Here is a 40627-nt window from a genome sequence, read left to right as displayed (position 1 = left end):
TAAAAAGCTGAGTTTTGGGGGGAAGGGGGAAGTATACCCTTTTTCTCTTGCCTTTTACTGCCAGGAGTAAAAAGAGACAACAAAAAAGGAGCTGTGAAGAAATGAATCCTCATTTCTTCACAGCTCCATTTTTTGTCATACGTGGATGGCGGAGAACTTCCCTTAAGGTCAGTTCTTTTTTTATGCTGTTACCCATTCAAGGTCTCTGTCCTGATGATTTCTTCTTTCCGCTCTTCTAAAATCCTGCGGTCCACATTTCCCACTTTCAGGGAACGCCAGCTGAGAGCAAGAGGCACCACAAGGACAATTACAGCCACGATGGCATCTTTGAGGGCCATGTCTTTCAGGAGAGTGATGCCCACTAACAGGGCGCTGATGCCGCCCAGGATACAGCACAGTTTGTAGAGCCAGAGAGGGCAGCGGATGGAACGTCTGGCGAACTGCTCCGGGTATTTCTCCGGAATCTTTATGCAGGCCGTGTTCAGATAGGCGTTGATGAACATGCAGGGAATCATCAGCATACTGATTACATTGTTGAAATCCATACCAGTCAGGATGGGGATGGCGGCCAGGATGTACACAAGGGTGAAGGCACCGTAGGGATATCCGTCCTTTGCCTTTCTTCCAAAGAATCCCGTCAGCCATCCGTCATCGGCCATGGAAGCCAGGGGTTCACGGATCATAACCAGGACGCCCAGGAAGGAAGAGGCAATGGCGCAGGCACCGCCGCCGATAATGAAAAACGCAAATAGAACAGGATTCAAAAAAGCGGAAGCCACCACACTGAGGTTCTGGTTGGCCACTTTGTCATAAGGCAGTACACCGGCTGCCACATAGGACATCAATCCATAGACCACTGAAACAACTGCACAGGTTACCAAAATCCCCAAAGGAATCGTAAGTTTCGGGTTCTTTGTAATCCGTGCTACGCCTACAGGTCCCATGGTGGTTCCCTGGCAGGCAAACCCCATGATGGCAATGGCACTGATCACACCGCTCATTCCGCCGTGGACAAAGCCTCCATCAGCGGCAGGGCTGAAGAAAAAGGCGGGATCCACATGGGGGACGCCCAGAACGATGAAGAGAAACAGGGCAATCAGGAGGAAGGCCGTTGCTGTATTCTGGAATATGGTGACGATCCGGTTGCCCCGGATCGTCAGCAGAAAATGGACTGTCAGAATTACCATACTTGTGATGGATGTATGTTCTCCCAAAACAGGCCAAAGACTGCTTAAATAGCTGGTCAGAGCCAAAGAATATCCGGTAATCCCAAAGGCCCACATTACGTTAGTCCATCCGCCATATCCAGTGAGCACCGGCGGCAGCATCATGCCTCTCATACTGTAGTCGCCGCCATTGACCACAAAGATACTGGAAAGAGCCAAATTGTACCAGTAGGCGAATAACATATAGAATACACCAATCAGCGTAACCACCAGGACGGACCTGCCCGTCATGCCAATGGCTGAGCCCAGTGTCACAAATATGCCGGATCCGATGGCACCGCCGACTCCCAATCCAATAATATTCACAAGACCGATTTTTTTCATCTGCTCGCTGCTCATTCTTTTTCTCCTCGTATAATATTTTTGTGAGAAAGATAAAATCCGTATGCACTCCCTGCAGTTTCCTTTGTCAATTTCAATATTTGCAGTAAGTTCTGTCTTTTTAAAAAAGAGAAAAAATCCACCTCTTCAAGCAAGAAATCCATATGATTCCGGAACGCTGCTGTCGGAACAGGAATTTTGCGGACTCCTGTTCCAACTGCAGAATTCTTTCAGGAAAATGTGCAGGTGAAATGTGCAGGTGCGTACCTTAGCCTTTTTCTGCTTCTCTTTTGAGGACAGCATCGCAAATTCTGTCCAGTCCTTTTTTAATGGTGGCCTTCGGCATTGCCAGGTTCAGACGGATAAAGCCTTTTGAATTATCTACAAAGAGGGAATCCCCGCCTTCCAGCAGGACGCCCGCCTGGTTGGCCATGAAGTCGGGAATATTCTCCACATCTCCCAGATACGGGTTCATATCCACCCAGGCCAGATAGGTTGCCTGAGGAATCCTGAACACAATCTTCGGCAGTCTTTGGGCCAGGGTGTCCTGGACCAGCTTGAAATTTCCATCCAGATACGCTTTCAACTGATCCAGCCATTCATATCCGTGCTGGTAGGCCGCTGTGTGGGCCGCAATGGAAAGGGGATTCACGTTCATGGCGTAGGTATCAGTATACTGTACATAGAGTTTTCTCAGGCTTTCATCCCGAATGATGATTTCTGCAAACATCATCCCTGCCATATTGAACGCTTTGGAAGCGGAGGTGCAGGAAATCAGCTTTTGGTAGCCGGGCATGATCTTTGCCATGGGGATATGGTGTTCTCCCTGGCGCAGCAGGTCGCAGTGGATTTCATCACTGATGATCCACAGGTTGTGTTTTTCCACGATGGCAGCAACTTTCTTCAGTTCTTCCTCCGTCCAGACGCGGCCTGTGGGGTTGTGGGGGTTGCACCAGATGAGAAGTTTGGTCAGCGGGTTGGCGGCATCTCTTTCCAGTGCATCAAAGTCGATGGTCCAATTGCCTTCTGCATCGCGTTTTAGTTTGTTATGGATGGCGTGTTTGTGCTTGTAATCGATGGGATGCTGGAAATACCCGTAGGCAGGGGTGTTGATGATGGCATATTCATGGTCGGTGAGCAGCAGTTCCACCAACTGGTACAGGGCGGGAATGATTCCCAGGGAGAAGCAGATTTCTTCTTTCGGATAAGTCCAGCCGTACATTTTCCGGTTCCAGGCATTATAGGCCTCATAAAAATTCGGTTCAAAAACCTGGCTGTAGCCGATGATTCTCTTGTCGGCACGGTCTTTGATGGCCTGGATGATGTCCGGGCACATGGCAAATTCCATATCGGCCACCCACATACGGATAAATTCTTCATCTTTAAAGGGGAACTTCTTTTTGCCTTCATAGTCATGGAAAATATAGCCTCGGAAACCATCCGTGTTCAGGGCATTGGTATGACGCCGTTCCACATATTCATCAAAATTATATTGCATGGTAAAAATCCTCCTTGAAAACTGTTTATTTTCCAACGATTTCGTTCAAGGAGTCTGGCCAGAATCCTCTTAACGTCTACATGCGCATTATAGCGCAGAGGCTAGAGCCTGTAAAAAGAAGGAAAGTTTCTTAATATGAAACTTTTAATCCGTTATGTTTCACCTGAGTGGATTTTTTTACGCATCTCATGATATAATTATCTGAAATTATGAAATAATTGTTGGATTTATGAATTTGTTGATTTATAGGAAACAACAGACGGAGGTCTTTCAGTATGATGATCAGGGAAGAAATCGGTAAAAAGATCAACATTTACCGGCGGGCGAAAAAAATGACCTTGGAGGAACTTTCCCAACGGGTCTGCAAAAGCAAGTCCACTCTTTCGAAATATGAAAAAGGGGCTATTTCCATCGATATCGAAACTTTGTACGATATAGCTTCCGCACTGAATATCCATGTGGAGCAGCTGCTGTATATCACGCCCCAGGAAGGAAATCTTCAGAATGATGCGGCCTGTCCTGCATTTTTTAAGGATCTTTCCCGGTTTTATGCTTATTATTTCGATGGAAGGGACCACCACCTTGACCGCAGCGTGTTCGATGTCCTTTCCAGGGGGGAGGAAGGGAAATACCGCCTCATGATGTATATGAATTTCAAAAATTATGATTCCTATCAGGAATGTGAAAATACGTACTGGGGCTATATCCAACACTTTGACGCTATGTCAAGGATCACGCTGACCAATAAAGATACGCCCATGGAAAATGTCATCATCCAGGTGCTGGCCTCTTTCCTGGATTCTCCTGTGAAATGGGGCCTGTTTACAGGATTTTCCTCCCGTCCCATGATGCCGGTGGCTTTGAAAATCCTTCTGAGCAAGCAGCCCCTCAAAGAAGAGGAATCCCTGGTCAAGAAACTGAAAGTTTCCCGGGAAGATGTGCGCAACCTCAAACACTATAACATGCTTTCCGTGACATGATTCCAATCCTGCCACCGGCAGGGGCAGAAACGATTCCCTTTGCAGCCACCCTTTTTTGTGGTATCCTTTTTTTATTAGCCATGAACATGAAAAGGGGAAAGCTTTGAATATGGAACGAATGAAAGGAAACCTTCTTCTGCTGCTGACGGCCCTGATCTGGGGCAGCGCTTTTGTGGCCCAGAGCGTGGGCATGGACTATGTGGGGCCTTTTACTTTCAACGCCGCCCGGAACCTTTTGGCCACCGGAGTCCTGGTGCCGGTGGTACTGGCTTTTGGGGGAAAACACCAGGGCAATCTGTGGCAGCGGCTGCGGCCCGATGCCGTGACGGTGAAGGCGGGGCTGTGCTGCGGGGTCATCATGGGGGTGGCCAGCAACCTCCAGCAGGTGGGGATTGCCCAGACCACCGCCGGGAAGGCCGGGTTCATCACCGCCCTGTACATTATCCTGGTGCCCATCCTGGGCTGGTTCCTGGGGCGGACGGTGCGGAAGATCCTGCTTTTGTGCGTGCCCATGGCCCTGGTGGGATTCTATCTGCTTTGCGTCACCGGGGATTTCACCATTTCCTTCGGGGATTTCCTGGTGTTCCTGTGTGCGGTGTTCTTTGCCCTCCACATCCTGTGTGTGGACCATTTCCTGCTGCAGGGGGCCAGCGGGGTGCGGGTGGCCTGGATCCAGTTCGCCATGACCTTCCTGGTCTCCCTTTTGGGGGCCCTGGTGTGGGAAACCCTGCCCGCCGCCGGTCTGGGCCCTGCCCTGTGGGCGGCTCGGTGGCCCCTGCTGTATACGGCGGGGCTTTCCAGCGGGGTGGCCTATACCCTCCAGATCGTAGGGCAGAAGTACACCGACCCCACCACCGCCACCCTGATCATGAGCCTGGAATCGGTGTTTGCGGTGCTGGCCGGGTGGCTGTTCCTGGGAGAAGTGATGAGCGTCCGGGAAATCATCGGCTGCGGGCTGGTATTCGCCGCCGTGCTCCTGGCCCAAATCTAAGGAGGAAAAAATGCTTCAGCCCTGGGAATCTTATCAGGCGGTCTATGTCCACATCCCATTCTGTGTCCATAAATGTGCCTACTGCGATTTCGCTTCTTATCAGATTTTCAATGAACATATTATGAGCGACTATGCCCGGCGTTTGGTGGAGGAAATCTCTGCCTGGACGCCGGCTTTGCCGGTTTCGCCTACCGCTACCGTGTATTTCGGCGGAGGGACCCCCAGCGTGCTGCCCCTGGATGACCTGGAAAAAGTGGTCACGGCCCTGAAGGAGCGGGGATTCTGGCAGCAGCCGGCAGAAGCCACCCTGGAAGCCAATCCGGGGACGGTGGATCTGGCGAAGCTCCGATTCTATCGGCAGCTGGGCTTCGACCGGCTGAGCCTGGGGATCCAGTCCTTCCAGCCTGCAGAACTGGCCGCCATGGGACGGATCCATACGGCAGAAGATGCGGAAGCGGCCATCGCCCTGGCCCGAGAAGCCGGCTTCCAGCGGATTAGCGGGGACCTGATCTACGGGTATCCCGGCCAGACGGTGGCAAGCGTCCAGGATTCCCTGGAACGGCTGCTGAAAACCGGGGTGGACCATGTGTCCGTCTACGGCCTCACCGTGGAAGAGGGGACACTGCTGGCCAAACAGCTCCGGGAGGGGGAAGCTGCTCTGCCTTCGGAAGACGAAACAGGGGCCATGTACGATTTCCTCATGGAAGCGCTGCCCCAAGCCGGCTACCAGCGGTACGAGATTTCCAATTTCGCCCGGCCCGGCCAGGCATCCCGGCATAACCAGGTGTACTGGCATTACGATCCCTATATGGCCTTCGGGGCGGCCGCCTGCCGGTTCGACGGAAAAATCCGGGAGACCAATCCTCGGAATCTCCAGGCCTATCTCCAGGGGGCGCGTCCGGAGCGGGAAATCCTCACCTCCGAAGACCGTCGGGCGGAACTGGCCTTCATGAACCTGCGGACTGCCAAGGGACTGTCTTTGCAGGAATTCGCCCAGCGGACAGGAGAAGATTTCTTTCATATATATAAAGAAGGCTTTGCCCATTGCAGGGAACATGGCTGGATCGCCCGGGAAGGAGACCGGATCCATCTGACGGAACAGGGGATGCAGTACGGCAATCTGGCTTTTGAGGAATTTCTGTAAAAAGAAAAATATTTTCTGCAAATCTATTGACAATTTGACTAAAGAGGTGTATCTTTACACTTAGATGTTAGCACTCCAACCATTAGAGTGCTAACAATCGAGAAGAGAGATGATTACAGTGCTAAGTGACCGCAAGAAAAAAATCCTTCAACTGATCATTGAAGATTATATTGAAACGGCTGAGCCTGTAGGATCTCGCAGCATCGCCAGGAAATACAATCTGGGGATCAGCCCGGCAACCATCCGGAACGAGATGTCCGACCTGGAACTGTTGGGTTATCTGGAGCAGCCCCACACTTCGGCAGGACGTGTCCCGTCAGCGGCTGCCTATCGGTACTATGTGGATTCCCTGGCCAAACCGGATGCCCTGGCGCCCAATGATGTGGCGCTGATCAACAGCTGGTTCCGGGAACGGGTCCACAGCATCGACGATATCTTCCAGTCCACCGCCAAGATCCTGTCACGGATGAGCAAGAACGTGTCCGTGGTACTGGCCAACAAGGACAGCGAAAGCGTCTTTTCCTACTTGCGCTTCCTGCCCCTCAACGAGCACCAGGCCATCCTATGCATCGTGGCCAATGACGGGCGGATGGACAACAGTGTGATCCAGATCCCGGCTGGCATGAGCCGCCTGGAAATGGACACCCTGGCCCAGCGGGTGACCAACAGACTCCATGGGATGAAGCTGGACGATATCACAGACCAGATCCTGAAAGACGTCCGGGATGCCCTGGCTGGGGACAAAGCCCTGTATGCTTCTCTGATCCAAGTGGTCAGACAGATGCGGAGCGGCCAGCAGGAGAACAAGATGTACCTGGGCGGTACCAAACAGCTGCTCAACCAGCCGGAATTCAAGGATCCGGAACGGATCCGAGAGCTGCTGAGTGTGCTGGAGGAAGAGCAGATGCTGAAGGATATGCTGATGGCCGACAAAGACTCCGGTCTCAAGGTGACCATCGGCAGTGAAAACAAATTTTCCGGCATCCAGGACTGCAGCATGATCCAGGCCACCTACCGGCTCAACGGACAGGTGGTGGGGACCCTGGCTGTCCTGGGACCGACCCGTATGGAATACCGGAAGGTGATTTCCGTGATGGATTACCTCCACAACTACCTGCGGGTGGTCATGAATAAAATGGATGAAAAGTAGGGGAGGACCAATGAAAGAGGAGCAGCAGAAGAACCCGGAAACCGTGAAGGCAGAAACGGCCCAGGCCGAGACGGAGGCAGAAGAAACCGCGGAACAGGCCAAGACGGCAGGAGCCGGAGCGGCTGACGTGAAAGACGAAAAAGCAGCGGAACCCGATCCCAGAGACGAAAAGATCGCCCAGCAGGAAAAGCAGATTGCTGAACTGCAGAACAGGCTCCTGCGGCTGCAGGCCGATTTTGACAACTTCCGGAAACGGAACAATGAAGAACGGGAACGGCTAGGCCGGTATGTCACCGGACAGGTGGCCCGGGAATTTTTGAAGGTGCTGGATAACTTCGAGCGGGCGGAAGCCAGCCTGGAAGCCAGCAAAGACGGAGAAGCCCTGAAGAAAGGCATGGGGATGATCCACAAGCAGTTCGAAAAGGCTCTCCAGACCCTGCATATCGAAGAGATCCCGGCGGAAGGCAAACCCTTCGATCCCCAAATCCACGAAGCCGTCATGCAGGGCAGCAATCCGGATCTGCCGGATGAAAGCATCGATCTGGTCCTGGAAAAGGGCTATAAGATCGGGGACGACGTGATCCGCCATTCCAAGGTGCGGGTCGTCCGGAACGATTGAAGATAACGTGTTGAACGATTGATAATTCCAGATTTGACAGGAGGAATTCATTATGTCTAAGATTATTGGTATTGACTTAGGGACCACCAACTCCGTAGTCGCTGTGATGGAAGGCGGCGAACCTACAGTTATCACCACCCAGGAAGGCGGCCGGCTGACTCCTTCCGTGGTTGGCTTTACGAAAAACGGGGAAAGACTGGTAGGCCAATTGGCCAAACGCCAGGCTGTATCCAACCCGGAACGGACCATCAGCTCCATCAAACGGCACATGGGCACCAAATACACCGTGACTATCGATGGCAAGAGCTATACGCCGGAACAGATTTCTGCTATGATCCTGGAAAAGATGAAAGGCGATGCAGAACGGTATCTGGGTGAAAAAGTCACGGAAGCCGTCATCACCGTACCGGCTTACTTCAACGACAGTCAGCGGCAGGCCACCAAGGATGCAGGCCGGATCGCCGGACTGGATGTAAAGCGGATCATCAACGAACCCACGGCTGCCGCTCTGGCTTACGGCATCGATAAATCCGACGACCATACCATCCTGGTCTATGACTTGGGCGGTGGCACTTTCGATGTGTCCATCCTGGAACTGGGCGACGGCGTGTTCGAAGTGAAGTCCACCAACGGGGATACCCATCTGGGCGGCGATGACTTCGATAAACGCATCATGGACTGGATGTGCGATGAATTCAAGAAACAGAATGGCATCGACCTGACCGGGGACAAGATGGCCATGCAGCGGATCCGTGAAGCGGCTGAAAAAGCCAAGATCGAGCTGTCCAATATGCTGACCACCAATATCAACCTGCCCTTCATCTCTGCAGGCCCTAACGGCCCGCTCCATATGGACCTGGATCTGACCCGGGCCAAATTCGATGAAATGACCAGCGACCTGGTAGACCGGACCATCGTCTGCGTCAACAAGGCCCTGAGCGACGCCAACATGACCCCGAAAGACATCAACAAGGTCCTGCTGGTCGGCGGTTCTTCCCGTATCCCTGCGGTGCAGGAAGCCATCAAACGGACCATGGGACAGGAACCGGCCCATGGGGTGAACCCGGATGAATGTGTGGCTGTAGGGGCTGCTATCCAGGCCGGTGTACTGGCTGGGGATGTGAAAGACGTCCTGCTGCTGGATGTGACGCCGCTGTCCCTGGGTATCGAAACCATGGGCGGTGTGATGACCAAGATCATTGACCGGAACACCACCATCCCGACCTCTAAGAAACAGGTATTCTCCACGGCTACCGACAACCAGCCCTCTGTGGATATCCACGTCCTCCAGGGCGAACGGGAAATGGCTGCGGATAACAAGACCCTGGGCCGTTTTGAACTGTCCGGCATCCCGGCTGCTCCTCGGGGAATCCCTCAGATCGAAGTGGCTTTCGACATCGATGCCAACGGCATCGTAAACGTCAGTGCCAAAGATTTGGGCACGGGTAAGGAACAGAAGATCACCATTACTTCTTCCGGCAGCCTTAGCAAGGAAGAAGTGGATAAGATGGTCAAGGAAGCCCAGGCCAACGAAGCCGCTGACAAGAAGCGGAAGGAAGCGGTAGAAGCCAAGAACCAGGCCGATACCCTGATCTACCAGGCTGAAAAGACCATCAAAGATATGAACGGCAAGGGCCATGACGACCTGATCAAGAAAGTCCAGGATGCCATCGGCACCTTGAAGGAAACCATGAAGGGCGACGATACCGACAAGATCAAAGCCGATACGGAAGCCCTGCAGAAACCCCTGTATGAACTGAGCGCCGAACTGTACAAGCAGAACCAGGGCACAGCCCAGGGTACTGCCGGTGCCAACGCCAATGCCGGTGCAGGCGCCAATGCAGGGACCGAAAGCAAGAAAGCCGACGACGATGTAGTGGATGCTGAAGTCGTGGACGACGACAAGAAATAAGCTTTCCTAGAGGGAGATACGGATGGCAGAGAAGAGAGACTACTATGAAGTGCTGGGCGTTTCCAAAGACGCTACAGCCGACGAGCTGAAAAAGGCTTACCACAAACTGGCCCGGAAGTATCACCCTGACCTGAACAAAGACAATCCGGAAGCAGCGGATAAATTCAAAGAGGCCAACGAAGCCTACAGCGTTCTCAGTGATCCCCAGAAGAGAGCGGCCTATGACCAGTACGGCCATGCCGCTTTCCAGAACGGGGGAGGACCTGGCGCTGGGGCCGGCAATCCCTTCGGGGGCGGGTTCCAGGGCTTCGGCGGTTTCAGCGGCGAAGGCATGGACGACATCTTCAATATGTTCTTTGGAGGTGCCGGACGAGGCGCCGGCCACCGGGCCGATAACGGTCCCCGGCAGGGAGCCGACCTGCGGATGGATACCCAGATCACCTTTGAAGAAGCGGCCTTTGGTACGGAAAAGAAAGTGCCTTTGAACCGGGAAGAGGAATGTGAGACTTGTCACGGTTCCGGTGCTGCCCCCGGCAGTACGCCGGAGACTTGTCCGGACTGCCATGGGACCGGGGAGATCCGGGTCACCCAGAATTCTCTCTTTGGCCAGGTGGTCAATGTCCGGACCTGTCCCAAATGCCATGGGACTGGGAAAATCGTCACCCATCCCTGTAAGGACTGCCACGGCACAGGCCGGGTGAAGAAAAAACGGGTGCTGACCGTGAAGATCCCTGCCGGAGTGGACAATGGTTCCCGTCTGCGGGTGGCCGGAGAAGGGGAAGCTGGGATCCGGGGCGGACGCCCTGGGGATCTGTATGTGTACCTGTATGTGAAACCCCACAAGTTCTTTGAACGGGAAGGCACCACCGTCACCTGCGAAGTGCCCATCAACATCGTCCAGGCGACCTTGGGGGCGGAAATCGAGGTTCCCACCCTGTATGGCAAGGTGAAGGTGAAGATCCCGGAAGGGACCCAGCCCAATAAGATCCTGCGCCTGAAGGGGAAAGGGATCGTATCCCTGCGGACGGGCCAAAAGGGAGACCAACTGGTCCGGATCAAAGTGGTGATCCCTACGAGACTCAGCGATGCCCAGAAAGAAGCGCTGCGGAAATTCGGCGAAGCCGGAGGAAGCAGCATCAATCCGGAAGAGAAGAGCTTCCTGAACAAAATCAAAGACCTGTTTAAGTAAGGTCAGGTTGGAGTAAACGGACAACGGAGCTGTGAAGAAATGATGATTTATTTCTTCACAGCTCCGTTTTTTTGTCTATATGAAATTTTAGTATAGACAAAAACGGTCACTTGAAAAGAATTTATGAACATCAGATGTTCAAACAAAAAATCAGACAAGAATAGTGGATATTCAGTAATGATTCGTATATAATATAAAAACATAAAATAGATACGAAACTATACTAGTGAAAAATAATTCTTTACAATTACTTTTACAGGATAGTTTAAGGAGAGTATATGATTATGAAAAAACACTGGAATCCAATGATCAGGGCTGCTATTGCCCTGAGTCTGGGCGTCTTGCCTACGGCTGTGGCAGGAGCAGCACCCAGTCAGGAAGACGCAGCAGCCCTTCGGACTGTCCGGCAGCGGCAGAGTGATGCTACCATGCTCCAGAACGAGGCACGGAACCGGGCCCGGGCGGAAGCCCAGCGGGCCGTCTCGGCCGCCGGTCAGATCGCCATCGAAGAAACAGAACGGCCCAAACTGGACCTGCCGGATACCCTGAAGGTCCAAGTGAACGGATTCAAGATCACCGGCCAGGATGTGATCCCGGAAGCGGAGCTCCAAGCCCTGCTGGCGGATAAAAAAGGCCAGCTGCTTTCTTTTAAAGACCTCCAGGACGGGGCTGACACCCTGACTCGGTACTTCCGGAGCAAAGGGTATCTGGTGGCCCATGCCTACCTGCCGGTGCAGAAGATCAATGATGGGATCGTGGAATACGCTGTCACCGTAGGGACCTTGGACGGCTTCACTCTGAACAATCACACCAAGATCCATCTGGGGGCCCTGGAACGGGAAACCAACTTCCTGAAGAAGGAAAAATATCTTACCCAGGACAGCCTGGAACGGGCCGTATGGCTCCTGACCGACCTGGCAGGGGCTGATGCCAAGGCCACCCTCCAGAAGGGATCCAAGCCTGGCAGCGTCCATGTGGTGCTGGAAGTGGATGAATACAAAGGCAAACAGGGACTCTTCACGGCCAGCAACTACGGCAGCCGGTCCATGGGGTACAACCAGTATTCCGTGAATTACAACTTCCTGAACCTGGCCCACGAAGGGGATCATCTGATGGCCAATGTCTCCACTTCCGGCCGGAAGATGTTCGACTGGGGCTTGAACTACACCCTGCCGGTGATCCGGGACGGGTGGCGTTTCTCTGCCGGATACAACGTGCTCAGCTACGATTTGGGAGATGAATTCGCCCAGTACGATGGGGTGGGCCACTCCAAGGTGGCATCCCTGGGGATGGATTATGCCATCCGCCGGAGCCGGAAGCACAATCTGTACGCCGGGGTCCGCTACGAACACAGCGACATCAAAGATGAATACCGCCGGATCTGGAATTCCACCTACGGAGACAAGAACGGGGATGCAGGGATTCTGTCCCTCTATGGGGACGATGAAGATACCCTGGGGTCCACTGATTGGCGGGTGGAATACAAATGGGGGAACATCACCAATGATGCTTTCTATTCTCCCGATATCTACACCCAGTGGCTGGCCGGCAGCCCGCGGACCAACGGCACCTACCACAAGGCCACCGGCTACATCCAGCGGCGGCAGAACCTGGACGGCCGGACGTACCTGCTGCTGACCGCCCGGGGCCAGTACGCCTTCTCCAACCTGGATTCGTCCGAACACTTCTACCTGGGAGGTCCTTACGGGCTGCGTGCCTATCCCACCAGTGAAGGCTCCGGGGATACTGGATATCTCACAAGGGCGGAACTCCGCTGGCTGCTGCCGCTCAAGAAACAGGACCAGCAGCTGCACTTGGCCTTCTACCTGGAACATGGGGGCGTGTGGATGAATCATGACAGCAGTCTGACCCCTGCCGGGGAAAAGAACCATCGGAACCTGCAGGATGTGGGCGTCGGGCTGATCTGGTCCCGGTATCAGGACTGGTTTATCCGGGCAGACTATGCCTGGAGATTGGGAGCCGAGGAACCGGTCAGCGACACCAGCCATAAGAACGGCCATTTCTGGCTGACCGGCGGCGTGTACTTCTAAGAGTTGAAGGATCACTGGAGGAACAGAACTATGGATAACCATTTGAAATATACGAAGAAATGGAAACGGAACCTGTCGGCGGGGGTGCTGCTGGCCCTGTCCCTGGGAGGGACGGCCTATGCCATGCCCACTGGCGGCCAGATCCAGTCCGGCCAGGGCACCATTGCCCAGAACGGGAAGAACATGACCGTCACCCAGCAGAGCGGGAAAATGGCCGTGGACTGGACCCAGTTCAACATTGCCCGGGATGAAGCAGTGAAATTCGCCCAGCCCGGCCGGGACGCCGTGGCCCTGAACCGGATCACCGGGGGCCAGAAATCCGTGATCGACGGGGCCCTTTCCGCCAATGGGAACCTGCGCCTGGTGAACCCCAACGGGGTGGTGTTCAGCAAAACTGCCACTGTGGACGTGGGCAGCCTGGTGGCTTCCACTGCCCAGCTGAACGATCCCTTCATGAAGAGCTTCGCTGGCAGCACCGCCAACCTGAACCTGACCATCGGGGAGGGGAACACCAGCACCATCCTGAATGAAGGCACCATTGCGGCCCAGGGCGGCCTGGTGGCCCTCCATGCAGCCCAGGTGGAAAATACCGGCACCATCAGCAATCCGGGCGGTACCGTGGCCCTGGCTGCAGCCAAACAGCTGACCCTGTCTCCGGACAGTGACGGGAAGCTGAATTATGCCGTGGATGGGGAACTGGCCCAGGCAAAGGCTCTCAGCAGCGGCAGGATCCAGGCCGACGGGGGCTATGTGGTGATGACCGCCAAAAGTGCCCAGGATTTGCTGGGGACTGTGGTGAACAACACCGGTACCATCGAAGCCAAAACCCTGCGGAAAGATGAAAAAGGCCAGATCCTCCTGGATGGGGGCCAAAGCGGCCAGGTGGAAGTGAGCGGTACCCTGGATGCCTCCGGCATGGAAGATGGCCAGAGCGCCGGCAGCATCAAAGTCATCGGCCAGAAGACCATCGTCCATGGCAATACCAGCCTGCTGGCCAAAGGGAACGTGGACGGCGGCAAGATCGAAACCTCCGGCGACGTGCTGAACCTGGGGGATAACCTCAATATCGACGCTAAAGGCGTCAACGGTAAGGCAGGCGAATGGCTGCTAGACCCGCTGGATGTGATCATCGCCGACAGTGATCCTACCACTACCAGCAACTACGATAACGCCGACAAGAAAACTGCCACAGATTCTGACTTTACCAAGGGCAGTGCCTCCATCGGCTACAACGATCCTGCTGCCACCGACGCCAATGCATTTTCCGTGAACAGGGCCGTGACCTGGATCTCCACCGCTATGGTGGAAAACAGGCTGAATGCGGGCACCAATGTGACCATCCAGGCAGCAGCCACCAACGGATCCGCCAATATCATCGTTAAAAATGACATCGATAAGAAGGATGGGGGCGATGCCACGCTGACCCTGGATGCCATGCGGAACATCACCGTCAATGGCAATATCTCCTCCACGTCCAACAAACTGAATGTGGTATTGAATGCGGACAGCAACGGGGATAAGATCGGGGCTGTGATTATCAATGCCAATATCAACACCAATGGGGGAGATTTTACCTCCGCTTCCGGCGGTAAGGTGACATATACCAGTGATTCTGCCAAGACCAAAGGGTATGGCAAAGGGACCCTTGGCGGCAAGGCAGATCCTGCGGGCTATACGGTCGGTACCTATTTTGGCCATGTGGACAGCAGCGGTACAGCAGATGGCACCAAGGATAACCGGCTGATCAAGACCGGCGGCGGAAAAATCACACTCAACGGGGAAATCGCCATCGGCCTTAATGGGGGAACTCTGACCATTGATTCCAGTAATTCAAATGGAGAAAAAGGGGATATTACTGTTACGGGCATCATCAACTCCGGGAACAGCTACGGGGCCTATGTATATGGTACTACTACTTGGGATGAGTTCACAGCTGATAAAGTTAATGATTATCTGACTTCTGATACCGTTCCGGCTTATCATTATCAGGGCGTCAACTATGTAAAGAATTCGGATGGCAGCTACAAAACAACAACGGATGCTGCAGATTTTTCCAATGGTGAGCCGCATTATACTTTTGATAAAGAAACAGATACTCAGAATATTCGCTGGCTGGGGGATGGTAGTTCGACAGCTGTCAGTATAACAAAGGGAAAAGGATATTCTTCTGTAATTATTACTGAAGGGAAAATGTCCACGAAAGAATATTTACGGTATGTGGCTGTTTCCGACCCGGCGGGCTTCTTGAGCAGATATATGACATCCAACCCAACTATTACAGATGGGAGTACTTCCTATGCCTTGACGGTAGGGTCTGTTACAGTTAATGGAGTTTCTAATAATGCCCTAGGCTACAAGGTTGGAAATAAATTTACCGCTTTGACACAGCAGCAGATTCAGAGCCTGGCAGACGATGCACTTACATTAGCGAAGAACAGCACGAATACAACGGCAATGAGTAATGGCAGCACTGCTTATACGAATTTAACCAATGATATTAAGAGGCTCATTGCCAGCAACTGGTTTGTGTCCGAAACATTGGCTAAGTACGACCCGAAAACGAAGACTTATAATAATGGCAAAACGGCTGTAGGAGATTCTTATCTGGCCACCATCACCACCATCCTGGAAAACTCTTTAACCACACCGAACGGGCAGCAGATTCTCTGGGCCGGCGGCCGGGGATCCGGCGTACTGAACAAAACCGGTTCCAACAGCAGCGCTAACGACAAGCTCTATCCTTATTCCTTTTACGGCATGGCCGACGATCCCACCTATCAGGACGGCATGTACTGGGTAACTGGCCCGGAAGGGGAAGCAAATGACGGCAAGGGAACCCAATTCTACAGCAATGCTGGTTCCAACTGGAAGAACGGAATTTATGGGAAAACCGTTTATGGGTATGCCAACTGGGATACCTATAAAGACGGGGGTAAGACCCGTCAACAGCCGGACAACAGTGCGCCCTTCCTGACGGTAGGCTATGGTACCACCGGCAAATGGGACGATGCGGCCATGGGCGGGGGCACCACCGTAGGCTTCGTCAAAGAAACCAACCTGGCCAACTCCAGCCTGAACATCAAAGCCGGTGGTGGCACCGTCAGCCTGGAAGGAGACCTGGGCAAGGCCAAGGCTCTCGATACGGTGAACATTGAAAGCACCGGGGCTGTGACCATCGGGAATAAAACCAATACAGCCACCAACTACAAATATGGCACCATCTATGCGGACCATGGGGTCTACATTTCCGGCGGCACCGTATCGGTGGGCGGCGAGATCCATTCCGGTACCACCGATAAAACGGCTTCTGCCAGCGACATCACCACCCGCAGCGATGGATATCAGAACACCGCCTTCCAGCTGGACAGTGTAACCATCAAGTCCGCCGGTGACCTTACCGTCCACGGCGTGGAATCTAACGGGTATACCGACAGCAATAACACCCTGAACGGCGGCAAGATCAGCCTGACCTCCACCGGGGATACCGGTAAGATTACCCTGGGCGCCGGCGTGGATTACAATGGCAAAGCCACGGAAGGTACTCTGGCGGCAGCCAGCACTGCAGAAGGAGCCGTGGTGGTGGATGCCCAGGGCAGCCAGGGCGCTCTGGTAAACAGCACCACCGGTACAAATGCCATCACCACCGGCGACAAGGGCACCTGGCAGGTCTATGTCAATTCGCCGAGTGACTATGGAACGGTTTTGGGTGATAACCTGAAAAGCGGAACCAATGCCCAGTGGACGGCTAAATCCGATGCCAATACCACGGTGAAGATAAACAGCTCCAACAATAATCTCACGAACTATACCGATACCAGCAGCAACAAGTTCATCTTCCAGGTGACTCCGGTGATCACTATTTCCGGGGGCTATACTTCCAAAACCTATGGGGATACCCTGGCTGAGGAAAAAATGGCAGAGACTTTGACCTCTAAGGCTATCTATAGGGATTCTAAAGGGAGTGATATCGACGTCACCGGTTTCAAAAAAAATTTCGATGAGTCTAACTATCTAGACTATGTGACCAGTTCGAACAGCACCAAGAAAGGTCTCTCTACGGTCAACGTATCCAGCGATGGAACTGCGAAAACGGCTACCCGGACCAACGGGAATGAAAAAGCAGAAGGTTCAGATGCATACAAGACTGCTACCGATGACAAGAGAGCTTACTATGTGATGGATGTGACCTATCAGGATGGTGTCAAGACCCTTAATGGCTATGATAAGGCTGCTAACCCTGGGGAAGTGGAAATTACACGGAAGACTCTGACCATCAGCACCGATGGCACCCAGACCTACGGCAATACTGCAGTGACCAATGGGACGCCTTCCTACGACAAAACCCAGCTGGTGAACGGAGATACGCTGGGCGATATCCAATATACGATTGCCACCGATGGCAGCTATGCGAACAGCAAGGGCAGCAATACCACAGCCCATAAAGGCACCTATGAAAACCAGTATCTGACCACCGGCGCCACAGTAAAAGCCAGCGGCGGCAGCGATGCTTCCGCCAACTATGCGGTCACCGGCAGTGGCACCATCACCGTGAACCCGGCAGACCTCTACCTGACGGTGGGGGATGTGTCCACCACCTATGGGACGGCCTTTGACACGGACAAGTATACCTACACCATTGATACGGCAAAAGGCGGGTTGGTGAACGGGGATACCCAGGATGCTGTTCTGGGAGAAAAGTTCCTGAATTACACCAACATCGGGGATGCCACCGATCCGGTCAAGATTGCCAATGGGGCCCTGACCCAGAACGCCGGGACCTATGCACTCCAGGGGACTGCCAGCAAGGATCTCTCTGACTATACTGTCCATATCACCAATGGAAAATCCACGGTGGAAAAGGCCAAACTGACCCTGACCGTAGGGGACGTGAACACGGTCTACGGGTCCGATTTTGACAAGACTCAGTACACTTATACCATCTCTGGGAACGCCAACGGAGACACGGATGAAACTCTGAAGAACAACCAGATCAGCGTCACTTACACCAACACCGGGGAAAAGCCTGATGCCAATAACGACAAGGTAAAGACCCAGGATGTGGGAGATTGGAAGCTGATCGGGAATTTCACGGTTGCCGGCGATACGGCCAACAACTATGATGTTACCTACGTGGATGGGACATCCACTGTCACCCCAGCAGAGATCCATCTGAAGCTCAACGACGTATCCACCACCTATGGGACGGCTTTCGACAACAGCAAGTACGGCTACGATGCCAGCCAGTTGGTGATGGCCAACGGGGACAGCACGGATGTAGTGACGAAAACCATTGCCAACGGGGATATCACCTACACCAACACCGGGGACGCTACGGATCCGGATAAGATCGCCAAGGGCGCCAAGACCCAGGATGCGGGTACTGGATATCAACTGACCGGGACTACAGAGAAGACCCTGCAGAACTACACCGTTAAGATCGACGGAGCCGATGCTTCCATTGACAAGGCCACCTTGAAACTGAAGGTGGGGGACTACACCGAAGCTTACGGGGCCGCGGACAAAGTGGGAGCGGACCTGAAAAAAACGGAAGTCACCGGGGAACAGAACGGGGACAACCTGGCGGATCTGGTTTCTGAAATCGGTATCCACAACACCTCTGGGGCCCTTTTGAGTGACACCCGGACCAATGATGTGAAGTACAAGACGGACGGCAGCCTGGACAGCTACCGGATCGATACCCAGCTGGATAAAGACACGCTGAAGAACTACAATCTGGAACTGTCCGAAGGGACCATGACCCTGACCCCGGTGGCCATCACCGTGGATAACGAGATGATCCAGACCTACGGTTCGGCGGACCGGTCCTTCAAGGAAATCGCTACGCCGCCTCTGGTGAATGGGGATACCATTTCCACCGCTGGGCTCACCATGACCCCCAAAGCCGGCGGGGCCTATGAAACCAACCGGGCCAGCCGGACTACGGCGGATGCCGGGATCTATAAAAATGACCTGGAATCTGATGGAGGCGGGATCGTCCATGAAAATGGCAGCGATGCCCGGAAGAACTACCTCGTCACCATTACCGGGGATGTGATCGTCAACAAGGCGGACCTGACCGTTACTACCAAAGACGTGACCACGCCTTTTGGAACCGTGAAGTTCACTACATCCGGCGTGCAGGGGCTCACCAACGGGGACGCAAAGAATGTGTCCGACCTGAAGTTCAACTACGGGTCCTACGGGAACGCGTACCTGGACAACAATTCCTATACCAACGCGCCTGGGCGCTATGAGTTTAGCACGGAGACCACCAATCAGTATCTGGATTTCCTGAAGAACTACAACATTCTGGGCGGGGATGCTGCTGTGACCATCACCCCGGTGGACAAACCGGTGAAGCCGGACATCACACCGGAGAAACCCAATCCGGTGCCCGCAGGGAAAGGCGAAGTGGAAGAACCTTCCATGGACGATTTCCGTGGGGAAGAAGAACACCAGGACGGTGGACGGACCTGGTACCGGGAAAAGAAATCCATTCCCTTCTTCAAAGTGCTGGACGGCAAAGTGACCAACTACGGAACCTTTGACGTGGAAAGCATGCCGGAGAAGGTGGAGATCACTCCCAGCGGCATGCGGCTGCCGGAACCGGATCAGCCTAAGACCCAGCACCGGGAATACACCACCACCCTGACCCTGCCGGGCGGGGATGGAAGCTACCGGCTGGTGTACAACGGCGTCTCCTTCAACATCTATGCAGTGGATGCAGCAGCCCGCCAGCTGCTGGAAGTAGGGGACCCGAAGAAAAACAAAGAACTGTCCGAAGCCGCCCTCCACACCGGATTCCAGAAAATGGGCCTGGGGCTGGAAGACCTGAAGGCAGTGTATGTGAGATTCAATTGAATAAGGGTTGCGACCCGCGACCGGGGTGTGGAAATTTTCCACACCCCCTTTTTCTTTCCTCACAATATGGTATAATAATACGATATCTGTACAAAGGAGCGTTACATATGGAATCTTGGCTGCAAGTGAGCATAAAAGTCACCCATGAGGCTGTGGAAGCCGTGGCAGATTTGCTCCGGGAGGTGGGGGCCCGGAACGGGGTGGAAATCGAAGACCCGCTGCTGCTGAACCAGCTGCGGGAAAGCGCCACCTGGGAACTGTGCGACATTCCCCATCAGGAAAATACGGAGGTGGTCACTGTTTCCGCCTACTATCCGGAAAATGACCAGCTCCAGGAAAAACTGGATGCTATCGAACAAGGTCTCCGGACTATCGAAGAACGGATCGGGAAGTTCCGTTTCGGGCCTACCCTGTTCCGGCAGATCAGTGAAAAGGACTGGGCCAACACCTGGAAGCAGTATTTCCACACCACCAAAGTGGGGAAGAAGATCGTGATCAAGCCTTCCTGGGAAACCTATGAGCCCCAGGGGGAGGAAAAGGTCATCGCCCTGGATCCAGGGATGGCCTTCGGCACCGGCACCCATGCCACCACCAGCATGTGCATCCAGCGGCTGGAAGAGCTGGTGACGCCGGACTGTGATGTGTTCGACGTGGGCACCGGCAGCGGCATCCTGGCCATGACAGCAGCGCTCCTGGGAGCCAAAACCATCCATGCGGTGGACATTGACGAAAAGGCCGTGGAAGTGGCCAGGGAGAACATTGCCCAGAACGGGCTCAGCGACCGGATCACCGTGAACCAGGGGAACCTGCTGGACGGTACCGACGGCCAGGCGGACCTGATCATTGCCAACATCATTGCGGACATCATCATCCTGGTGCTGCCGGAAGTGGCGGTGAAGCTGCGTACAAACGGCCGGTTCCTGGCCAGCGGCATCATCGAGGAACGGCTGCCGGATGTGGAGAAAGTGGCCGGGGAAAACGGCTTTACCTTCCTGGATGTGAAACGGAAGGCGGGCTGGTGCGCCGTGACCATGGGAAAGGAAGGCTGACGTGTACCGGTTCTTTGTACCCCGGGATTTCGGGGAAACCATGTCCATCGACGGCCAGGATGCCCACCACATCACCCATGTGCTGCGGATGAAGCTTGGGGAAAAGCTCCAGATCGTCAGCCTGGACCAGGTGGCGGCGGTAATGGAGATCACCGGCTTCGGAGAGAACCGGGTGGACCTGGCCCTGGTGGAAACTTTGGAAAAAAGCCACGAGCCATCTGTCAAAGTGACCTTGATCCAAGGCTTGCCCAAACAGGACAAATTGGAATGGGTGATCCAGAAGGCCATCGAACTGGGAGTCACGGAGATCCGTCCGGTCATCATGGACCATTCCGTGGTGAAGGTGGATCCGGCCAAGGCGGCCAAGAAGCAGGAACGGTGGCAGAAGATCGCCGAAGCGGCGGCCAAGCAGAGCAAGCGGGACATCATTCCCCAGGTGGCCCTGCCGGCCAAATTCCGGGACATCGTGGCCCAGTGCCCGGCGGAACTGAAGATCGTGGCCTATGAAGTGGAAGACACCCGGGGTATCCGGGAGGTGCTGGCGGCTCACAGGGAGGCTCGATCCATCGCCTTTTTGATCGGTCCCGAAGGGGGCATCTCCAAGGACGAATTCGCCCTGACCCAAGAACTGGGCTGGCATTCGGTGAGCCTGGGCCCCCGGATCATGCGGACGGAGACGGCGGCCCTGGCCACCCTGACGGCCATCATGTACGAAACAGGGAATTTGGGAGGATAAGGAAAACACAGCATGAAGAAAATCGCTTTTTATACACTGGGATGCAAGGTGAACCAATCGGACACCGCTTCCATGGAGAAACTCTTCCGGGATGCCGGATTCCAGATCGTGGATTTCGAGGAACCGGCGGACATCTGCCTCATTAATACCTGCGTAGTCACCAACATGGGCCAGAGCAAGAGCCGGAAGATCATCCACCGGGCGGCTCGGCGGGATCCCAAGCCTTTGATCGTGGTCACCGGCTGCTATCCCCAGACTTCGCCGGACGAAGTGGTCCACATCGACGGGGTGGACCTGATCATCGGCAACCAGGACCGGAGCAAGGTGGTGGACCTGGTCCGGGAACGGCTGGGGGAAAGCCCTGACGAAGCCCCCATCAACGCGGTCCACGACCTGCCGGTGGGAAGGGAATTCGAAGAAATGGATGCGGCGGTGGATGCCAGCCGGAACCGGGCCTTCCTGAAGATCCAGGAAGGGTGCGACCAGTACTGCGCCTACTGCATCATTCCCTACGCCCGGGGCCATCTCCGCTCCCGGTCCCTGGAGAACATCCGGGAGGAAGTGGCCAAACTGACGGCGGAGCAGTACAAGGAAATCGTCCTGATCGGCATCCATCTGGGCTGCTATGGCAAGGAAATCCCCGGCGGGCCCCATCTGTCCGATGCGGTGAAGGCGGCCCTTTCAGCAGAACCTCAGGTGCCCCGGCTGCGGCTGGGCAGCTTGGAGAGCGTGGAAGTGGAAGACGCCTTGCTGGATCTGATGGCCCAGGAGCCCCGGCTGTGTGCCCATCTCCATCTGCCCCTTCAGGCGGGCTGCGATAGCACCCTGGCCCGGATGCACCGGCCCTATGACACGGCCAAATTCGCCCAGCTGCTGGCAAAGATCCGGAGCCTGGTACCCAATGTGGCCATTACCACGGACGTGATCGTGGGCTTCCCAGGAGAGACGGAAGAAGACTTCCAGGCGTCCCTGGACTTCATCCGCCAGTGTCGGTTCAGCAAGATCCACATCTTTCCTTATTCCCAGCGGAAGGGGACCCCGGCAGCGGTGATGTCGGACCAGATCTCCAACCAGGAAAAACAGGAACGGGTCCACCGGCTGGAAGAAGTGGACAGGGAAGGGAACCTGGCTTACCGGCAGGAACAGATCGGGCGGGAAAGCACCGTGCTCTGGGAACGCCGGAATCGGAACAACGGCCTGTGGGAAGGACTGACCCCTGGCTATGTGCGGGTGTATGCGGACAGTCCGGACAACATGAAGGGAAAAATTTCCCAGGTCCGCCTGGAAAATATCTATGAGGACGGGCTGAAGGGTGGTATAATATAAGAGATTTTAGGTACAGGGGGTGAGACTATGACAGACTGCGTATTCTGCAAAATCGTTTCCGGGGAGATTCCCAGCAAACGGGTTTACGAAGACGACAAGGTGATCGTGATCAACGACCTGAATCCGGGGGCACCGGTCCATGTTCTGGTGATTCCCAAGGAACATACAGAGAATATCCTCACTGCTTCCCCTGATATCCTGGTCCATGTGAAGAACGTACTGCCCGAGATCGTCAAGAAACTGGGCATTGCGGAAAAAGGCTTCCGTATCGTGGTGAATACGGGGGTGGAAGGGGGACAGACGGTCCCTCATCTGCATATCCATATTTTAGGCGGCAAGGAATTGGGCTGGCCGCCCTGCTGAGGATTGTGGATTTTCTGTTGACAGATACCATTGATTTAAGGTATAATGACTAGGTGTTAATGTTAAATTACACTTCCCGAAAGAGATCGTGGAGGGAGGGATATAGATGACTGAGATCAGAGTTGGCAAAACCGAATCTTTGGATAGCGCTCTGCGCCGTTTCAAACGGGCTACGCAGAAAGCTGGCGTTCTGTCCGAAGTGAGAAAACGCGAACATTATGAAAAACCCAGCGTAAGACGGAAAAAGAAGTCTGAAGCTGCTAGAAAACGCAAATCCAGATAATCTTCATTGACTTGATTTGGGGGCGTAGAAGATGTCTTTACGAGAGATTCTGCAAACCGATATGAAACAGGCCATGAAAGACCGGGAAAACGGCAAGCTTCGGCTGGCCGTTTTGCGTATGGTATGGGCTGCCATTCGGAATAAAGAAATTGACGAAAAGACAGAGCTGAATGATGATGCTGTATTGGCGGTCATCATGAAGGAAGTCAAACAAAGAGAAGATACCATCAAAGAAGTCAAGGACGCCAATCGGCCGGATGTGGTAGAGAAGAATCAGCAGGAAATCGATGTGCTGAAAAAGTATCTGCCCCAGCAGCTGAGCGATGACGAATTGAAAGCCATCGTGGAAGAGGCGATTGCCAAGACCGGTGCCAAATCCATGAAGGATATGGGCAAGGTCATGGGGACCGTGATGGCCCGGACCAAAGGCCAGGCAAGCGGCCAGCGGGTCAATGCTATGGTGAAATCTCTGTTGGGCTGAAAAATAAAAGGGGGGCTGTTGCATGCGCGACAGCCCCCCCTTTTTCATTCTTTCACTGGGAACAATTTCGTCAGTCCCCAGGTCAGACCGGCGAAGAGGGCCATGACCACGAACACCAGGGGATAGGCGATGACGAGCAGTTCGATGGATGCAGTAACGGAATCCATATTTCTTCAGCCTCCTTTACATGAGCACGGGGATCAGGGCCATGACCAGGCCTCCAGCAACCACACTGGCTACCTGGCCGGCTACATTCACGCCGATGGCCTGCTGGATGATGAAATTGGTGGGATCCTCTTTCAGGGCCATTTTGGCGATGACCCGGCCGGAGATGGGGAAGGCACTGATGCCGCAGGCCCCGATCATGGGGTTGATCTTCTTCTTCAGGAACAGGTTGGCCAGTTTGGCGAACAGGAGACCGCCCACCGTATCGAAGATGAAGGCCACGGCTCCAAGGCACAGGATCTTCAGCACCTGGACTGTCAGGATGTTTTCGGCGGTCATAGTGGCTCCCACGGTGATCCCCAAAAGCAGGGTCACCAGGTTGGTCAGTTCATTCTGGGCGCAGTTGGACAGGCTGTCGCAGCACCCGGACACCTTCAGCAGGTTCCCGAACATCAGGGCACCGATCAGGGGCACGGAGATGGGGGCGATGATCCCGGCAATCAGGGTGACCATGAGAGGGAAGAGGAAGAGGGCCGTCTGGGAGACGGGCTTTTCTTCCTGATAGGGCATCCGGATCAGCCGTTCTTCCTTGGTGGTTAGCAGTTTTACCACCGGAGGCTGGATGATGGGCACCAGGGACATATAGCAGAAGGCGGTGACGGTCAGAGGCGCCAGCATCTCGGTGGCGAATTTCTGGGCTACGAAGATGGTGGTGGGTCCGTCGGCGGCACCGATGATCCCGATGGAGGCCGCTTCGTTGAAGGGGAATCCCGCCAGGGCGGCGCAGAGGGTGGTGGCGAAGATCCCCAGATGGGCAGCGGCCGCGAACAGCATCATGTAGGGAGCCCGGAGCAGGGGGGTAAAGTCACACATGGCGCCGATGCCGATGAAGATCAGTACCGGGAACAATTCGTTGGCGATCCCCATCTGATACAGGACGGTAAGGAAGCCGGGTTCTCCGCCTCCCGTGGGCATCACGGCGAAATGGCCGGGGATGTTGGCCAGGATGCAGCCCACCCCCATAGGGAACAGCAGCACCGGTTCATAGCCTTTGCGGACCCCCAGCCAGATCAGCAGGGCCCCGATGGCCAGCATGACCCAGACGGTCCAGTCACCCATGCCCATGACACCGGCGAATAATTCTTGAAAGACTTTGCTTGCGTTTGACATAGAATCACCTCGTTGTAAAATGTGCCAGGCAGCATACCAAAAAAGAGGACCGGACATTTTTACAATGCCAGGTCCTCATGATCCTTCCTACCCCTGTGCCATCCGCAGGAAGGGATTATCCAATTGGTATGGGTATTATAGCGTATTTTCGGGGGAAGTGCAAGGGGAAGAAGATGTGGTATAATAGAAACCGAATCTAGGAGGCTTTGCCTCTTTATACACAGGGGAGTGACAGGTATGGATTTCAAGGAAGTCATGGAAAATGCCAGGAAGTGTCTGGGAAAATGCAAGGGATGCCCGATCTGCAACGGGGTCGCCTGCCGGAACACCATTCCGGGGCCCGGCGCCAAGGGCGTAGGGGATACGGCCATCCGGAACTATGCCAAATGGCAGGAAGTCCGGGTGGTGATGGATACCCTCTGTGAGAAACGGCCGGTGGATACCTCCATTGAATTGTTCGGCCGCACCTTCAAATACCCAATCTTTGCCGGCCCAGTTGGGGCTGTGGCCATGCACTACAGTGACAAATACAATGATGTGACTTACAATGCAGAACTGGTGCCCGGCTGTGCCGAAGCCGGCATCGCGGCCTTCACCGGGGACGGAATGGATCCTATGGTGATGCAGGGAGCCACGGACGCCATCAAAGCCTGCGGCGGGGTGGGGGTCCCCACGGTGAAGCCCTGGAACGCCCAGATGATCGCGGAAAAGATGGACCTGGTGAAAAAATCCGGGGCCTTTGCCGTGGCCATGGACGTAGATGCGGCCGGGTTGCCCTTCCTGAAGAACTTCGTACCTCCTGCGGGGAGCAAATCTGTGGAAGAGATGAAGGCCATCATCAAAGATGCGGGCCTGCCCTTCATCATCAAAGGGATCATGAGCGTCAAGGGAGCGTTGAAGGCAAGGGAAGCCGGTGCGGCTGCTATCGTGGTGTCCAACCACGGGGGACGGGTGCTGGACCAGAGTCCGGCAACGGCGGAAGTGCTGGAAGAAATCGCCCAGGCGGTGGGCGGTACCCTGAAGATCCTCGTGGATGGAGGCATCCGCAGCGGGGTGGATGTGTTCAAGGCCCTGGCTATGGGCGCTGATGGAGTGCTCATCGCCCGGCCTTTCGTCAATGCGGTGTACGGCGGCGGCCGGGAAGGCGCCAAGCTGCTGGCGGACAAACTGGGAGCGGAACTGGCGGACACCATGGAAATGTGCGGTGCTGCTTCTCTGAAGGAAATCACTCCTGAAATGATTCGGAAATAAGGGAGACCATCTTGAACCAGATCAAACGCTTTTCCCCTTCCCAGCTGATCGCCCTGACTTTCGTGGGGCTGATCCTGGCCGGAACTTTGCTGCTGATGCTGCCTTTTGCCAGTGTGGACGGTTCGTCCCTGTCTTTTGTGGACGCTCTGTTCACCGCCACCTCCGCCTCCTGTGTCACGGGCCTTGTGGTGGTGGATACCGGGACGTATTTTTCTCTGTTCGGCCAGCTGGTGATCATCGCGCTCATCCAGCTGGGAGGCCTGGGCCTGGTGCTGTTTGCGACCCTTTTCTCCGTCATCATGCGGAAACGGATCGACCTCCAGTCCCGGCTGAACATCCAGGCTTCCCTCAACCAGAATGAACTGGATGGGGTGGTGCGGATGAGCCTGCGGATTGCCAAGTACACCGCGGTGATCGAGGGGCTGTTCGGCACCATCCTGGCCATCCGGTTCTATCCCCAGTACGGGCTCCGGGGCATTTATTACGGCTACTGGCACGGGGTCTCCGCCTTCTGCAACGCCGGGTTCGACCTGTTCGGCCATTACCAGAGCCTGACGGCCTTTGTAGGAGATCCGGTGGTGAATCTGAGCATCTGCCTCCTGATCATCCTGGGAGGGCTGGGGTTTGCGGTGATCCGGGATGTGATGGCCCATCGGGATTTTCGGCATCTGAAGCTCCACAGCAAGATCGTGCTGGTGAGTACGGCGGCACTGGTTGTGGGGGGGACAGCGGTCATCGCCCTGCTGGAAAGAGAGAATCCGGGTACCTTAGGCAGCCTCAGCGCCGGAGATGCCTTTTGGGCCAGCTTCATGCAGGCGGTGAGCCCCCGTACTGCCGGGTTCAATACCATCGATATCAACAGCCTGCGGGTGCCCACCATGATTTTCGTCATCCTGCTCATGTTCATCGGTGCCTCTCCCGCATCCACTGGGGGCGGGATCAAGACTACCACCTTTTCCCTGCTGCTGCTGAATATCTGGCAGGTCATTCGGGGCAAAAGCGAATGTGAGATCTTCGGACGGCGGATTACGGACGAAACTATGTTCCAGGCTTTCGCCATTGCCAGCATGTCCCTGTTGTGGGTGGTGTTTGCTACCCTGATCCTTACCTGTCTGGAAGACACCAATTTCCTGGCGGCTGCTTTTGAAGTGGTCTCGGCCTATGCCACGGTGGGACTGTCCACCGGGCTGAGCCAGCATATCTGCACGGGCAGCAAGATCATCCTGATCCTGTCCATGTATGCGGGCCGGGTGGGGTTCATGACCTTTGCCCTGGCCCTGACAGCCCGGAAATCCACAGGCCATATCCATTATCCCAAGGAAAATATCATCATCGGTTAGGAGCTGTCAGTATATCATGAAAGACAAACGGCAATTTATCGTCTGGGGCCTGGGCCGGTTCGGCAGCAGTGTGGCGGAAACCCTCACTGCACTGGGCCACGAGGTCCTGGGCATCGACAACAATGAAGATGTGGTGGAAAACATGGCGGACAAGCTGACCCATGCGGTGGTCTGCGACGTGATCGACGAAAAGACCGTGAACAGCCTGGGCATCCGGAATTTCGACGTGGGGATCGTGGCCATCGGCAATCTGGAACCCAGTCTGCTAGCCACCATGCTGCTGAAGGAAGCCGGGCTGAAGACCATTGTGGCCAAGGCTTCCAATCCCATCCACGGGAAGATGCTGCAGAAGCTGGGGGCCACCAAGATCATCTATCCGGAACGGGATATGGGTCGCCGGGTGGGCCACAATCTGGCCTACACCAATATCCTGGATTTCGTAGAACTGTCCGACAACATCTGCCTCATGGAAGTGAACCTGAATAAAAGCATGGCCGGGAAAAGCCTGGCGGAACTGAATGTGCGGCGGAAATACCAGGTGAACGTGGTGGCGGTGAAGCATAAGGACGGCTCCACAGAAATGACCCTGGAACCCACCAAGCCCCTCCAGGAAGGGGATCTGCTGGTGGTCATCGGCAGCCGGAAAAGCGTGGAAGCCCTGGAGGACGGCATATGATCACAACCCTTACTTCCTTGAAAAATGACCTGGTGAAGCGGGCGGCTTCCCTGAAGATGAAAAAATACCGGCAGAAGGAAGGCTTGTTCCTGCTGGAAGGGAAACGGGCGGTGGAGGAAGCCCTGGCGTCCGGCTGGACGATCCGGAACCTCTTTTTCACCCGGCTGCCGGAAGGCTGGGAGCAGGAGGCGGAAACCAGTTCCTTCCCCTGGTATGAAGTGCCCCTGCCGGTGCTCCAGAAGATCACGGCCACGGAAGATCCCCAAAGTGTGGCGGCCTTGGTGGAAATCCGCCGGGAAGAACTGGCCGCTTATGCCCCGGGGCGGGGGCTGCTGCTGGTGCTGGACCAGATCCGGGACCCGGGGAACCTGGGGACCCTGATCCGTACCGCGGATGCTCTGGGAGCTGCCGGGGTGGTGCTGCTGGAAGATACGGCCGACCTGTACAATCCCAAAGTGGTCCGGTCCACCATGGGATCCCTGTTCCATTTGCCGGTGTTCACGGGCGTCAAGGCCGGAGAACTGGAAGACTGGTGCCGGCAGCATGGATACGCCCTGTGGGCCACGGCCCTGGAAGGGGCAGAAGACGTGACCAAGCTCCGGTGGCCGGAAAAGACGGCCCTGGTACTGGGCAGCGAGGCAGAAGGGGTGTCCCCGGAGATCCTCCAGGCAGCGGACCAGAAGGTGAAGATCCCCATGGCCGGCCAGGCTGAAAGCCTGAACGTGGCCGTGGCCGGGGGAATCGTGATGTTCCAGGCGGCACGGCACTGATTGTCGTCATACGTCAGACGTATGACGGAGCTGTTGCGTAAGCACAGCCCCTTTTCAGGTCTCGGGTCTCGAGTCGTGAGTCTCGGGCCGCTGGATAGAACCTGTCTTTCAGCCAGGTTCTTTTGAAAGTACAGAATCAGAGCCGTGCTGGATATAGGAACGGATATCTTATCGAGAACGGACCAGGTTTTACACGTTCAAAAATTTGCTTGCAAATTTCTCAACCGGCTCGAGACTCGAGACCGAGTCGCTATGCGACTCATGAGACTAGGGGGTATTGCACAGAACGTGCAATACTCCCTTTTCCAGTTGACCTCTCTGTAGAAGAAGTGTATAATAAACAAGAATTTGATACCAACAGGCGATGACAGAGACAGTACGCCGCTGGGCTGGTGCAGCGATCCGGGGAAGGTGGGAGCCCGGGCAGGAGGCCTTGCGGAAGAAGATCACTCTGGAGCCGGTCATCGAAGCAGCAGTAGATGGTCCCGGGTTATGATCGTTATCTCATACAAAGTGGCAGCGCAGCTGTCATGAGGGTGGTACCACGGGTCCTTTGTCCCGTCCCTTTCGGGGGACGGGACTTATTTTTTGGAGGTGTGAAGCAGTGAGCAAAAAAGATGACAAATATGCAGCGACCTTGAATCTTCCGGAAACGGAATTCCCCATGCGGGCAGGGTTGCCCAAACGGGAACCGGATTTCCTGGATTTCTGGTATAAAAACGATATCTATGGAGAAAAACAGAAACTCCATGCCGGCCATAAGAAGTTCGTCCTCCACGACGGGCCTCCCTACGCCAACGGCAAGATCCACATGGGCCATGCCCTGAACAAGGTCCTGAAGGACATCATCATCAAATACAAATACGCCCTGGGATATGATACCCCTTATGTCCCCGGCTGGGATACCCATGGCATGCCCATCGAACATGCCTGCCTGAAGGCCACTGGGGTAGACCGCCACAAGCTATCCCCGGTGGAACTGCGGAAAATGTGCCGGGAATATGCTCTCCAGTGGATCGATACCCAGCGGAAAGACTTCAAACGGCTGGGCGTACTGGGTGACTGGGACCATCCCTATGTGACCCTGGATCCCCATTTCGAAGCGGAACAGATCCGGGTGTTCGGCACCATGGCCAACAAAGGCTACATCTACAAAGGCAAGAAGACCGTCTACTGGTGCCCCCACTGCGAAACGGCCCTGGCGGAAGCGGAAATCGAATACGCCGACCAGAAGACCCCGACTATTTTCGTGAAGATGCCTCTGGTGAAGGACAACGGGCTGACCCCGGAAGCCGCCAAAGGCAAAAAAGCCTATATGGTGATCTGGACCACCACCCCCTGGACCATCCCTGCCAACGTAGCGGTGGCCCTGAACCCGGACTTCGACTATGCCTGGGTGGAATACAACGGGGAAGTGCTGATCATGGCCGCTGACATGGTGGACAAAGTGGCCCAGGAATGCGGCGTGGAATTCGGACCGGTGCTGGGGACCACCAAGGGCCGTGCCTTTGAATATGCAGAATGCGAACATCCCTTCCCGGAATACAACCACCGGAAATCCCTGGTGGTGCTGGCGGACTACGTGGACAAGGAAGCCGGTTCCGGCTGCGTCCATACGGCTCCCGGCCATGGGGACGTGGACTATCTCACCGGTCTGAAATACAAGCTGCCCATCCTGTGCCCGGTGGACCAGAAGGGCTGCTTCACGGAAGAAGCCGGGGAACTATTCCAGGGCAAGTTCGTCTTTGACAGCAACGGCCTGGTGATCAAACACCTGGCGGAACAGAATGCCATCCTGGGCAAAAAGACCATCCATCACCAGTACGCCCACTGCTGGCGCTGCAAGAACCCTATCATCTTCCGGGCTTCTGAGCAGTGGTTCGCTTCCGTGGACGGGTTCCGGGACGAAGCGTTGAAGGCCATTTCCGAAGATGTCCAGTGGATCCCCAGCTGGGGCGAATCCCGGATCCATAATATGGTGGCTGACCGCCATGACTGGTGCATTTCCCGGCAGAGAGTCTGGGGCGTGCCCATCCCCATCTTCTACTGCGAAGACTGCGGAGAACCCTTGATCAATGAAGCCACGGTGGAAAAGATCGCCGATATCTTCGACAAAGAAGGCAGCGATGCCTGGTGGAACCATACGGCGGAAGAACTGCTGCCGGAAGGGACGAAATGCCCCAAATGCGGCGGCACCCATTTCCGGAAGGAAAAGGACATCATGGATGTGTGGTTCGACAGCGGTTCCTCCCATATGGGGGTCTGCAAGCGCCGTCCGGAACTGAGTTGGCCCGCTGACATGTACCTGGAAGGCAGCGATCAGCACAGAGGCTGGTTCCAGAGCTCCCTCCTGACTTCCGTGGCCGTCACCGGCAAGGCTCCCTATCGGAGCGTGCTGACCCACGGCTATGTGCTGGATGGGGAAGGCCGGAAGATGTCCAAATCCCTGGGGAACGTGGTGGTGCCTCAGGAAGTCATCGACCAGTACGGGGCAGATATTGTCCGTCTGTGGGCGGCCTCTTCCGACTACAAGCAGGATGTGCGGATCTCTCCGGTGATCCTGAAGCAGCTGGCGGAAGCTTACCGGAAAGTCCGGAATACCATCCGGTACATCCTGGGGAATACCCACGACTTCGATTATGAAACGGAAAAGGTTCCCTTCGAGGAAATGGAAGAACTGGATCAATGGGCCCTGATGCGCTTCGAATCCCTGAAGAAGGCGGTCACCGAAGCTTATGAGACCTACGATTTCCATGTGCTGTTCCATGCCATCCACGATTTCTGCACTGTGGACATGAGCTCCTTCTACCTGGATATCATCAAAGACCGTCTGTACACCAGCCGGAAGGACAGCAAAGCCCGCCGGTCCGCCCAGACGGCCATGACCCAGATCCTCCGGGAACTGGTGGTGATGCTGATGCCTGTGCTGAGCTTCACCATGGAAGAAGTCTACCAGTATATGAACAAACCGGCGGATGCGCCGGAAAGCGTCCAGATGCTGCCTTGGCCCCAGGCCCATCCGGAATATGTGAAGGAAGACCTGAAAGCCAAATGGGATGCCTTCATCGCCATCCGGGGCGAGATCACCAAGGTGCTGGAAGGGGCCCGGCGGGCCAAGACCATCGGCCATTCCCTGGATGCCAAGGTGGAACTGTATGCCACCGGGGATGCCCTGGCGGAACTGAAGGCTGTAGAAAAAGATCTGCCCACCCTTTTGATCGTGTCCCAGGCGGAAGTCCACGAAGGACTCACCGAAGCCGGGGAAGCCACCGGCCGGGACGACCTGAAAGTGGTGGTGGAAGCCGCTGAAGGGGAGAAATGCGAACGGTGCTGGTGCTACAGCAAGACCGTAGGCCAGGATCCCAAGCATCCCACTCTCTGCGCAAAATGCTGCGAAGCGGTGGAGTGAGGAAGGTGTGTTGCCTGTGACGGGCAACACGCCGGTCTCGGGACTCGAGACCCGAGACCCCGTAAAAGGGATTGTCATCTTGACAATCCCTTTCCTTCCGATTACAATATACGTAACGGAGGTATAGTACCATGGAACATCTGAAGACAGTGCGGGATAAAGAATGTAAGGATTATCAGGATCTGATCACCCGGCTGAACCGGATCGAAGGCCAGGTGCGGGGAGTGAAAAAAATGCTGGAAGAGGACCGGTACTGTGTGGATATCCTGACCCAGGTCAGCGCCATCACCAACGGTCTCAATGCCTTCAATAAAAAGCTCCTGGCCAACCACATCAAATCCTGTGTGGTGAACGATATCCGGGCCGGAGATGATTCTGTAGTGGACGAGCTGTGCGAAACCCTGCAGAAACTGATGAAATGAAAAAATGGCCGATTGCCTGTGTAAACTGAAGGAGGAAAAAACAATGGAAAAAGAACTGAAAGTCAACGGAATGATGTGTGTCAACTGCCAGAAACATGTCCATGATGCCCTGGCCGCCATGGCCGGCGTTTCTGCTGTGGACGTAAACCTGGAAAAAGGTACCGCCAAAGTGACGGCGGACCGGGATATTCCCCAGGACGAATTCAAGAAGGTCATCGAAGACGCAGGGTACGAGCTGGCGTAAAAATGGTCAGGGGCAGCGAAGCTGCGGGTCGCGGGTCGCGACCGGGGGTGTGGATTCTTTCACACCCCCTTTTTCTCTTGCGCCCGAAAACCACTCATGATATAATGACTCCTGTTAGATTCTCTTTTTGCAACTCTGCAAGTTTGCACACAGAAAGGATGATTTTACGTGAAAAAGCAAGTTATGGCACTGGTTATGGCATTGCTGGTGTGTGTGGGATACTCCGGCGCTCTGGTACCGGCTACGGCCTATGCGGCTGACACCATCGGTTATGTAGATTTAAATACGGTATTCTCCCACCATCCTGATTTTGCTTCTGCCCGGGCTGCCATGAGCCTGGAACAGCAGAAAGCCCAGAAGGAATTCCAAGAAAAGGCCCCCAGCCTGGATGATAACGGCAAACGGGCCCTGGACAATACCCTGACGGAACGGATCGCCAAGAGAGAACAGGACCTGTTCGATCCCATCCGGAAGAAGATCCTGGATACCGTCCACAAAGTAGCCAAGGAAAAGGGCATCAATACGGTGCTTAGCGCCGGTGCCGTAGTTGATGGTGGCGTGGATATCACCAACGATGTACTGAAGGCTGTCGGAGCGAAATAAATCAGACACAAAAAGGGCTGTTGCGTAGGCAACAGCCCCTTTTTTAGAAAGGAAGATAGCATGAAAAACGATGAAAGCCGCAATCTGGGAGGGCTGGCCTTCCTGCCCCTTCTGGTTTTCCTGGGACTGTATATTGGCTGCGGTCTCTGTTTCACTCTCCTGGGGTTCCCCAAACCTTTCAGCTTCCTGCCCCGGCACGTGGCACTCCTGGCCGGGACCCTGGTGGCGTTTTATCTCTGGAGGAAAGGTCCCATTGATGAAAAATTAAAGGTTTACTGTACCGGCATGGGGGATCCCGGGGTCATGATGATCGTGCTGATCTACCTCCTGGCCGGAGGCTTCCAGGGAGCCGCTGCTGCCATCGGAGGCAAGAGTTCCGTGGTAAATTTCTGTCTTCAGTTTATCCCGCCTTCTTTCCTGATCCCTGGGGTGTTCCTGATCTGCTGCTTCATCTCCACGGCCATCGGCACCAGCATGGGGACCATCGCCGCCATGGCTCCAGTGGCCATCGGTGTGGCCCAGGGGGCCGGCCTCAACGCAGCAGCGGTGTGCGCCGCGGTGATCTGCGGGTCTTATTTCGGAGATAACCTGTCCATGATCTCTGATACCACCATTGCGGCGGCAGAAGGGTGCGGATCGAAAATGCGGGACAAGTTCCGGATGAACTTCGCCATTGCCCTGCCGGCAGCCCTGGTGAGCCTGGTGCTGTTCTATCTGGTCAGCGGCCAGGTCCAAGGAGGCATCCAGGTGGGGGATTACAATATCTTGCAGGTTCTGCCCTATGTGGTGGTCCTGGTCTTGGCCCTTCTGGGGATCAATGTGGCCCTGGTGCTGTTCGGCGGCATCCTTTTGACCGGAGTCATCGGCCTTTCCCAGGGAACGGTGGATATATTCACCTGGTCCAAAGGGCTGGGAGATGGGATGGCGGACATGTTCTCCATCAGCATGGTGGCCATCCTGGTCTCTGGGATCATCGGCTTGGTCCGGTATTACGGGGGTGTGGAATGGCTGGTGGCCAAGATCACCGGCTGGATCCATGGCCGGAAGGGAGCTGAATACGGCATCGGTCTCCTTTCCGGGATCCTTTCGGCCGCCATGGTGAACAACACCATCGCCATCATCGTCACCTGTCCCATCGCTAAGGTCATCGGGAAGAAATACGAGATCGCTCCCAAACGGCTGGCCAGCCTGGTGGATATCTTCGCCTGCAGCTTCCTGTGCGTCATGCCCCATGACGGAGGGATGCTGATCGTCACCCAGCTGGCAGGCACCTCGCCTCTGGAAGTGATGAAATACTGCTACTATATCTACGCTCTCCTCATCGCTGCCTGCGTGACCATCCAGCTGGGGACCCATGAGAACAAGTAAAGGAAGTCAGGAGGGGCTGTTTGCATAGGCAACAGCCCCTCTTGACTTTTTTAACTGTATTTGCTAAAATTACAGTAATTAAAGATCCACTGTTTTCAATAGATTAAAGGAGGTCGTATTCATGGAATTCTTACATATCACCAAAGACAATTTCGATAAAGAGGTGCTCCAGAGCAGCAAACCCATGGTGGTAGGCTTTTCCGCTCCTTGGTGCGGGTACTGCAAACGGCTGAAACCGGCCCTGGGCCAGCTGGCTATGGAAATCGCCGACAAGGTGTCTTTCGGCGGCGTGAACATCGATGAAGAACGGGAACTGGCAGAACAGTACAAGATCGAGACCATCCCCAGCCTGATGCTGGTGAAAGACGGCCAGTGCAGCGAACTGCTGGTGAACCCGCCTTCCAAAGCAGCGGTGAAGACCTGGCTCCAGGAGAAAGGCGTATTATGAGCAAAGTCTATGACATCCTGATCGTGGGCGGCGGCCCCGCTGGCTATACCGCCGCCCTCTACGGGGCCCGGAGCGGTTTCTCTACCGCAGTGCTGGAAAAGCTGTCCCCGGGAGGACAGATGGCTACCACCAGCGATGTGGAAAACTATCCTGGCTTCCCTGGTGTGATAGATGGGTTCGAACTGGGAGAACGGATGCAGGAAGGTGCAGAGAAGGCCGGAGCGGAAACGGTCTTTGCGGAAGTCACCAAACTGGATCTCTTAGCGGACCCCAAAGTGGTGGAAACTTCAGAAGGGACCTTCCTGGGCCGGACGGTGATCTTGGCTACGGGGGCCCATCCTCGGAAACTGGGGATCCCCCAGGAGGAGGCTCTGGTGAACCGGGGCGTGGCCTATTGCGCCACCTGTGACGGCAACTTCTACAAAGACAAAGTGGTGGTGGTCAACGGCGGGGGCAATACGGCTGTGGGCGATGCCCTGTACCTGGCCAAACTGGCCAGCAAGGTCTATCTGGTCCACCGGCGGGATACCCTGCGGGCTACGCCCATTTATCTCCAGAGGCTGAAGGACGCCGGGGTGGAGATCATCTGGAATAGTGTAGTTTCCGGGCTCCAGGCAGACAAGAAACTGACCGGGGTGGAGCTGACGGATGTGAAGACCGGAGAGAAACGGGTGCTGCCGGCGGATGGCCTGTTCGTAGCCATCGGACAGCTGCCGGAAAGCAGCCTGGCGGCCGGACAGGTGGCCACCGACAAGGCCGGCTATATCCTGGCAGGGGAAGACACCAAAACCTCCGTACCCGGTGTGTTCGCCGTAGGGGATGTGCGGACCAAGGCCGTGCGTCAGATCGTCACCGCTGCTGCCGACGGAGCGGTAGCCGTCCATTTTGCCGAGGAATATCTCAACGAAAAATAAAAGGAAGGGGAAAAGCAGGCTGGCAGAGACCGGCCTGCTTTGCGAGCAAGTATGAAAAGTGATTTTATTGTGGCTGTCCATGCGTTAGTCTATTTGTCCCATCGGGGGTGTCTGGCTTCCAGCGAAGAATTGGCGGAAAACATCTGCACCAATCCGGCAAGGGTCCGGAAAATCATGGGAAAATTGAAGAAAATGGGCATCATCACCACCCGGGAAGGCCATGTGGGAGGATACTGTCCTTGTGAAGGGCTGGAAAAAGTCACCTTGTACGAGATCGCCCAAGGAATGGGAACCGTCTTCGTGGATACCAAGTGGCGCAGCGGGAACGAAGAGAACAACTGCTTCATCAGCAGTGGCATGTCCGCCGTGTTCGATGCCCTGTACCGGGATCTGGACCGGCTGTGTATGGACCATCTGAAGGGAATCACCCTGGGGGATGTGACCCAGGATATCGTGGAAACCCAGCGCAGCAGCATGAGAGAATGCCATGGGGCTATCAGCGGGGACTGTCCTGCTTGGCAGAAGGCCCAGGAGGGACAGGTAACCTGCCTGGAAAAATGACTGTTGCATCATCCGTTCTGTCCAAAGTATGCTATAATACCTGTATTCACAAATTTCTTATGGGGTGATTCTATGAAAAAATTCGGAGCATTGTTTGCAGCAGCTGTACTGGCTTTTAGCCTCCATGCCACACCGGCCTGGGCGGACCAGCCCTTGGACACCATCCAGATCACCGGGACAGCCAGCCGTACGGTGGAGCCGGACATGGCCACGGTGAACTTTGCCTATGAGAAACAGGGAGCGACCCTGGAAGAAGTCCGGGAAGCTGGGGCTCAGGCCAGCCAAAAATTCGTGCGTACCATGGTGGCCCAGGGCATTGCCCGGGACGATATCGCCACTACAGGATACAATGTGTCTCCTCGATATACCTATCAGAAGAACGGGGGACAGAAACTTGTGGGCTATCAGGTGACCGCAGACTGGAGCGTGAAGGTCAGGAACCTGGATGCTCTGGGGACGGTGATCGACAAGGGTCTGGAAAGTGCCAACCGGATGGACAATGTGCGGTTCGGGCTCCAGGATGAAAACCTGATCAAACGGCAGCTGCTGGGGCAGGCTGTGGAAAATGCCAAATATACGGCCCAGGCAGTGGCCAATGCCGGCGGACGGGGACTGGGCGTACTGCGCCAGGCCAGCATCCCCACCACGTCCGTGGTGGAAGCCCAGCCCCTCCTGATGGCTCGGATGGAAAAATTGGAGGTGGCCAATGATGCAGCCACTCCTACCCAACTGGCTCCCAAAGCCTTGACAGTGACGGTACGGGTGAATACGCTGTTTGCCCTGACCCTGGAGTAAGGATATGGCAGGACAGAAAAAGGAACCGGCTTTTCTCCTGGGGGAAAAGCCGGTTTTACTGCAAGGAGCCATGGAATTGGAAGTGGCGGTGCTCCGGGAGGCTCTGACTGACTGCCGCAGCTTCCAGTATAGTGCCTTTCCCTTCTGGGAAGGCAAACTGGGGGACCAGCCGGTGATCCTGAGCCGGACGGGCATCGGCACGGCAGCGGCGGCAGCGGCCACTGCCGTGGGATGTACCATGTTCCAGCCTGCCCTGGTGCTGAACCAGGGGACGGCAGGGGGTTATCCGGAAGGGGTATGGCCCTTCGATCTGGTGATCGGAGAACGGTGGTACAACAGCAATGCCTTGTTCCAGAGCCGGTATGGCCAGGAGTATGCCCTGGACCTGGAGGCTTTGGAAGGGGAAAGCAAAGAAAGCGGATTCACCGGGGAAAAGCCTTTTTGGCACTGGTGCGATCAGGATGCCCTGGAGTGGCTGGACCGGGAAGGGATCCGCTGGCACCGGGGCCGGGCCCTGGTAGGGGGCATTGCTTCCGGAGACCGGTGGAACGCCTGTCCGGACACCATCCGGCAGCTGGAACAGGCCACCGGTGCCCTGTGCGAAGAAATGGAAACCGCCGCTGCCGGGGAGACGGCCGGCCGGTTCGGGATCCCCTTCGGAGCCGTCCGGGTGATCTCCAACAACAACCGGACCGGGGAGCCTTTCGACCCGGAAACGGCCAGAGCATTGCAGGAGTGGATTGTGGGGATGATGGAGTAGGAGGTGTCGTAACGTGCAACACCCCGGTCTCGAGTCTCGGGTCTCGGGTCTCGAGCCGAATGAGAAATTTGCAGGCAAATTTTTGAATGAGTAAACCCAGGTCTGCCATCCATGAAATAACCGTTGTTCTATCTAGCACGGTTCTGATTCTGGACCTTTAAAAGGACCTGGCCGCAGGACGGGTCCTTTCCAACGGCCCGCGACTCATGGCCCGCGACCTGTGACAAAAAAAGGCGCTGTGAAAAAATCATCCCCAGCGCCTTTATTTCGCTAGCGTCAGCTGGCTTCCATCGGCTAGTGACTAGAGACTAGTGACTAGTGACGGGGTGTGAAAAAGTATTTTTTCACACCCCCTTTTTTCTATTCCTTATTCCCCGAACTTCTTTCCGGTGAGCATTTCGTAGGCTTCTTTGTATTTGGCGATGGTCTTGTCGATCACGTCCTGGGGCAGCAGGTAGTCGCTGTCCGGGTTGGCTTTCAGCCAGTCACGGACGAACTGTTTGTCGTAGGACGGCTGGCTCTTGCCGGCTTCATACCCTGCCAGGGGCCAGAACCGGGAGCTGTCCGGAGTAAGCATTTCGTCGCCCAGGACCACTTCGCCTTTTTCGTTCAGGCCGAATTCGAATTTGGTATCCGCGATGATGATGCCTCTTTCATAGGCATAATCGGCGCATTTTTTATAGAGGGCGATGGTGGCGTCCTTGATGGCCTTGGTATATTCCGCCCCTTTGCCCGGATAGATCTTTTCCAGGTAGGTGACGCACTGGTCTTCCGTGATGTTTTCATCATGGTCGCCCAGTTCGGCTTTGGTGCTGGGGGTGAAGAGGGGTTCGGGCAGCTTCTGGCATTCTTTCAACCCTTCGGGCATCTGGATACCGCAGACGGTGCCGTTTTCTTTATAGGATTCCCAGCCGCTGCCGGTGATGTAGCCCCGGACGATGCATTCTACCGGGATCATGTCCAGTTTCCGGCATTTCATGCTCTTGCCGGCAAATTCCGGCGTCCGGAAGAATTCAGGCATATCCGCAGGATCCACACTGATCATGTGGTTGGGGATGATGTCCTTGGTATAGTCGAACCAGAATTTGGACATCTGGGTCAGGATGGCCCCTTTGTCGGTAATGGTGTTTTTCAGAATGTGGTCGAAGGCGGAGATCCGATCGGACGCCACCATGATCAGGCTGTCGCCCAGATCGTAGATTTCACGGACTTTCCCAGATTTAACGGGTTTATATTCCTGCATGATCCATCCTCCTTGAAAATAGACAGTACGGTTTTGTATCCCTATCATATCACAAGAACGGGGTTTAGTCGAATAATTTTCTCGTTATGGGTGGGAATGTTTGTTTCATATGATACGGAAGGCCCCCTCTACCCGCTGACGCGGGGCCTTTCTCCCTTTCAGGGGGACACACATCTCGTGCATCGGAGACGGAAAATCGTGAAATCCTTGTGGATTCTTTCAGTAACATTGAAGGCAGTGGGATTTTATCGTATAATAAAATGTAAACTCCTGCAGTAAACCAATTCCGGAGTCCCTGAAACAGAAAG

At 55.2% G+C, this 40627-nt stretch carries 35 protein-coding genes; 30 read left to right on the top strand and 5 right to left on the bottom strand.

Annotated features, from left to right (window positions below; genetic code table 11):
- Positions 1 to 188 precede the first annotated feature (188 nt).
- Together ACTUHY_RS05985 and ACTUHY_RS05980 are read right to left on the bottom strand one after the other, a co-directional pair.
- Entirely contained in the window at positions 189 to 1550 is a 1362-nt protein-coding gene (locus ACTUHY_RS05985) for an APC family permease (protein WP_442826990.1), read from the bottom strand.
- 265 nt (positions 1551 to 1815) lie between these two features.
- Positions 1816 to 3045 (bottom strand): MalY/PatB family protein, encoded by a 1230-nt coding sequence (locus ACTUHY_RS05980; RefSeq protein ID WP_442826989.1) that lies wholly within the window; start codon positions 3043 to 3045, stop codon positions 1816 to 1818.
- A gap of 275 nt (positions 3046 to 3320) precedes the next feature.
- On the opposite strand from ACTUHY_RS05980, the gene ACTUHY_RS05975 reads away from it, so the two are divergent.
- The 15 genes from ACTUHY_RS05975 to ACTUHY_RS05905 all read left to right on the top strand — a co-directional run bounded on the left by ACTUHY_RS05975 (position 3321) and on the right by ACTUHY_RS05905 (position 24180).
- Positions 3321 to 4025: a helix-turn-helix domain-containing protein gene (locus tag ACTUHY_RS05975; RefSeq protein WP_442826988.1), complete on the top strand. Its 705-nt coding sequence runs from the start codon at positions 3321 to 3323 to the stop codon at positions 4023 to 4025.
- A gap of 109 nt (positions 4026 to 4134) precedes the next feature.
- Complete coding sequence (locus tag ACTUHY_RS05970; RefSeq protein ID WP_442826987.1) at positions 4135 to 5016, top strand: DMT family transporter; 882 nt, start codon at positions 4135 to 4137, stop codon at positions 5014 to 5016.
- Positions 5017 to 5026: 10 nt separating this feature from the next.
- Positions 5027 to 6160: a radical SAM family heme chaperone HemW gene (gene hemW / locus ACTUHY_RS05965; RefSeq protein WP_442826986.1), complete on the top strand. Its 1134-nt coding sequence runs from the start codon at positions 5027 to 5029 to the stop codon at positions 6158 to 6160.
- A 109-nt stretch (positions 6161 to 6269) separates the two neighbouring features.
- A complete protein-coding gene (gene hrcA, locus ACTUHY_RS05960) occupies positions 6270 to 7310 on the top strand; it encodes a heat-inducible transcriptional repressor HrcA (protein ID WP_442826985.1) in 1041 nt (346 codons plus the stop codon).
- A 10-nt stretch (positions 7311 to 7320) separates the two neighbouring features.
- On the top strand, positions 7321 to 7929 hold the full coding sequence (gene grpE, locus ACTUHY_RS05955; RefSeq protein ID WP_442826984.1) for a nucleotide exchange factor GrpE: 609 nt from the start codon (positions 7321 to 7323) through the stop codon (positions 7927 to 7929).
- A gap of 52 nt (positions 7930 to 7981) precedes the next feature.
- Entirely contained in the window at positions 7982 to 9841 is a 1860-nt protein-coding gene (dnaK, locus tag ACTUHY_RS05950) for a molecular chaperone DnaK (protein WP_442826983.1), read from the top strand.
- A 22-nt stretch (positions 9842 to 9863) separates the two neighbouring features.
- Positions 9864 to 11030 (top strand): molecular chaperone DnaJ, encoded by a 1167-nt coding sequence (gene dnaJ / locus ACTUHY_RS05945; protein ID WP_442826982.1) that lies wholly within the window; start codon positions 9864 to 9866, stop codon positions 11028 to 11030.
- A gap of 284 nt (positions 11031 to 11314) precedes the next feature.
- Positions 11315 to 13081: a ShlB/FhaC/HecB family hemolysin secretion/activation protein gene (locus ACTUHY_RS05940; protein WP_442826981.1), complete on the top strand. Its 1767-nt coding sequence runs from the start codon at positions 11315 to 11317 to the stop codon at positions 13079 to 13081.
- A gap of 30 nt (positions 13082 to 13111) precedes the next feature.
- A complete protein-coding gene (locus ACTUHY_RS05935) occupies positions 13112 to 19942 on the top strand; it encodes a two-partner secretion domain-containing protein (protein ID WP_442826980.1) in 6831 nt (2276 codons plus the stop codon).
- Positions 19943 to 20049: 107 nt separating this feature from the next.
- Positions 20050 to 20991: a 50S ribosomal protein L11 methyltransferase gene (gene prmA, locus ACTUHY_RS05930; protein WP_442826979.1), complete on the top strand. Its 942-nt coding sequence runs from the start codon at positions 20050 to 20052 to the stop codon at positions 20989 to 20991.
- 1 nt (position 20992) lies between these two features.
- The gene (locus tag ACTUHY_RS05925) at positions 20993 to 21727 is read left to right on the top strand and encodes a 16S rRNA (uracil(1498)-N(3))-methyltransferase (protein ID WP_442826978.1); all 735 of its coding nucleotides are present in this window, start codon (positions 20993 to 20995) and stop codon (positions 21725 to 21727) included.
- Between the two features lie 12 nt (positions 21728 to 21739).
- A complete protein-coding gene (gene mtaB, locus ACTUHY_RS05920) occupies positions 21740 to 23053 on the top strand; it encodes a tRNA (N(6)-L-threonylcarbamoyladenosine(37)-C(2))-methylthiotransferase MtaB (protein ID WP_442826977.1) in 1314 nt (437 codons plus the stop codon).
- 27 nt (positions 23054 to 23080) lie between these two features.
- On the top strand, positions 23081 to 23416 hold the full coding sequence (locus ACTUHY_RS05915) for a histidine triad nucleotide-binding protein (protein WP_278674437.1): 336 nt from the start codon (positions 23081 to 23083) through the stop codon (positions 23414 to 23416).
- Positions 23417 to 23522: 106 nt separating this feature from the next.
- The gene (gene rpsU, locus ACTUHY_RS05910) at positions 23523 to 23699 is read left to right on the top strand and encodes a 30S ribosomal protein S21 (protein ID WP_012938095.1); all 177 of its coding nucleotides are present in this window, start codon (positions 23523 to 23525) and stop codon (positions 23697 to 23699) included.
- A gap of 31 nt (positions 23700 to 23730) precedes the next feature.
- A complete protein-coding gene (locus ACTUHY_RS05905) occupies positions 23731 to 24180 on the top strand; it encodes a GatB/YqeY domain-containing protein (RefSeq protein ID WP_442826976.1) in 450 nt (149 codons plus the stop codon).
- Between the two features lie 44 nt (positions 24181 to 24224).
- Here the strand turns inward: ACTUHY_RS05905 and ACTUHY_RS05900 are convergent, their stop codons facing one another.
- On the bottom strand, positions 24225 to 24347 hold the full coding sequence (locus ACTUHY_RS05900; protein ID WP_442826975.1) for a hypothetical protein: 123 nt from the start codon (positions 24345 to 24347) through the stop codon (positions 24225 to 24227).
- 16 nt (positions 24348 to 24363) lie between these two features.
- Entirely contained in the window at positions 24364 to 25515 is a 1152-nt protein-coding gene (locus ACTUHY_RS05895; RefSeq protein ID WP_442826974.1) for a sodium ion-translocating decarboxylase subunit beta, read from the bottom strand.
- Between the two features lie 237 nt (positions 25516 to 25752).
- Between ACTUHY_RS05895 and ACTUHY_RS05890 the strand changes: the two genes are divergently transcribed.
- From ACTUHY_RS05890 to ACTUHY_RS05820, 15 genes are all read left to right on the top strand, one after another.
- Positions 25753 to 26766, top strand: coding sequence for an alpha-hydroxy-acid oxidizing protein (locus tag ACTUHY_RS05890; protein ID WP_442826973.1), 1014 nt, complete (start codon positions 25753 to 25755; stop codon positions 26764 to 26766).
- A gap of 11 nt (positions 26767 to 26777) precedes the next feature.
- Positions 26778 to 28106, top strand: coding sequence for a TrkH family potassium uptake protein (locus ACTUHY_RS05885; protein ID WP_442826972.1), 1329 nt, complete (start codon positions 26778 to 26780; stop codon positions 28104 to 28106).
- Between the two features lie 16 nt (positions 28107 to 28122).
- Positions 28123 to 28782: a potassium channel family protein gene (locus ACTUHY_RS05880; RefSeq protein WP_442826971.1), complete on the top strand. Its 660-nt coding sequence runs from the start codon at positions 28123 to 28125 to the stop codon at positions 28780 to 28782.
- Complete coding sequence (locus ACTUHY_RS05875; protein WP_442826970.1) at positions 28779 to 29552, top strand: TrmH family RNA methyltransferase; 774 nt, start codon at positions 28779 to 28781, stop codon at positions 29550 to 29552. Before ACTUHY_RS05880 ends, ACTUHY_RS05875 begins: the two co-directional genes overlap by 4 nt.
- A 364-nt stretch (positions 29553 to 29916) precedes the next feature.
- Positions 29917 to 30048 (top strand): hypothetical protein, encoded by a 132-nt coding sequence (locus tag ACTUHY_RS05870; RefSeq protein WP_442826969.1) that lies wholly within the window; start codon positions 29917 to 29919, stop codon positions 30046 to 30048.
- A gap of 168 nt (positions 30049 to 30216) precedes the next feature.
- Positions 30217 to 32961: an isoleucine--tRNA ligase gene (gene ileS, locus ACTUHY_RS05865; protein ID WP_442826991.1), complete on the top strand. Its 2745-nt coding sequence runs from the start codon at positions 30217 to 30219 to the stop codon at positions 32959 to 32961.
- A gap of 131 nt (positions 32962 to 33092) precedes the next feature.
- Entirely contained in the window at positions 33093 to 33383 is a 291-nt protein-coding gene (locus ACTUHY_RS05860; RefSeq protein WP_278674663.1) for a metal-sensing transcriptional repressor, read from the top strand.
- A 43-nt stretch (positions 33384 to 33426) separates the two neighbouring features.
- On the top strand, positions 33427 to 33627 hold the full coding sequence (locus tag ACTUHY_RS05855) for a heavy-metal-associated domain-containing protein (protein WP_442826968.1): 201 nt from the start codon (positions 33427 to 33429) through the stop codon (positions 33625 to 33627).
- Between the two features lie 168 nt (positions 33628 to 33795).
- Positions 33796 to 34230, top strand: coding sequence for an OmpH/Skp family outer membrane protein (locus tag ACTUHY_RS05850; RefSeq protein WP_278674667.1), 435 nt, complete (start codon positions 33796 to 33798; stop codon positions 34228 to 34230).
- Between the two features lie 60 nt (positions 34231 to 34290).
- Entirely contained in the window at positions 34291 to 35598 is a 1308-nt protein-coding gene (locus ACTUHY_RS05845; RefSeq protein ID WP_442826967.1) for a Na+/H+ antiporter NhaC family protein, read from the top strand.
- Positions 35599 to 35719: 121 nt separating this feature from the next.
- A complete protein-coding gene (locus tag ACTUHY_RS05840) occupies positions 35720 to 36046 on the top strand; it encodes a thioredoxin family protein (RefSeq protein ID WP_442826966.1) in 327 nt (108 codons plus the stop codon).
- Entirely contained in the window at positions 36043 to 36960 is a 918-nt protein-coding gene (gene trxB / locus ACTUHY_RS05835) for a thioredoxin-disulfide reductase (protein ID WP_278674671.1), read from the top strand. The genes ACTUHY_RS05840 and trxB overlap by 4 nt, the downstream gene beginning before the upstream one ends.
- Before the next feature lie 51 nt (positions 36961 to 37011).
- Positions 37012 to 37521: an RrF2 family transcriptional regulator gene (locus tag ACTUHY_RS05830; protein ID WP_442826965.1), complete on the top strand. Its 510-nt coding sequence runs from the start codon at positions 37012 to 37014 to the stop codon at positions 37519 to 37521.
- 72 nt (positions 37522 to 37593) lie between these two features.
- Positions 37594 to 38316 carry an SIMPL domain-containing protein gene (locus ACTUHY_RS05825; protein ID WP_442826964.1) on the top strand — a complete coding sequence of 241 codons (723 nt, stop codon included), beginning with the start codon at positions 37594 to 37596 and terminating at the stop codon, positions 38314 to 38316.
- Positions 38317 to 38320: 4 nt separating this feature from the next.
- Positions 38321 to 39076 carry a 5'-methylthioadenosine/S-adenosylhomocysteine nucleosidase gene (locus tag ACTUHY_RS05820; RefSeq protein ID WP_442826963.1) on the top strand — a complete coding sequence of 252 codons (756 nt, stop codon included), beginning with the start codon at positions 38321 to 38323 and terminating at the stop codon, positions 39074 to 39076.
- A gap of 367 nt (positions 39077 to 39443) precedes the next feature.
- Here the strand turns inward: ACTUHY_RS05820 and ACTUHY_RS05815 are convergent, their stop codons facing one another.
- Positions 39444 to 40319 (bottom strand): phosphoribosylaminoimidazolesuccinocarboxamide synthase, encoded by an 876-nt coding sequence (locus ACTUHY_RS05815; protein ID WP_442826962.1) that lies wholly within the window; start codon positions 40317 to 40319, stop codon positions 39444 to 39446.
- Positions 40320 to 40627: the final 308 nt, after the last annotated feature.

The organism is Acidaminococcus nyctereutis (genome assembly GCF_052216985.1).
Taxonomy (GTDB): domain Bacteria; phylum Bacillota; class Negativicutes; order Acidaminococcales; family Acidaminococcaceae; genus Acidaminococcus; species Acidaminococcus fermentans_A.
The sequence above is the reverse complement of the archived record's forward strand: the minus strand, read 5'-3'. Positions and strand labels throughout refer to the sequence as shown.

Coding starts and splice junctions, on each gene's coding strand:
- ACTUHY_RS05985 (WP_442826990.1), bottom strand. CDS start 1,550: ATGAAAAAAATCGGTCTTGTGAATATTATTGGATTGGGAGTCGGCGGT.
- ACTUHY_RS05980 (WP_442826989.1), bottom strand. CDS start 3,045: ATGCAATATAATTTTGATGAATATGTGGAACGGCGTCATACCAATGCC.
- ACTUHY_RS05975 (WP_442826988.1), top strand. CDS start 3,321: ATGATGATCAGGGAAGAAATCGGTAAAAAGATCAACATTTACCGGCGG.
- ACTUHY_RS05970 (WP_442826987.1), top strand. CDS start 4,135: ATGGAACGAATGAAAGGAAACCTTCTTCTGCTGCTGACGGCCCTGATC.
- hemW (WP_442826986.1), top strand. CDS start 5,027: ATGCTTCAGCCCTGGGAATCTTATCAGGCGGTCTATGTCCACATCCCA.
- hrcA (WP_442826985.1), top strand. CDS start 6,270: ATGATTACAGTGCTAAGTGACCGCAAGAAAAAAATCCTTCAACTGATC.
- grpE (WP_442826984.1), top strand. CDS start 7,321: ATGAAAGAGGAGCAGCAGAAGAACCCGGAAACCGTGAAGGCAGAAACG.
- dnaK (WP_442826983.1), top strand. CDS start 7,982: ATGTCTAAGATTATTGGTATTGACTTAGGGACCACCAACTCCGTAGTC.
- dnaJ (WP_442826982.1), top strand. CDS start 9,864: ATGGCAGAGAAGAGAGACTACTATGAAGTGCTGGGCGTTTCCAAAGAC.
- ACTUHY_RS05940 (WP_442826981.1), top strand. CDS start 11,315: ATGAAAAAACACTGGAATCCAATGATCAGGGCTGCTATTGCCCTGAGT.
- ACTUHY_RS05935 (WP_442826980.1), top strand. CDS start 13,112: ATGGATAACCATTTGAAATATACGAAGAAATGGAAACGGAACCTGTCG.
- prmA (WP_442826979.1), top strand. CDS start 20,050: ATGGAATCTTGGCTGCAAGTGAGCATAAAAGTCACCCATGAGGCTGTG.
- mtaB (WP_442826977.1), top strand. CDS start 21,740: ATGAAGAAAATCGCTTTTTATACACTGGGATGCAAGGTGAACCAATCG.
- ACTUHY_RS05915 (WP_278674437.1), top strand. CDS start 23,081: ATGACAGACTGCGTATTCTGCAAAATCGTTTCCGGGGAGATTCCCAGC.
- rpsU (WP_012938095.1), top strand. CDS start 23,523: ATGACTGAGATCAGAGTTGGCAAAACCGAATCTTTGGATAGCGCTCTG.
- ACTUHY_RS05905 (WP_442826976.1), top strand. CDS start 23,731: ATGTCTTTACGAGAGATTCTGCAAACCGATATGAAACAGGCCATGAAA.
- ACTUHY_RS05900 (WP_442826975.1), bottom strand. CDS start 24,347: ATGGATTCCGTTACTGCATCCATCGAACTGCTCGTCATCGCCTATCCC.
- ACTUHY_RS05895 (WP_442826974.1), bottom strand. CDS start 25,515: ATGTCAAACGCAAGCAAAGTCTTTCAAGAATTATTCGCCGGTGTCATG.
- ACTUHY_RS05890 (WP_442826973.1), top strand. CDS start 25,753: ATGGATTTCAAGGAAGTCATGGAAAATGCCAGGAAGTGTCTGGGAAAA.
- ACTUHY_RS05880 (WP_442826971.1), top strand. CDS start 28,123: ATGAAAGACAAACGGCAATTTATCGTCTGGGGCCTGGGCCGGTTCGGC.
- ACTUHY_RS05875 (WP_442826970.1), top strand. CDS start 28,779: ATGATCACAACCCTTACTTCCTTGAAAAATGACCTGGTGAAGCGGGCG.
- ACTUHY_RS05870 (WP_442826969.1), top strand. CDS start 29,917: ATGACAGAGACAGTACGCCGCTGGGCTGGTGCAGCGATCCGGGGAAGG.
- ileS (WP_442826991.1), top strand. CDS start 30,217: ATGCGGGCAGGGTTGCCCAAACGGGAACCGGATTTCCTGGATTTCTGG.
- ACTUHY_RS05860 (WP_278674663.1), top strand. CDS start 33,093: ATGGAACATCTGAAGACAGTGCGGGATAAAGAATGTAAGGATTATCAG.
- ACTUHY_RS05855 (WP_442826968.1), top strand. CDS start 33,427: ATGGAAAAAGAACTGAAAGTCAACGGAATGATGTGTGTCAACTGCCAG.
- ACTUHY_RS05845 (WP_442826967.1), top strand. CDS start 34,291: ATGAAAAACGATGAAAGCCGCAATCTGGGAGGGCTGGCCTTCCTGCCC.
- ACTUHY_RS05840 (WP_442826966.1), top strand. CDS start 35,720: ATGGAATTCTTACATATCACCAAAGACAATTTCGATAAAGAGGTGCTC.
- trxB (WP_278674671.1), top strand. CDS start 36,043: ATGAGCAAAGTCTATGACATCCTGATCGTGGGCGGCGGCCCCGCTGGC.
- ACTUHY_RS05830 (WP_442826965.1), top strand. CDS start 37,012: ATGAAAAGTGATTTTATTGTGGCTGTCCATGCGTTAGTCTATTTGTCC.
- ACTUHY_RS05825 (WP_442826964.1), top strand. CDS start 37,594: ATGAAAAAATTCGGAGCATTGTTTGCAGCAGCTGTACTGGCTTTTAGC.
- ACTUHY_RS05820 (WP_442826963.1), top strand. CDS start 38,321: ATGGCAGGACAGAAAAAGGAACCGGCTTTTCTCCTGGGGGAAAAGCCG.
- ACTUHY_RS05815 (WP_442826962.1), bottom strand. CDS start 40,319: ATGCAGGAATATAAACCCGTTAAATCTGGGAAAGTCCGTGAAATCTAC.